59 protein-coding genes, 1 tRNA gene and 1 riboswitch (1 of these 61 only partly in view) are annotated in these 53,745 nt (G+C 69.1%); of the genes, 24 read left to right on the top strand and 36 right to left on the bottom strand.

Annotated features, from left to right (window positions below; all coding sequences use genetic code 11):
- Nucleotides 1–1,093 carry the 5' portion of an ROK family transcriptional regulator gene (locus GTY56_RS17060; RefSeq protein WP_161366264.1) on the bottom strand. The gene continues 116 nt to the left of window position 1, outside the view, so the window shows 1,093 of its 1,209 coding nt (coding positions 1–1,093); the start codon lies at nt 1,091–1,093; its stop codon lies off the left edge, out of view.
- Nucleotides 1,094–1,187: 94 nt separating this feature from the next.
- On the opposite strand from GTY56_RS17060, the gene GTY56_RS17055 reads away from it, so the two are divergent.
- The 3 genes from GTY56_RS17055 to GTY56_RS17045 all read left to right on the top strand — a co-directional run bounded on the left by GTY56_RS17055 (nt 1,188) and on the right by GTY56_RS17045 (nt 3,729).
- Entirely contained in the window at nt 1,188–2,255 is a 1,068-nt protein-coding gene (locus tag GTY56_RS17055; RefSeq protein ID WP_161366235.1) for a Gfo/Idh/MocA family oxidoreductase, read from the top strand.
- Nucleotides 2,252–2,773, top strand: a complete 522-nt coding sequence (locus GTY56_RS17050; RefSeq protein WP_033308114.1) for a heme-degrading domain-containing protein — start codon at nt 2,252–2,254, stop codon at nt 2,771–2,773. Before GTY56_RS17055 ends, GTY56_RS17050 begins: the two co-directional genes overlap by 4 nt.
- 89 nt (nt 2,774–2,862) lie before the next feature.
- A complete protein-coding gene (locus GTY56_RS17045) occupies nt 2,863–3,729 on the top strand; it encodes an LLM class F420-dependent oxidoreductase (protein ID WP_161366234.1) in 867 nt (288 codons plus the stop codon).
- Between the two features lie 111 nt (nt 3,730–3,840).
- Here GTY56_RS17045 and GTY56_RS17040 read toward each other — a convergent pair whose 3' ends face one another.
- From GTY56_RS17040 to GTY56_RS17030, 3 genes are all read right to left on the bottom strand, one after another.
- Nucleotides 3,841–4,698 (bottom strand): fumarylacetoacetate hydrolase family protein, encoded by an 858-nt coding sequence (locus GTY56_RS17040; RefSeq protein WP_161366233.1) that lies wholly within the window; start codon nt 4,696–4,698, stop codon nt 3,841–3,843.
- Nucleotides 4,699–4,841: 143 nt separating this feature from the next.
- Nucleotides 4,842–5,552 carry a YidC/Oxa1 family membrane protein insertase gene (locus GTY56_RS17035; protein WP_161366232.1) on the bottom strand — a complete coding sequence of 237 codons (711 nt, stop codon included), beginning with the start codon at nt 5,550–5,552 and terminating at the stop codon, nt 4,842–4,844.
- A 111-nt stretch (nt 5,553–5,663) separates the two neighbouring features.
- Nucleotides 5,664–5,975: a DUF6412 domain-containing protein gene (locus GTY56_RS17030; protein WP_161366231.1), complete on the bottom strand. Its 312-nt coding sequence runs from the start codon at nt 5,973–5,975 to the stop codon at nt 5,664–5,666.
- 223 nt (nt 5,976–6,198) lie between these two features.
- Here GTY56_RS17030 and GTY56_RS17025 point away from each other — a divergent pair, with 223 nt between their 5' ends.
- The 6 genes from GTY56_RS17025 (at nt 6,199) to GTY56_RS17000 (ending at nt 12,826) form a co-directional block, all read left to right on the top strand.
- The gene (locus tag GTY56_RS17025) at nt 6,199–7,674 is read left to right on the top strand and encodes a glycoside hydrolase (RefSeq protein ID WP_161366230.1); all 1,476 of its coding nucleotides are present in this window, start codon (nt 6,199–6,201) and stop codon (nt 7,672–7,674) included.
- Nucleotides 7,675–7,798: 124 nt separating this feature from the next.
- Nucleotides 7,799–8,815 carry an SEC-C domain-containing protein gene (locus GTY56_RS17020; RefSeq protein WP_161366229.1) on the top strand — a complete coding sequence of 339 codons (1,017 nt, stop codon included), beginning with the start codon at nt 7,799–7,801 and terminating at the stop codon, nt 8,813–8,815.
- 514 nt (nt 8,816–9,329) lie between these two features.
- On the top strand, nt 9,330–10,301 hold the full coding sequence (locus tag GTY56_RS17015) for a NaeI family type II restriction endonuclease (RefSeq protein WP_161366228.1): 972 nt from the start codon (nt 9,330–9,332) through the stop codon (nt 10,299–10,301).
- A 32-nt stretch (nt 10,302–10,333) separates the two neighbouring features.
- Nucleotides 10,334–11,734 (top strand): PIN-like domain-containing protein, encoded by a 1,401-nt coding sequence (locus tag GTY56_RS17010; protein WP_161366227.1) that lies wholly within the window; start codon nt 10,334–10,336, stop codon nt 11,732–11,734.
- A 43-nt stretch (nt 11,735–11,777) separates the two neighbouring features.
- Nucleotides 11,778–12,374, top strand: a complete 597-nt coding sequence (locus GTY56_RS17005) for a KpnI family restriction enzyme N-terminal domain-containing protein (protein WP_161366226.1) — start codon at nt 11,778–11,780, stop codon at nt 12,372–12,374.
- Complete coding sequence (locus tag GTY56_RS17000) at nt 12,371–12,826, top strand: very short patch repair endonuclease (protein WP_161366225.1); 456 nt, start codon at nt 12,371–12,373, stop codon at nt 12,824–12,826. The genes GTY56_RS17005 and GTY56_RS17000 overlap by 4 nt, the downstream gene beginning before the upstream one ends.
- A 10-nt stretch (nt 12,827–12,836) precedes the next feature.
- Here the strand turns inward: GTY56_RS17000 and GTY56_RS16995 are convergent, their stop codons facing one another.
- A complete protein-coding gene (locus GTY56_RS16995) occupies nt 12,837–13,895 on the bottom strand; it encodes a DNA cytosine methyltransferase (RefSeq protein WP_161366224.1) in 1,059 nt (352 codons plus the stop codon).
- A 161-nt stretch (nt 13,896–14,056) separates the two neighbouring features.
- Here GTY56_RS16995 and GTY56_RS16990 point away from each other — a divergent pair, with 161 nt between their 5' ends.
- Nucleotides 14,057–14,824, top strand: a complete 768-nt coding sequence (locus GTY56_RS16990) for an HNH endonuclease (RefSeq protein ID WP_346345502.1) — start codon at nt 14,057–14,059, stop codon at nt 14,822–14,824.
- Here GTY56_RS16990 and GTY56_RS16985 read toward each other — a convergent pair.
- The gene (locus tag GTY56_RS16985) at nt 14,797–15,432 is read right to left on the bottom strand and encodes an ATP-binding protein (protein WP_161366222.1); all 636 of its coding nucleotides are present in this window, start codon (nt 15,430–15,432) and stop codon (nt 14,797–14,799) included. The genes GTY56_RS16990 and GTY56_RS16985 overlap by 28 nt on opposite strands.
- Nucleotides 15,433–15,650: 218 nt before the next feature.
- Between GTY56_RS16985 and GTY56_RS16980 the strand changes: the two genes are divergently transcribed.
- Nucleotides 15,651–16,496, top strand: a complete 846-nt coding sequence (locus tag GTY56_RS16980) for a helix-turn-helix domain-containing protein (RefSeq protein WP_161366221.1) — start codon at nt 15,651–15,653, stop codon at nt 16,494–16,496.
- Between the two features lies 1 nt (nt 16,497).
- Nucleotides 16,498–16,722, top strand: coding sequence for a DUF397 domain-containing protein (locus GTY56_RS16975; RefSeq protein WP_161366220.1), 225 nt, complete (start codon nt 16,498–16,500; stop codon nt 16,720–16,722).
- 52 nt (nt 16,723–16,774) lie between these two features.
- Here the strand turns inward: GTY56_RS16975 and GTY56_RS39990 are convergent, their stop codons facing one another.
- From GTY56_RS39990 to GTY56_RS16950, 5 genes are all read right to left on the bottom strand, one after another.
- The gene (locus GTY56_RS39990) at nt 16,775–17,128 is read right to left on the bottom strand and encodes a hypothetical protein (RefSeq protein ID WP_202510312.1); all 354 of its coding nucleotides are present in this window, start codon (nt 17,126–17,128) and stop codon (nt 16,775–16,777) included.
- A 150-nt stretch (nt 17,129–17,278) separates the two neighbouring features.
- The gene (locus tag GTY56_RS16965) at nt 17,279–17,665 is read right to left on the bottom strand and encodes a VOC family protein (protein ID WP_161366219.1); all 387 of its coding nucleotides are present in this window, start codon (nt 17,663–17,665) and stop codon (nt 17,279–17,281) included.
- A 72-nt stretch (nt 17,666–17,737) separates the two neighbouring features.
- Nucleotides 17,738–18,223, bottom strand: coding sequence for a winged helix DNA-binding protein (locus GTY56_RS16960; RefSeq protein WP_161366218.1), 486 nt, complete (start codon nt 18,221–18,223; stop codon nt 17,738–17,740).
- 90 nt (nt 18,224–18,313) lie between these two features.
- Nucleotides 18,314–18,772 carry a DUF2267 domain-containing protein gene (locus tag GTY56_RS16955; RefSeq protein WP_161366217.1) on the bottom strand — a complete coding sequence of 153 codons (459 nt, stop codon included), beginning with the start codon at nt 18,770–18,772 and terminating at the stop codon, nt 18,314–18,316.
- Nucleotides 18,773–18,907: 135 nt separating this feature from the next.
- Nucleotides 18,908–19,333 carry an Hsp20/alpha crystallin family protein gene (locus tag GTY56_RS16950; RefSeq protein ID WP_202510311.1) on the bottom strand — a complete coding sequence of 142 codons (426 nt, stop codon included), beginning with the start codon at nt 19,331–19,333 and terminating at the stop codon, nt 18,908–18,910.
- A 189-nt stretch (nt 19,334–19,522) separates the two neighbouring features.
- On the opposite strand from GTY56_RS16950, the gene GTY56_RS16945 reads away from it, so the two are divergent.
- Both GTY56_RS16945 and GTY56_RS16940 read left to right on the top strand, forming a co-directional pair.
- On the top strand, nt 19,523–19,834 hold the full coding sequence (locus GTY56_RS16945) for a hypothetical protein (RefSeq protein WP_161366215.1): 312 nt from the start codon (nt 19,523–19,525) through the stop codon (nt 19,832–19,834).
- Nucleotides 19,835–20,088: 254 nt separating this feature from the next.
- A complete protein-coding gene (locus GTY56_RS16940; RefSeq protein ID WP_346345501.1) occupies nt 20,089–21,585 on the top strand; it encodes an alginate lyase family protein in 1,497 nt (498 codons plus the stop codon).
- Between the two features lie 380 nt (nt 21,586–21,965).
- Here the strand turns inward: GTY56_RS16940 and GTY56_RS16935 are convergent, their stop codons facing one another.
- Both GTY56_RS16935 and GTY56_RS16930 read right to left on the bottom strand, forming a co-directional pair.
- Nucleotides 21,966–23,447: an MFS transporter gene (locus GTY56_RS16935; protein WP_161366214.1), complete on the bottom strand. Its 1,482-nt coding sequence runs from the start codon at nt 23,445–23,447 to the stop codon at nt 21,966–21,968.
- Nucleotides 23,448–23,512: 65 nt separating this feature from the next.
- On the bottom strand, nt 23,513–24,856 hold the full coding sequence (locus tag GTY56_RS16930) for a DUF445 domain-containing protein (protein WP_202510310.1): 1,344 nt from the start codon (nt 24,854–24,856) through the stop codon (nt 23,513–23,515).
- Between the two features lie 194 nt (nt 24,857–25,050).
- Between GTY56_RS16930 and GTY56_RS16925 the strand changes: the two genes are divergently transcribed.
- Nucleotides 25,051–26,385, top strand: coding sequence for an SGNH/GDSL hydrolase family protein (locus tag GTY56_RS16925; protein WP_161366212.1), 1,335 nt, complete (start codon nt 25,051–25,053; stop codon nt 26,383–26,385).
- 211 nt (nt 26,386–26,596) lie between these two features.
- Here GTY56_RS16925 and GTY56_RS16920 read toward each other — a convergent pair whose 3' ends face one another.
- The 4 genes from GTY56_RS16920 to GTY56_RS16905 are packed head-to-tail and all read right to left on the bottom strand — an operon-like array spanning nt 26,597 to nt 29,983.
- Nucleotides 26,597–27,322 carry a DUF1707 SHOCT-like domain-containing protein gene (locus GTY56_RS16920; RefSeq protein ID WP_161366211.1) on the bottom strand — a complete coding sequence of 242 codons (726 nt, stop codon included), beginning with the start codon at nt 27,320–27,322 and terminating at the stop codon, nt 26,597–26,599.
- Between the two features lie 33 nt (nt 27,323–27,355).
- On the bottom strand, nt 27,356–28,411 hold the full coding sequence (locus GTY56_RS16915) for an ABC transporter ATP-binding protein (RefSeq protein WP_524540112.1): 1,056 nt from the start codon (nt 28,409–28,411) through the stop codon (nt 27,356–27,358).
- Nucleotides 28,369–29,190, bottom strand: a complete 822-nt coding sequence (locus GTY56_RS16910) for an ABC-2 family transporter protein (protein ID WP_161366209.1) — start codon at nt 29,188–29,190, stop codon at nt 28,369–28,371. Before GTY56_RS16910 ends, GTY56_RS16915 begins: the two co-directional genes overlap by 43 nt.
- Nucleotides 29,183–29,983, bottom strand: coding sequence for an ABC-2 family transporter protein (locus GTY56_RS16905; protein ID WP_161366262.1), 801 nt, complete (start codon nt 29,981–29,983; stop codon nt 29,183–29,185). The genes GTY56_RS16910 and GTY56_RS16905 overlap by 8 nt, the downstream gene beginning before the upstream one ends.
- Nucleotides 29,984–30,459: 476 nt before the next feature.
- On the opposite strand from GTY56_RS16905, the gene GTY56_RS16900 reads away from it, so the two are divergent.
- The gene (locus GTY56_RS16900) at nt 30,460–32,868 is read left to right on the top strand and encodes a transglycosylase domain-containing protein (protein WP_161366208.1); all 2,409 of its coding nucleotides are present in this window, start codon (nt 30,460–30,462) and stop codon (nt 32,866–32,868) included.
- A 7-nt stretch (nt 32,869–32,875) separates the two neighbouring features.
- Here the strand turns inward: GTY56_RS16900 and GTY56_RS16895 are convergent, their stop codons facing one another.
- From GTY56_RS16895 to GTY56_RS16885, 3 genes are all read right to left on the bottom strand, one after another.
- Nucleotides 32,876–33,196: a DMT family transporter gene (locus tag GTY56_RS16895; protein WP_033308144.1), complete on the bottom strand. Its 321-nt coding sequence runs from the start codon at nt 33,194–33,196 to the stop codon at nt 32,876–32,878.
- Nucleotides 33,197–33,230: 34 nt separating this feature from the next.
- Nucleotides 33,231–33,297: riboswitch (guanidine-III (ykkC-III) riboswitch) on the bottom strand.
- 57 nt (nt 33,298–33,354) lie between these two features.
- The gene (locus GTY56_RS16890) at nt 33,355–33,711 is read right to left on the bottom strand and encodes a GroES family chaperonin (RefSeq protein ID WP_031140106.1); all 357 of its coding nucleotides are present in this window, start codon (nt 33,709–33,711) and stop codon (nt 33,355–33,357) included.
- 44 nt (nt 33,712–33,755) lie between these two features.
- A complete protein-coding gene (locus GTY56_RS16885; protein ID WP_033308145.1) occupies nt 33,756–34,085 on the bottom strand; it encodes a DUF3618 domain-containing protein in 330 nt (109 codons plus the stop codon).
- 95 nt (nt 34,086–34,180) lie between these two features.
- On the opposite strand from GTY56_RS16885, the gene bcp reads away from it, so the two are divergent.
- Nucleotides 34,181–34,648: a thioredoxin-dependent thiol peroxidase gene (bcp, locus tag GTY56_RS16880; protein ID WP_033308146.1), complete on the top strand. Its 468-nt coding sequence runs from the start codon at nt 34,181–34,183 to the stop codon at nt 34,646–34,648.
- Nucleotides 34,649–34,687: 39 nt separating this feature from the next.
- Nucleotides 34,688–34,774 (top strand) — tRNA-Leu (locus GTY56_RS16875).
- 4 nt (nt 34,775–34,778) lie between these two features.
- Here GTY56_RS16875 and rdgB read toward each other — a convergent pair.
- The 4 genes from rdgB to GTY56_RS16855 all read right to left on the bottom strand — a co-directional run bounded on the left by rdgB (nt 34,779) and on the right by GTY56_RS16855 (nt 37,151).
- Complete coding sequence (rdgB, locus tag GTY56_RS16870) at nt 34,779–35,381, bottom strand: RdgB/HAM1 family non-canonical purine NTP pyrophosphatase (RefSeq protein ID WP_161366207.1); 603 nt, start codon at nt 35,379–35,381, stop codon at nt 34,779–34,781.
- A gap of 102 nt (nt 35,382–35,483) precedes the next feature.
- The gene (locus GTY56_RS16865; RefSeq protein WP_161366206.1) at nt 35,484–35,882 is read right to left on the bottom strand and encodes a hypothetical protein; all 399 of its coding nucleotides are present in this window, start codon (nt 35,880–35,882) and stop codon (nt 35,484–35,486) included.
- A 194-nt stretch (nt 35,883–36,076) separates the two neighbouring features.
- A complete protein-coding gene (gene rph / locus GTY56_RS16860; protein ID WP_161366205.1) occupies nt 36,077–36,814 on the bottom strand; it encodes a ribonuclease PH in 738 nt (245 codons plus the stop codon).
- Between the two features lie 103 nt (nt 36,815–36,917).
- Nucleotides 36,918–37,151: a PTS sugar transporter subunit IIB gene (locus GTY56_RS16855; RefSeq protein ID WP_033308152.1), complete on the bottom strand. Its 234-nt coding sequence runs from the start codon at nt 37,149–37,151 to the stop codon at nt 36,918–36,920.
- Between the two features lie 160 nt (nt 37,152–37,311).
- Here GTY56_RS16855 and GTY56_RS16850 point away from each other — a divergent pair, with 160 nt between their 5' ends.
- A complete protein-coding gene (locus tag GTY56_RS16850) occupies nt 37,312–38,625 on the top strand; it encodes a PTS transporter subunit EIIC (protein WP_161366261.1) in 1,314 nt (437 codons plus the stop codon).
- Between the two features lie 177 nt (nt 38,626–38,802).
- Nucleotides 38,803–40,065: a PTS transporter subunit EIIC gene (locus tag GTY56_RS16845; protein WP_161366204.1), complete on the top strand. Its 1,263-nt coding sequence runs from the start codon at nt 38,803–38,805 to the stop codon at nt 40,063–40,065.
- A 70-nt stretch (nt 40,066–40,135) separates the two neighbouring features.
- On the opposite strand, the gene GTY56_RS16840 is transcribed toward GTY56_RS16845, so the two are convergent.
- On the bottom strand, nt 40,136–40,888 hold the full coding sequence (locus GTY56_RS16840; protein ID WP_161366203.1) for an MBL fold metallo-hydrolase: 753 nt from the start codon (nt 40,886–40,888) through the stop codon (nt 40,136–40,138).
- Between the two features lie 213 nt (nt 40,889–41,101).
- On the opposite strand from GTY56_RS16840, the gene GTY56_RS16835 reads away from it, so the two are divergent.
- On the top strand, nt 41,102–41,551 hold the full coding sequence (locus tag GTY56_RS16835; protein ID WP_161366202.1) for a type II toxin-antitoxin system PemK/MazF family toxin: 450 nt from the start codon (nt 41,102–41,104) through the stop codon (nt 41,549–41,551).
- A 61-nt stretch (nt 41,552–41,612) separates the two neighbouring features.
- On the opposite strand, the gene GTY56_RS16830 is transcribed toward GTY56_RS16835, so the two are convergent.
- From GTY56_RS16830 to clpS, 7 genes are all read right to left on the bottom strand, one after another.
- Nucleotides 41,613–42,563, bottom strand: a complete 951-nt coding sequence (locus GTY56_RS16830) for a PLP-dependent cysteine synthase family protein (protein WP_161366201.1) — start codon at nt 42,561–42,563, stop codon at nt 41,613–41,615.
- A 6-nt stretch (nt 42,564–42,569) separates the two neighbouring features.
- A complete protein-coding gene (locus GTY56_RS16825; protein ID WP_161366200.1) occupies nt 42,570–42,848 on the bottom strand; it encodes a MoaD/ThiS family protein in 279 nt (92 codons plus the stop codon).
- A 116-nt stretch (nt 42,849–42,964) separates the two neighbouring features.
- A complete protein-coding gene (locus GTY56_RS41340; RefSeq protein WP_311125941.1) occupies nt 42,965–43,060 on the bottom strand; it encodes a putative leader peptide in 96 nt (31 codons plus the stop codon).
- A gap of 98 nt (nt 43,061–43,158) precedes the next feature.
- Complete coding sequence (locus GTY56_RS16820; protein ID WP_031140077.1) at nt 43,159–43,581, bottom strand: M67 family metallopeptidase; 423 nt, start codon at nt 43,579–43,581, stop codon at nt 43,159–43,161.
- Nucleotides 43,582–43,714: 133 nt separating this feature from the next.
- A complete protein-coding gene (locus GTY56_RS16815) occupies nt 43,715–45,142 on the bottom strand; it encodes an amino acid permease (RefSeq protein WP_161366199.1) in 1,428 nt (475 codons plus the stop codon).
- A 365-nt stretch (nt 45,143–45,507) separates the two neighbouring features.
- Nucleotides 45,508–46,113 carry a DUF2017 domain-containing protein gene (locus GTY56_RS16805; protein ID WP_033308161.1) on the bottom strand — a complete coding sequence of 202 codons (606 nt, stop codon included), beginning with the start codon at nt 46,111–46,113 and terminating at the stop codon, nt 45,508–45,510.
- 32 nt (nt 46,114–46,145) lie between these two features.
- Nucleotides 46,146–46,463: an ATP-dependent Clp protease adapter ClpS gene (clpS, locus tag GTY56_RS16800; protein ID WP_031102986.1), complete on the bottom strand. Its 318-nt coding sequence runs from the start codon at nt 46,461–46,463 to the stop codon at nt 46,146–46,148.
- 107 nt (nt 46,464–46,570) lie between these two features.
- On the opposite strand from clpS, the gene GTY56_RS16795 reads away from it, so the two are divergent.
- Nucleotides 46,571–47,917 (top strand): nicotinate phosphoribosyltransferase, encoded by a 1,347-nt coding sequence (locus GTY56_RS16795; RefSeq protein WP_161366198.1) that lies wholly within the window; start codon nt 46,571–46,573, stop codon nt 47,915–47,917.
- Between the two features lie 114 nt (nt 47,918–48,031).
- Nucleotides 48,032–48,622: a nicotinamidase gene (locus GTY56_RS16790; protein WP_161366197.1), complete on the top strand. Its 591-nt coding sequence runs from the start codon at nt 48,032–48,034 to the stop codon at nt 48,620–48,622.
- Between the two features lie 28 nt (nt 48,623–48,650).
- Here GTY56_RS16790 and GTY56_RS16785 read toward each other — a convergent pair whose 3' ends face one another.
- Both GTY56_RS16785 and GTY56_RS16780 read right to left on the bottom strand, forming a co-directional pair.
- Entirely contained in the window at nt 48,651–48,995 is a 345-nt protein-coding gene (locus tag GTY56_RS16785) for a hypothetical protein (RefSeq protein WP_161366196.1), read from the bottom strand.
- 122 nt (nt 48,996–49,117) lie between these two features.
- The gene (locus GTY56_RS16780; RefSeq protein ID WP_161366195.1) at nt 49,118–51,466 is read right to left on the bottom strand and encodes an immune inhibitor A domain-containing protein; all 2,349 of its coding nucleotides are present in this window, start codon (nt 51,464–51,466) and stop codon (nt 49,118–49,120) included.
- 416 nt (nt 51,467–51,882) lie between these two features.
- Here GTY56_RS16780 and GTY56_RS16775 point away from each other — a divergent pair, with 416 nt between their 5' ends.
- The gene (locus GTY56_RS16775) at nt 51,883–52,161 is read left to right on the top strand and encodes a hypothetical protein (protein ID WP_161366260.1); all 279 of its coding nucleotides are present in this window, start codon (nt 51,883–51,885) and stop codon (nt 52,159–52,161) included.
- Between the two features lie 34 nt (nt 52,162–52,195).
- Here GTY56_RS16775 and GTY56_RS16770 read toward each other — a convergent pair whose 3' ends face one another.
- Both GTY56_RS16770 and GTY56_RS16765 read right to left on the bottom strand, forming a co-directional pair.
- Entirely contained in the window at nt 52,196–52,879 is a 684-nt protein-coding gene (locus tag GTY56_RS16770) for an RDD family protein (protein WP_161366194.1), read from the bottom strand.
- A gap of 60 nt (nt 52,880–52,939) precedes the next feature.
- Nucleotides 52,940–53,745, bottom strand: an 806-nt coding sequence (locus GTY56_RS16765; protein WP_161366193.1) for an RDD family protein, incomplete at its 5' end; no start/stop codon positions are given.

Genomic DNA, 53,745 nt, shown 5'->3' with positions numbered 1-53,745 from the left:
CCCAGGCCTCCAGCACCGCGCCGACCCCGTCCGTGAAGGTCTCCGGGGCCGCCGCCACCGTCCGGCCGCCGAGCAGCACGACGTCGATGTCGAGCAGTCCGACGAGGTTCGCCGCCCCGGCCCCCAGAATCCGTGCCGCCTCCCGGAGATCACCGCGCTCCACCGCACCGAGGCACAGGGCTTCGACACAGCCCCGGTTCCCGCAGGTGCAGGGCGGGCCGTCGAGCTGGATCACCTGGTGGCCGAACTCCCCGGCCCCGGTCCTGGCGCCCCGGTGCACACTGCCGCCGATGACCAGCCCTGCCCCCAGTCCCGTGCCGAGGTGCAGGTACGCGAAGGAGCCGCCCTGGCCCCCGGCGGCGAGACCCACCGCCGCCGCGTTGGTGTCCTTGTCGACCACGACCGGCACGCCGAGCCGCTCCGCCAGCGCCTCCCGCAACGGGAAGCCGTCCCACTCGGGGAACCCGGTCACCCGGTGCAGCACTCCCCGGGCGTGGTCAAGCGGGCCGGGCAATGCGACGCCCACACCGAGCAGGGCGGGGTCCGGCCGTGCGGGGCCCGGCCGGGATGCGCCGCCCTCCCCACCTGTCCCGGCCGCCGGCAATCCGGCCACCGTCTCCCGTACCGCCCCCAGCACGGCCTCCGCCCCCGCCCCCAGGTCCAGTGCGGCCCGTCGCTCCCCCACCACGGCGCCCCGCAGGTCCACGAGCACGGCCCGCACCTCGTCCCGGTCCAGGTGGACCCCGACCGCGTGTCCGGCCTCCGGCACCAGCCGGAGTACCGTGCGCGGCTTGCCCCCGGTCGACGCCCGGCGCCCGGCCTCCGCCGCCAGGCCGTCCTCCCGCAGCCGGGCCGTGATCTTGCTGACCGCCTGGGGGGTGAGCCCGGTGCGCTCGGCGAGTTCGAGCCGGCTGATGCCCTCGTCCCCGGCCGCCCGCAACAGGTCGAGCACCAGCGCGGCGTTGTGGCTGCGCAGGGCGAGCAGGTTCACCCCGCCGCCGCCCGGGCCACCCTGGCCACCCCGGCCGACCGGGCCGACCGGGGTGGCCAGCCCGGCCGGGCCCGTCGGCCCCGACCCTCGCGCTCCGCGCATGCCGCCCACCCCGCCCGTACGGTCGTCCGCCCTGTTCACACCCCCATTGTCCCCGGCGCTTGCACTTTGGCAACAGCGTTGTGAAAGTGGGGGCATGACTGGCACACCCCTCCGCGTCGGCCTCGTCGGCTACGGCCTCGCCGGCTCCGTCTTCCACGCCCCGCTGATCGCCGCCACGGAGGGCCTCGCCCTCGACACGGTGGTCACCTCGAACCCGGAGCGGCAGCAGCAGGCCCGCGCCGAGTTCCCGGACGTACGCCTCGCCGCCACACCCGACGAGCTGTTCGCCCGGGCCGCCGAGCTGGACCTGATCGTCGTGGCGTCCCCGAACAAGACGCACGTGCCGCTTGCGACGACCGCGCTGAAGGCCGGCCTGCCGGTCGTCGTCGACAAGCCCGTCGCGGGCACCGCGGCCGAGGCCCGCGAACTGGCCGCCCTGGCCGAGGAGCGCGAGCTGCTCCTCTCCGTCTTCCAGAACCGCCGCTGGGACAACGACTTCCTGACCCTGCGCAAGCTGCTGGACGAAGGCGGACTGGGCGACGTGTGGCGCTTCGAGTCCCGCTTCGAGCGCTGGCGCCCGAAGCCGAAGGGCGGCTGGCGGGAGTCCGGCGACCCCGCAGAGATCGGAGGTCTGCTCTACGACCTCGGCAGCCATGTCGTCGACCAGGCCCTGGTCCTGTTCGGCCCGGCGGCCTCCGTCTACGCGGAGACGGACATCCGCCGCCCGGGCGCCGAGACGGACGACGACACGTTCATCGCGATCACCCACACCAGTGGAGTCCGCTCCCACCTCTACGTCTCGGCGACGACCGCCCAACTCGGCCCCCGCTTCCGCGTCCTCGGCTCCTCCGCCGGTTACGTCAAGTACGGCCTCGACCCCCAGGAGGCGGCGCTCCGGGACGGCCAGCGTCCCGGCCCCGGCTGGGGTGCGGAGGACGAGTCGCTGTGGGGCCGCGTCGGCTCCGGCGAGTCCCCGGTGACCGGCGGCGGCCGCCCCGAGCCCACCCTCCCGGGCGACTACCCGGCTTACTATGCGGCCGTGGCGAAGGCCCTGCTGGAGGGCGCCCCGAACCCGGTGACCGCACGGGAGGCGGCCGCCGCCCTGGACGTACTGGAGGCCGCCCGTCGTTCGGCCCGCGAGAAGGTGACGGTGACGCTGTGACCCACAAGAGCAACCCCTCCCACAGCCAGGGGCTCACCCCGAAGTTCCACCCGGAGCTCACCCCGAGCCTGGAGGAGCTGGAGAAGCAGGAACGCCACCTGGTGTTCCGCCAGTTCACGTACGACGACGCCTGGGCGCTCGGCTCGCTCCTGGTCGAGCTGGCCCGGGAGCGGCAGGCCCCGGTCGCCATCGACATCCACCGCGCAGGCCAGCAGCTCTTCCACGCGGCCCTGCCGGGTTCCACCCCGGACAACGACGCCTGGATCGCCCGCAAGCGCCGCGTCGTCGAACGCTACGGCTCCGCCTCCTACCTGGTGGGCGCCCGCTTCCGCGCCAAGGGCAGCACCTTCGAGGAGTCCTCGCGCCTCGACCCCGACACCTACGCGGCCCACGGCGGCTCGTTCCCGATCACCGTCGAGGGCGTGGGCGTGATCGGCGCGGTGACGGTGTCCGGCCTGCCGCAACTCCAGGACCACCGGCTGGTGGTGGAGGCGCTGGAGCGGTTCCTGGACCGCTGACTCCGGCCCCGGAATGAGCGGGGACCCCCTCCGGTTGGCACCTGCGTACGCGTGATCGACGACGGCGCCCACCGGAGGGACCCCACCCCATGACCACCCCCCTGAAGGACACAGTCGGCCGGTACGGCATCTGGAGCGTGGGCCTGCGCTCGGAGGACCCGGACCGGCGCGGCGAACTCGCCGAGGCCGCCGCCGAACTGGAGGAACTCGGCTACGGCGCCGTCTGGCTGGGCGGCAACAGCTCCGCCGCCAACGCCGCCCCGCTGATCGAGGCGACCTCGACGCTCACGGTCGGCACCAGCATCCAGAGCATCTGGCAGCACGAACCGGACGCCGCCGCCGCGGCCTTCGCGGACCTGGAGTCGGCCCACCCCGGGCGTTTCCTGCTGGGCCTCGGGGTCAGCCACGCCAAGCGCGTGGAGCAGTACGCCCGCCCCTATTCGGCGTTGGTCGGCCACCTCGACGGCCTGGACGCCGCGGGAGTTCCGGCGGAGCGCCGGCTCCTGGCCGCCCTGGGCCCGAAGTCGCTGCGGCTGGCCCGCGACCGGGCGGCGGGCTCGATCCCGTACCTGGTCACCCCGGAGCACACGGCGCACGCCCGCGAGATCCTGGGCGAGGCCCCGCTGCTGGCGCCGGAGCTGGGCGTCGTCCCGGAGACGGACCCGGTCCGCGCCCGCGCCCTGGCCCGCGAGTTCCTGGAGATCTACCTCCCCCTGCCGAACTACACCAACAACTTCCTCCGGCACGGCTTCACCGAGGACGACCTGCTGGACGGCGGCAGCGACAGCCTGGTCGACGCCCTGTTCGCCTGGGGTGACGACCAGGCGATCCGCACGAAGATCGACGCCTTCTTCGAGGCGGGCGCGGACCACGTCGCCCTCCAGGTCCTGACCGGCGAGCCCCGCGACGCCCTCCCGAGGAAGGCCTGGCGCGAAGTGGCGGATCTGCTGGACTGACGTTCCTTCAGGGGCTCGGGGAACTGCGCGACCAGCCACGGACGGCCCGCAGCCGGCAACGGACCGCAGCCGGCAACGGACCGCAGTCCCCCTCCCCTCCCGGCGGAGCGCCTACGCGTCCTTGAACTCCTGCCGCTGCCGCCCGAGCCCCTCGATCTCCAGCTCCACGACGTCTCCGGCCCGCAGGAACGGCTTCGGCTCGGGCGCGCCCAGGGCTACCCCCGCCGGTGTCCCGGTGTTGATCACATCGCCGGGGTGGAGCGTCATGAACTGGCTGAGGTAGCGCACGACCTCCCCGACCGGGAAGATCTGCTCGGCCGTCGTCCCGTCCTGCTTGAGCTCGCCGTTGACCCAGAGCTTCAGGGACAGGTCCTGCGGGTCCCGTACCTCGTCCGCCGTGACGAGCCAGGGACCCAGTGGGTTGAACGTCTCGCAGTTCTTCCCCTTGTCCCAGGTCCCGCCGCGCTCGATCTGGAACTCCCGCTCGGACACGTCGTGCGCCACGGCGTACCCGGAGACGTGGGCCAGCGCCTCCTCGGTGGAGCCGAGGTACCTGGCCGTACGCCCGATGACGACGGCCAGCTCGACCTCCCAGTCGGTCTTGAGGGACCGCCGCGGCACGAGGACCGTGTCGTTCGGCCCGACGACGGTGTCCGGCGCCTTCATGAAGAGGACCGGCTCGGCGGGCGGCTCGGCGCCGGTCTCGCGTGCGTGGTCGTGGTAGTTCAGCCCGATGCAGACGATCTTGCCGATCCGTGCCAGCGGCGGCCCGATCCGCAGCCCGGTGGCGTCCAGGACGGGCAGGTCACCGGCGTCGGCGGCGGCCCGGACCCGGCCGAGTGCCTCGTCGTCGGCGAGCAGCGCGCCGTCGATGTCCGCGACGACGCCCGACAGGTCCCGCAGGGTCCCCTCGGCGTCGAGCAGCGCGGGCCGCTCCGCCCCCGCCGTACCGACTCGCAGCAGCTTCATGATCAGTCTCCCTCGATCGCGGGCGCCCGGCCGATGCACGCGACCCGGATGCGGCGGGACAGCCATCGGAGGACTGGTCGATCCTCCAAGCTGGGCGGGCACTCCGCAATACCCCGTTCACGTACTGGACCCCGACCGCCCGGTCACCTGTACAGCACGGCCCGCTCGACGGCGCTCCACGTCGTACTGGTCACGACGTACAGCGCGGCGGCCAGTGGCACGACGGCCACGGTGACGAGCGTGAAGAACGACATGAACGGCATCACCTTCGTCACCGCCCCCAGCCCGGGCAGCTGCTCCCCGCCTGCGGCCCGGGCTGCCGGGTTCGCGGCCATCATGCGCTTGCTGATCCGGTAGCTGAACGCGGCGACGCAGGCCACGACCACGAACAGCCCGGCGTAGACGAGCCCCGCACCGCTGAGGACTCCGCCCTGGAGCGCGTCCGCCCACCGCTCCCCCAGCGGCGCCGCCAGCAACCGGTGGCCGAGCAGGCCGTTGGGCTCACCGCCGACCGTGTCGCTGGAGAACAGGTGGTAGAGCAGGAAGAACGCGGGGATCTGGAGCATCCCGGGCAGGCAGCCGGCCAGCGGCGAGACCTTCTCCTCGGCGTGCAGCTCCAGCACGGCCTTCTGGAGCTTCTCGGGGTTCTTGCCGTGTTCCTTCCGCAGCTCGGCGATCTTCGGCTGGAGTGCGGTGCGGGCCTTCTGGCCGCGCGCGGCGGCCCGGGACAGGGGGTGTACGAGGAGGCGTACGAGCGCGGTGAACAGGACGATCGCGGCGGCCGCGGCCGAGGCGCCGAACAGCGGCTGGAGCAGGTCGGCGAGGTGCTCGACCAGGGTGGCGAAGACGGACATGGGTGAGCCCTCCGGGGGTCTCGTCGTGCCGGAACAGGTCATGGCGGCATGACGACCCGCGCGGGGTCACTTCAGGTGGGGAGACGCCCGCACCCTGCTGTGGTTACGCCCCTACGCGACGGTCGCCCGGAGGGCGTGACCGGGGGCCCGGGGCCGGGTACGCCCCCGGGCGTCGGGATCGCGCTGGGGCAGGAAGGCCGTACGCCGTTCCCGGTCGCGGATCGCCGTGCGCACCCGCGTGCGCGGCACGGTGGGCGCGCAGCGGGAGGCGACGACGGCGCAGAGCGCGAGGGCGGCGAAGGCCGCGGTGGTCGCGGCGAGGGCGACGGCGGCGGAGAGGCCGCCGGTGTCGAGCAGCGCCACCTCGACGAGCAGGAAGAGCAGCGCGAGGGCGGGACGCAGCGTCGCCCAGCTCCGGTTCATCGGCCTGCCCCTCCCCTCGTACGTGTGTATGCCCTGTCGTTCGTTATACAGGATGGCCCTCCCGCCCGGACCCCCGACTTCATACACGGGTTTGAGAAAGGCCCGTCAGAACTCTCGACAACCCACCTGCCACACCCGATGCTTCTCGTCACCCGACAACGGGCCCCCTTGCGACGCCGGGCCGGGGACCGGCGTGCGCCCTCATCTCCCTTACGGAGGAGCCGTGATACGACGCAGAAGTCTGCTGGCCGCAGCAGGCGGAACGTTCCTCGGCAGCGCCCTGGCGACGGGCACCGCGCACGCGGACGCCACGATCGCCGTCAACCCGTCGACGACGTACGGCACCTGGGAGGGCTGGGGCACCTCCCTCGCCTGGTGGGCCAACGTCTTCGGCGCCCGGGACGACTTCGCCGACCTGTTCTTCACCACCAAGTCCGTCACCTACAACGGCCGTTCCCTCCCCGGCCTGGGCCTCAACATCGCCCGCTACAACCTCGGCGCGTGCAGCTGGAACAGCGTCAGCGGCGAGACGATGGTGAAGTCGCCCAACATCCCCGCCTTCAAGCAGATCGAGGGGTTCTGGCAGGACTGGAACAACGAGGATCCCTCCTCCTCGGCGTGGAAGTGGACGGCGGACGCCAACCAGCGCGCGATGCTGGTGAAGGCGACCCAGCGCGGTGCGATCACCGAACTCTTCGCCAACTCCCCCATGTGGTGGATGTGCAGCAACCACAACCCCTCGGGTGCGGCGGGCGGCGGCAACAACCTCCAGACCTGGAACTACCGCCAGCACGCGAGCCACTTGGCGGCGACGGCCCTGTACGCGAAGAACAACTGGGGCGTGAACTTCGCGACGGTCGACCCCTTCAACGAGCCGGCCTCCACCTGGTGGACCGCGACCGGCACCCAGGAGGGCTGCCACATGGACCCGGCGGTCCAGGCCACCGTCCTCCCCTACATGCGCAGCGAGCTGGACAAGCGCGGCCTGACGAACCTCCGCATAGCGGCCTCGGACGAGACGAACTACGACACGGCCCGCTCCACCTGGTCGTCCTTCAACTCCACCACCAAGGGCCTGGTCTCCCAGGTCAACGTGCACGGCTACCAGGGCTCGGGCGGCCGCCGCGACCTCCTCTACACGGACGTGGTGACCACCTCCCGCAAGAAGCTGTGGAACTCCGAGACGGGCGACAGCGACGGCACCGGCCTGACCATGGCCTCGAACCTCTGCCTCGACTTCCGCTGGCTGCACCCCACGGCCTGGTGCTACTGGCAGGTCATGGACCCGTCATCGGGCTGGGCGATGATCGCCTACGACGCGAACACCCTTCAGCCGACCACCGTCCAGACCAAGCACTACGTGATGGCCCAGTTCAGCCGCCACATCCGCCCCGGCATGACGATCGTGAGCACGGGCGTGGACTACGCGGTGGCGGCGTATGACGCGACGTCCCGCCGCCTGGTGATCGTGGCGGTGAACACCTCCGCCTCCGCCCAGACCCTCACCTTCGACCTCTCCCGCTTCTCGACGGTCACGGGCGGCTCCGGAGGCCTGGTCCCCCGCTGGAACACGGTCACGACGGGCGGCGGTGACCTCTACACGGCACGCTCCGACATCCGCATGTCCGGCAAATCCGTAAGCGTCCCCTTCACTGCCAAATCAGTCCAAACCCTCCAGATAGACGGCGTGACGCTGTAAGTCCGCGGCGGCGGTTCGGGGCGAACCGCGAAGCCTGGGGGGCGAGCATGGGAAGTCGGGAGGCCGGGTGGTCTGGCCTGCGCATCTCTCACGCTCGTCACCTCCCGGCAGTACGGTGTCCCCCATGCGCCCCGACACGCCTGCCGAAAACGTCGACCACACCGCCGAGGCGGCACGCCTGGAGCGGACTGCCGGCCTGTATCCCGAGGACGCCGAGGCCCTGCTGCTGCGGGCAGCGGCCCATCTGGAACTCTCCGGCGACCGCCCCACCGCGACCACGCTCTACGACCGTCTGCTGTCCTCCCCGGACGGCCTGGAGAACCCCCACCTGGTGCGGGCGCTCAAGGCCTCCAACCTCTGGGAGTACGGCCACGAGGCCGAGGCCCGCGCGATCATCGAGGGCGTCCGGGTGGCGTCCCCCAGCGACCCGGCGCCCTGGGTGATCGTGGCGGAGTCCCTGGAGTCCCACGACGAGCTGGAAGCGGCCCACGACACGTTCACGGAGGCCGTACGCCACCTCCTGACGGACGTCGCCGAGCCCCCCTACGCCACCCACCCCCTCCTCTTCGGCCGCCACCGCGTACGGCGCATGCTGGGCAGGTCCCACGACGAGTGGGATGCCCTGGCGGACACCGTCCACTCCCTCCCGATCACCCTGGACGAACTCCACGACCCCAAGCGGGTCTGGTCCCTGGGCTCGGAGAACCCCGCGGAACTGGAGGCGGAGATCCTCCGCCTCCGAGCAGAGCTGGGCGCCTACCGGGAGGCCCTCTCCCGCCCCTTCCCGGTAGCGGTCCTGCACTGGCCGGCGGGCGAACTCACGGAACTCCTGGAGGCGTACCCGGCGCTCACGACGGAGTACCCGACCCACGAGGAACACCTCGCGACCATAGAGACGGCCCTACGCGAACTGTCCGCCTCCGGCACCCCGAACCTGGGCATCGTGACGGGCACGGTCCCGTCCTACGAGGCCTTCGCCGCCTCGGAACTCTCCTCCCCGGACGACACGACCCTCCTCCCCCAGTACGCGACGACACTGGCGGCGCGGGGGCGGGCGGTGGCCTGGCCGCCACAGCAGGGGGCGGCTTGCTGGTGCGGGTCGGGCCGGGCGTACGGCGAGTGCCATGGCAGCGCTGCCTGATCTCCGACTCCACGTACCCCTTGCGGGTGGCCGCTGATCCAACCCGGCGTGCGCGGAACCGCTGACGCGCCCGTCACGCCGAGCACCTGCACACCGCACTGCTGCGCTGCCCACCCTGGACCCCGCTCCCCGGGCCGCCCGCTCGCTTCTCTCCCGTGCTGGAGCGGCCCGGGTCAAGGGTGGCCCGCAGGCCATCGGCGCAGGCGACGCGGAAACGCAGCGCAGCGGAGTGGGAGCGCCCTTGGGGCGGCGCGCGGAGGCACGAGACTGGCCAGGAAGCGGGCGGCCACCCCGTTTATCACTTGCGTGCTTCGAGGCGCCTATCGCAGGGGGTTGATGCTCAGATCCCCCAGATCCAGTGCTCGACTACGGTCTTGAGCATGCTTCCGGCCATGAGCACTTCCGCTTCTGCAATCGTCGAGATCAAACACATACGACCGGCCGTAGGGTCATGGTGGAGTGCTCTATGTAAGGTCACTTCGCCTGTCGCCAACTCGCAGAACAGGAACGGGTCGTGTTCCCCCTAGACGACATCTCCGCAGCGATCAACATCAGCGCTCAGGCAGCGGCCCTGGAGGATCCAGAGCTTGACGCGGTGCGCGATCGGATCCATCGCTTGGACCCAAGCGGTCGACGCTTCGCGACCGTACTGCGCGACACGATCGACCAGTTGCTCAACGGCGAGGTGACTGGCCGATACGACTGGAAGACGCTGTTCAAGACTGAGAAGACACACGCAGGTACTCTCGTTGAGATCAACTTGCAGCGGGAATTTCAGTTCGACGACGGCATCAGCATGGATTATCGAATAGCTGGTGTCGACGTGGACTGCAAGTATTCACAGCAGTTTGGCGGTTGGATGATTCCGCCCGAAGCTATCGGACATTTGTGCTTGCTCGTCTGGGCGGATGACTCAAAGAGCCGCTGGAGTGCGGGACTCCTCCGCATACGGCGCGAGTGGCTTAACGGCGGCAACAATCGAGACCTAAAGCTCACAGTGAAAGCCGAGCATCGCAACAAGATCATCTGGCTATGGCACAACTCGGAACTTCCCGAGAATGTCCTGCTCCATATGAACCCAAGAGATCGAGAGCGGATTTTCTCTCACAAGTCAGGGCAAGCCCGGCTCAACGATCTTTTTCGACTGGTCCAGTCCCGCCGCATCGGCCGAAACGTTGTGCGCACTGTTGCCCAGCAAAAGGACTACATGAAACGCGTGAGGGGCAACGGTGGCGCTCGGTCCGCGTTGCGCAAGGAGGGAATTCTGATCATGGGGGACTACGCCACCCATCAGTCGATCGCAACGAAGCTGGAAATCCCTGCGCCACGGGAAGGGGAATTCGTCAGCGTACGGGTAGTCAAGACTCGACCTGGCGAGAAACCCAAACCACAGGTCGAACTCGAAGGAAGTTGGTGGAGGGTCGCCACGCAGAGCGACTCAGAGGAACCGGGGCCACTCCTTCCGAAGCATACCTCCGCAGATTGAAGGAAAGAAAAGTCCGACGAAGGAGTGATGCAGTGCAAGGACCCGGGGATGCCCTCCCACTGATAAGACAGTACAGAGACTGGCTGCAAGGGAGCCCGCCTGAGGACAGTCCGGAGCGGCCAAAGTTCTTCACGCACGGAACGGTCGTACTCGACACAAACGTCCTGCTAAGCCTATACGAGTACACACCTGCTGCCCGCGAGCAGGTCATCAACGCCCTCACGAGTGTGCAGAAACGCCTTTGGCTCCCGCACCAGGTGGGACTAGAGTTCGTGCGAGGTCGGCATCGCGTGATCGCCGAGAGAGCAAAAGCCCTCAAGGACGCCCCCGGCCTGCTCAACCGCAAGCTTGGGGACGCCAACAGGGCCGTCGTAGGAGCTAGGCAATTCGTCCAGGAACTCCTTGTCAAATACGCATGGGACACAGAAGCAAGTGAATCTTTGGCAGCGAAAATTTCCAGTCAAGCCGTAGACGCATTACTGAGTGAATGGAAGAAGGAACTCATTAGCCTTGTGCAAGGTCTCAAAGATCATGACCTTGTACCCGCCTCAGTCGAGGCTAACGACCCCGTCCTTCCGCAGGTGGCGGAACTTTTTGGACCCAACATTGCCGAACCGCCCCACCCTGCGGAGATTCGGCGCCGGGTGGATGAGGCTTCCTCGTACAGATTCCCTAACGAGATACCTCCCGGCTTCTCCGACTCGGGGAAGGGAACTCCACTTGCCGCTGCAGGAGATTTCCTGCTGTGGGAAGAGGTTGTAGAATTCCTTGCTGCCTCGCCCGAGCGTAAGCGGCTCCTCTTCGTCTCTCGTGACACCAAGGAGGACTGGTACGAGCCGGAAGAACTCGGCCGAGGCCGTAGACCATGGCCGTCTCTAGCGAGTGAATTGCGCATGCGTGCAGGCGCAGAACTGCGAATAGAAACGCCAGGCCAATTCTATCGCGGCGTTAATCGCTTCTTGGACGCAGAGATTGCCGATGAGACGTACGAAGAGATCGACCGGGCCGCCGAAGCCGCCGATGAGGTCACCATCACCGAGCTGGAGGCACCGCACATGGAGCCGCCCTCAGAGTTGGTGCTCTCAGCGTACAGCGCTGCCGGCCTGCACAACACTTCGCTTCCTCGCGAGCTTCTTCCACATCTGCGCAACGTCCTAAACTGGTGGTTGATCGGCGTAACTGCGGAACTAGAGCGGCGCCCGCTCTACGAAGCCGAGCCTCGAATAACGGTGGCCGCGGCCGCACGGTCAGCGTCACCGCCGGATCCGGATTGGCTGCCAGGGAACTGCCTGCGACTCGGCGAATGGCCATACCAGAGTTCCTCGTGGATTGCTCCCTGGTTTGCCCATATCGTTAACATCGCATCCCCGGGCGATAGGAAAATCCTTCAGCGCCTAGCAGCACAGCAACTGGATTCAAAGGCATCTGACTGAACCCGGCCCGGCGGGTTGCCCGACTATACGATAGGAGACATGAATGCCCGCTCCTGATTCACCCGAGCAGGAATGGCATAACCTCAGGTCTGACGCCGAGCACGCCTTGCAAACACTGGTTTCTCAAATTACCCGGCAAGCGCAGGCACAAGAACTATTTGAGGCGTACACCTACGCTAAGCGGGTTACAGCTGACGCTCTGCAAGCGCGCATGATGATGCACCTCCCGGACGAGAATGCAAAGTTCCGAGAACTCCACGCGCAAGTGCAGGCCGAAACAGAAGCCCGATACGGCAAGTTCTTCGCGGAAGGGTTCCTTAAGGTTCCATACGGAGATCAGCTGCACGAGCGCCTCTTCTCACTTCTGCAAGAGAATCTGGCAAACCCCATAGAGGCAGCGAAGCTTCGTATCGTCACCGCTGACGGAGTTCACACGGAACGACGCACACGTGAGCTCCGTGAGCTTGGGATGGATGTCGACTGGTACAAGGAGGACGGGATTGACTTTTACATCCTGCGGTCCTTTGAATTGAACTTCAAAGTTCTCCCCTCACTAGTTCGGAATATCGTACGGAAGAAGACAAAGTCCAAGGATGAGCAGAAACGACTCCTCCGCAATGCGGGAATCCCAGAAAAATGAATGACGGAATCAACTGGGAGCCGCCGCAGGGTTCATGGGCATCCTCGGCGGCCCGTCGCCGTAATATGCAAGCGATCCGTAGCCGGGACACCAAGCCCGAGCGGCTAGTGAGGAGTTTGCTGCACGCTCAAGGGCTGCGATATCGAGTCGCAGCAAAGCCGCTTCCTGGCCTTCGCCGGACTGCTGACATCGTCTTCCGCTCTGCCAAATTGGCCGTGTTTATCGATGGCTGCTACTGGCATGGATGCCCTGAGCACTACGTGCCACCGAAAACGAACTCGAGCTATTGGTCAGACAAGGTAGCACGCAACGTGGCTCGTGATCGGGACACTGATGCGCAGCTTGAGGCAGCTGGCTGGACCGTGCTGCGGTTTTGGGAACACGATCCAGCCGACGACTGCGCCCTCAAGATCGCGGCTGCTGTCAGCCGCCTCCGGAACCGCAGTCAGTGAAGTGGGTCCCCTATTTGAGGCTGGCTGCTTTCTCAGCTGCCTCAAGGGCCGTGTAGATTTGCTCCCCGACAGCCTGCGCTACCGGCGGCGGGAAAGCATTCCCGACCTGCCGGTACGCTGCGGTCTTACGACCCGAGAAGTGCCAGTCTTCATCGAATCCCTGGATCAGAGCTGCCTGGCTCACCGTTAGCTTAGGGCCCGCTGGCGCAAAGAGATCGCGGTCTTTGTCTTTCATCTCATCGGGCTCGTTAGCCACTCCCAAGCCACAAACGCCTAGGGCAGCCCATGCGCGCTTCGCTCGTGTCGGCCCGAGATCGGCACCGCCATGTTTCTTGGAACCACCCACGACAGTGGGAGCGACGCCCTCTAGCGCCTTTTCGTACCAATCTTTGAAGGCCTTCTCGGCTCGAGGGTCGTCCGCCACCGCGTCGTACCGTGCCCGCATTGAGTCATGCAATGCCTCGCCTACACTGACTTGCTTTGTCTCCGCCGGCTTCTTGTGCTCAAAGTACTGAGCGTATTCTGGCTTCATGGCCACCAGGATGGCGCGAGGGCGCAGTTGTGGAACGCCATAGTTCTTGGCCTCCAAGGTGTCCCAATAGCACACCTCGTAACCCAAGGTCTCCAAACCCTTGACGATCTCTTCCCGGTACTCGGAGAACTTCGGATCCAGCAGCCCGCGCACGTTCTCGATCATTACGGCCTTCGGGTCGAGGTCGTCCACGAGCGCCAGCATGGTTGGGAAGAGATCACGCTCGTCGTCGCGCCCAAGTTGCTTTCCTGCTGCGGAGAATGGGGGGCAGGGGACGCCTCCAGCCAGGAGATCGAGCTCGCCGGGTTCCAAGCCCAACCCAGCTGGGTCGAACTCCCTTAGATCAGCCTCGATGACTTTGCAGCCACTCCACTCTGGTTTCTCCCTGATGTTGTCCCTGAGGGTTTGGCATGCATCTCTGTCGATCTCGATGAGAGCTGCGTGCTTGAAACCAGCGTTGTGGAGGCCAAGCGCTTGCCCTCCAGCTCCAGCGCAGACCTCCACTGAGGTGTACTTGAGTGCGTTTACGCGGGTCATGTCCCCTCCTTACAATCGTGCAGCGGCAGACGCATCTTGCGATCCACCATCACTGAGGGTGACAGACCCCACTGACAACGAGACCCGACCAAGTTTGCAACACGTACCGCGGTTCGCTGCACGCACCCTCCGTCGCGACGAACACTCATACGATATTGCCCATGCCTGCGTGGACTGAGGACGCGCTCGTGCTGGCTGGGGCGCTCGTCGCTGAGAACGGCTGGCGTGAACTCCGAACCGGGCATGTGGACGTACAGGAACTCTCGGACCTGCTGCGCTCGCTTCCGGTTCACGCGCCAGAGGCGAGAGCGCTGCCCGGCTTCCGCTCTCCGGACAGCGTCAGCCGGAAGGTCACTGACTTCGTGACGAACCACCCGCTCTACTCGGGCAAGGTCACCCGCTGCGGCAAGCCGACACTGTGCATGATCGAGGCTTTCATCAAGCGTGAGACTGAGATGCTCCAAGCCGCGAAGGCCATCGAGGAAGGCATCGCCTCTGGTGAGCTGCGTCACCTCAAGGAGCAACCCGACGAAGTCGACGACGCCGGCTCGACTGCCATCGAAGGGCGACTTCTCGTACGGCGCGCTCTGGCTCGCGAGCGGGACCTGCGGCTCCGGGCGTTGAAGATCAAGCAAGCGCGGCTCATGGGAGGTCCGCTGCGATGCGAGGTCTGCGACTTCGACTTTGCTCACACGTACGGAGACCTGGGCGACGGTTACATCGAAGTGCATCACGTCACTCCCCTCCACGCCACGGGCACCAGGGAGACGAAGCTCGCCCACCTCGCCTGCCTGTGCGCCAACTGTCACCGCATGTGCCACAGGAGCCGTCCTGGAGAATCCTGGCGCACGCCGGCCGCTCTCCGAGAGCACATGGGGAAGTTCCTTCCCGCAACTGCCCATCAGGCCGCGTCCGCCTCTGCCTCGTAGTGCATCAGCGCCTGGTCTAGGATGTCGTCAGGGTCGTGACCACGAGCAGTTGTCCAGTGGAGCAGATCAGCGATCAGCTCGATCGCAGACTGTGCGAGACCCGCTTCCCTCCTCCACCCATGCAGAGCGATGCTGTCACGGCCAAGCTGATAGCTCTCCAGGGTCTTGACAGCTCGCTCGAAGCGTTGGCAGGTCCGCCGCCCGTAAGGAAGCGGGATTTCGCACCACACCGCCTTACCTGCCGCAGTGAGAACTGCTCCCCAATCGACGGCCAGCCCTGCGAGTAGGTGTAGTCCGCGCCCGCACTCCTCATCGCAGTGCGCTGTCCGCAGGGTCGGCAGCACAGGGCTCTTGTCGTGCAGTTCCATGCGGATCCTCTCCCCCTTCCGCTCGAGGACCAGTGCCGCCGACGCACCTTCGCCGACGTGCTTGGACACATTGGTGGCCAGCTCCGTAACGATCAGCTCGGCGTCATCAGAAGCGGCAGGTACTCCCCATCGGTCGAGCTGCTGAATGGTTGCTCTTCGCAGCAGGCTCACCTCCCTCGGCACCGCTTCGAAGGGCAGAACACAGCGGGGTTCAGACTCCGTGACGTTTTGGCCAGGCATGGCCGCTCCTCCCTCCCTGGCTACTCAACGCGTCATCCGGAACGTATCTGTCCGGCTGCGCTGTGTAGCGGACGATAGAGAGGATGACACAGAGAAATCTCACCATGTAACTTCTCACCGCAATCTATCGAGTGAATTCGGTAGTGAGCCTGGTTGCCGGCTACCTAGCCTGATGGGCGTCCTACGGGCTGAGGCCCGGCACACAGTGAAGGAGCCGCATGTCCGAACGGAGCACGACACGGCGCCGTCAACTGGGAGCCACCATGCGCAAGTTGCGCTCCCGCAGAGGCCTGACACTTGAGGAGGCCGGGCGTCTCGTCGGCGTATCAAAGGCGACCGTCAGTCGGTACGAGACCACGACCGGGCCGGTCAAGTGGCTCGTCGTCGACGCACTCTGCCGTGAGTACGAGGCAACGGACGCTGAGCGGCGAGCAGTCGTCAACCTCGCCAAGAACGCCAGAGAACAGGGCTGGTGGAATTCGTTCGCCGACTCCATCCCGGAGAGCATGAACCTGCTGCTCACACTGGAGGACGAAGCCGTTCGTGAGAATCACTTCTGTTGCGTGTATGTGCCTGGGCTCCTGCAGACACGTGCCTACAGCACAGCGCTCCAGAGGGCCAACGAAGTGCCGCTGGAACCGGCGGAGATCGAGCGTCTCGTCGACATCCGTATGCGACGGCAAGAACTCCTCGCCCGTCCGAAGCCGTTGCATCTGTGGGCGATCCTCGACGAATCGGTGATCCGCCGGGTCGTCGGGTCGGCGGCAGTGATGCAGGAGCAGCTCGATCGGCTCCTCGAAGCCAACGAGTCCCCTCACATCACGCTCCAGGTGCTCCCCTTCTCCAAGGGCGCGCACGCTGCGGCTCTCGGCAGCTTCGTCATCATCGGCGGTCCTGAGCCAGCCCTCGACGTGGTGTACGTCGACATTCACACAGGCTCGCTCTTCCTGGAGAAGGAAGCGGAACTCGAGCGCTACAGACTTGCGTTCGAGTACCTCCGCGCACAAGCGTTGGACATGGAGGCTTCCTCCGCCCTGATCCATCGCGCCCGCAAGGAGCTATGAAATGGCCGCCGGTCCCCAGATCGCCTCCGAGCCCAGTTGGTTCAAGTCGTCCTACAGCGGTGGCAACACCACGGAGTGCGTGGAGTGCTCGCACAGCGCCAACGGTGCGCTCATACGCGACTCGAAGACATCTGGGGGACCCACCATCCTCGTTGGCAGTGAGGCATGGCGGTGCTTCATAGGAGCGGTGAGCCACGCATCGAACTGTGTACGCTCCACGATGTAATGAGCATTGCGCAAGTTGCTGGCGTGCAGTGGTCAAAGAAACTAGGCAAGACCTACCGCAGCCCCCGCTCGAACCCATACTGCTCCACCAGTTCCCCCCACTCCCCGGCATCGCCCTCACTCACAGCCACGGCCCTCCCCCCGCCCACGAGGGTGCGCACCTGGGCCGCCAGCCGCCTGGCCTGCCCTCTGGACGCATACACGCCCAGGACCAGAGCCGTGAAGTCGTCGTCGGGCCCGTCGTCGGCGACGGTGAAGCTCCAGGGGACTTCGCAGGGAGGCGCATGGTCCGGGTCCGGGCACAGGAGGCGTTGGATCGGGTCCTGGAGGGCGAGCGCCTCCTCCGTGCTCGGGTGTCCGGCGATGCGGATCTCGTACACGCGTGGTGGGTCTTCGGCCGGTGGCAAGCGCCCCTCCTGGTTCGGCTCGGCGGCTTCCGACCGTAGGCGCTGCCGCGTGCTTGCGCATCGGGTTATCGCCTCGGCCGTCGTCACCAGGAGTGCTGCCCACCGGTTGGCCAGGACGTGCTCACGGCCGTCGGCGTGGGCGATGCAGGGTCAGCTCTCCACTCGATCCAGTTCTCCCCGTTCGACGCAGAACTCGTTGCCCTCCGGGTCCGCCATCACGACCCAGCCCCGGCCGTTCGGGAGGGTGCGGTCCGTCAGGATGCGGGCGCCGAGGGAGGCCGCGCGTTCGACCTCCTCGGCACGGGTGCGGCCGGTGGGGCCCAGGTCGAAGTGGATGCGGTTCTTCGCCGACTTGGCCTCCTCGACTCTGACGAAGAGGAGGCCGGGCACTCCGTCCGGGAGTTCGACCAGGACCTCGTCGTCGCCGGGCTTGTCGATGCCGGAGATCGGATGGCCCAGGAACTGGGACCAGAACCGGGCCAGTTCGTAGGGCTCGCCCGTGCAGTCGAAGGTGATGTGGCGGATGGTCGGGCTCAACGGCCTTCTCCCTCAGAGGTGTTCTGCGAGGTGCGTCTCGCAGGATGCGCGGGGAGGCCGGTGTCTGTCGAACTATTTGGGGCTCTCGGGGAGGTTCCCGTTGCCGCCCAGGTTGGCGACCATGCGGCGCAGGACGTTGATCGTCGTGATGAAGTCGGCCTCGGTGATGCCCTCGTGGGTCCGGTGGTGGACGCGGAGATTGCGTTCCCGGGCGCGGAGGCGGCCGGCCTCGCCCTCCTCGGTGAGGGTCATGGCGCCCGTCGCGTCCTGGGTGAGCCAGCCCCGGGCGATGAGGTCGTCGTAGACCGCGTCGAAGTCGGTGTTCTGGTCGTCGTAGGGGGTCAGGCGGTCGGTGAGGGTCGCGCGGGTCCAGTGGCCGGGGGCGCCGGAGGCGTGGTTGAGAGTCCACCAGTGGGGCTGGGTGAGGTTCTCCACGGCCAGTTGGGCGCGGATGACCCCCACCACCCTGCGGTAGGCCTCGCCGGTCCAGGAGCCGATCGGCTGGGCGGCCAGTTCCTCCGGGGCGTACTCCTTGAGGTTTCCCGTCTGTGTGCTCATGCGGACAACGTAGAACCTCAAGAAAACTTGAGGTCAAGGAACGGCCACCCCTGCACCTCAAGGGGTGGCCGCCTTGCGCGCTGCGCGGGGCTACGACGCCGGGGTCAGGTCGGCTCGGCCGAACAGGAGGGCGTAGCCCGCGGGGAGCTGGGCCAGGATGCGGGTGACCAGGTCGTCGCCGATGAGGGGCGGCAGCGTGCCGAGGACCGAGCTGACGTCCCAGCGGGCCGTGGCTGACGTGGCTCCTGGAGTGCGTGAGGCGACCTCGTCGACGAAGCATGCGGCCGTGAGCCGGTGCGCGGCCGGGATCTGGGCGGCGATCAGCCGGGCGGCCTCGCCGGGCAGGGCGCGGGCGAGGTCGACCCGTTCGTCGCCGGTGACGTGGGTGCCGAGGGCGGCCAGGACAGTGCGGGTGACCTGCTCCGCCTTCGTCCGGGTGGGGTACAGGCCCGTCTCGCGGACCGCTTCGATCAGCTGGGACCAGCCGTTGCCGTCGGTGGTGTGGGGGGCGCGGGCGGGAGTCACACGGGGCACCGTCGTCGTGCTCATGTGCGGGGTTTTCCTCCGGGTGTGTGCTGGTTGTCGACGTGTGCGCGCGGGTGCGGCGCGGGCGGGTGTGCCGCGCCGCCGGGGCGATCGTGCCCGGCGGCGCGGCGTACCGGTCGGCGATGCGGTGCGGTGCGGTCAGCCGCTGAGCTGCCTGCGGGTGTCCCCGCCCGAGATCTGGATGCGGCGGGGCTTGGCCTGCTCGGCCACCGGGATGCGCAGGGTCAGGACGCCGGCCTCGTAGGAGGCGTCGATGCGCTCCGTGTCGAGTGTGTCGCCGAGGAAGAGCTGGCGCGTGAAGGTGCCGGTGGGGCGCTCGGCGACGAGCGGTTCCGCGCCCTCGGGGGCGGGGGACCTGCGCTCGGCTCGCACGTTGAGGACGTTGCGCTCGACGTCCAGTTCGATCGTCTCGGGGTCGATGCCGGGGAGGTCGAAGTGGACGAAGAAGTCGTCCCCGGAGCGGTAGGCGTCCATCGCCATCGCCGACGGGCGGGCGGCGGAGGGGCCGAAGACCTGCTGGGTGAGTCGGTCGAGTTCACGGAAGGGGTCCGTGCGCATGAGCATCACTGGTCACTCCTCTCTTCAGGTGCAGTGGGTGCGATGCCCTACGGTCTGCGTCTTCTTATATAGCTCGGAGGAGGAAACTTGACAAGCCTGGGCTCAGGTTCGGGTTTCGGGAGCCTGCGGGCTAGCCTCAAGATCCCCAGCCGAGATCCCTGGCAGGGTGCGAGACGCAGGACGCAGGAGGCAGGTATGGCGAAGGTTCCGAGTGCGGTGGTCGCCGCGAGCGGGCTCGTGGGCGGGTACGGCGTGGCCCGCTGGACCAGGCAGCGGCCGCTCGGCGGGGTCGTACTGGCCGCGGCCGGGGTGGTGGCCGCGCGGCAGTGGCGGCAGCAGGCCGGTGGGGTGGCCGCGGGGGCGTTGTCGGCCGCGTATGTCGCCGCTTTCGCCGGGTCGCATCCGCTGGCCAGGAAGGTGGGCGCCTGGCCTGCCGTGTTCGGGGTGGCGGGGGCCGTGGGGCTGGCGTCGTGGGCGGTCGCGGACCGGCGGAGCCCCGGCGCGTAGGCGACAGCAAAGAACCCGGCCCTGAATCCCAGGGCCGGGTTCTTGTCTGGAGCGCCGGGCAGGCCTTGCACCTGCATTTCCCCACAGGAAGTGGGGCGTCTTTCCTTGGACCACCAACGCACTGTCCGCTCACCGGAGTTCCGGCGACTGGACGCAGATCAACTATAGCGCAGTTTCTGTTATCGCCCGCACCACCGGGCCGTCTCCTCACCGTCCCCCGCAGGTACGCGACTTAGACGCTGAGGTACGACGACGTGACACGACAGATCAGCCGCCGGAGCATCGTGAAGGCAGCGGGCATCGGTATCGGCATCGGTGCGACCACGACGGTGACCGCGACGGCGCTCGCCACACCGGCCGGTGCCGCCGGAGCCCCTCTCGCCCACCCCGGGCTGCTGCACACCCGCGCCGATCTGGACCGTATGGCGGCCAAGGTGCAGGCGGGTGCGAGACCGTACGCCGCCGGGTTCGCCAAGCTCACCGCGAACCGGCATGCGCAGAGCGGGTGGCGGCCGAATCCGCAGGCGGTCGTGTACCGGGGGTCGGGTACGCCCGAGAACTACGGAATCCTCTACAACGACATCCACGCCGCGTACCAGAACGCCCTGCGCTATCACGTCAGCGGTGAGGAGGTGCACGCCGACACCGCCGTGGCGATCCTCAACGCCTGGTCGGGCAAGCTGACCAGGCTGGAGGGCAGTGCCGATCGGTTCCTGGCGGCGGGGTTGTACGGCTACCAGTTCGCGAACGCCGCCGAACTGGTGCGGGAGCACGGGGAGTTCGACCTGGGGCGGGCGCAGGAACTGATGCGCAGCGTCTTCCATCCGCTGAGCGACGACTTCCTGACCCGGCACAACGGTGCCGTCGTCACGAACTACTGGCCCAACTGGGACCTGACGGCCATCGCGTGTGTGCTCGCGACGGGGATCTTCTGCGACGAACGGGCCGTGGTCGAGCGGGCCGTTGAGTACTTCAAGCACGGGGACGGCATGGGATCGGTGAAGCACGCCATTCCCGTCGTCCACGAGGACGGGCTCGGCGAGTGGGTCGAGGCCGGGCGGGACCAGGGGCACGCGCTGCTCGGGGTCGGGCTGATGGGCACGGTGTGCGAGATGGCGTGGAACCAGGGGGTCGACCTGTACGGCTACGACGACAGCCGGTTCCTCAAGGGGGCGCAGTACGTGGCCAAATGGAGCCTGGGCGGGGATGTGCCGTACACGGCCAACACGCGGCGGAAGGGGGCGATCGGGGGATGGTCGGGGAGCGAGACCGCGTCGGATGTCGCGGTTGTGGATCCGTCGATGACCCGGCCCATCTGGGCGATGATCGCCAACCACTACACCAAGCGGCGGGGGCTGGCGGCGTCGTACCTCACGCGGGCGGCAGCCAAGGCCGCGCCGGAGGGTGGGGGCGGGGACTACGGGCCCAACAGCGGAGGGTTCGACCAGCTGGGGTTCGGGACGCTGGCGTTCACCCGCGACCGGGTGGAGGAGGCGGCCGGCGGCGCCACCCCGACTCCGACTCGGAGCCCGAGTCCGGGTCCGGGTTCGGGTCCGTCCGGTGGATCCCGGGGGGCCGGGGGTGGCCGGCCGCAGGCTTCGGCGTCTCCGGCCGGCGGGGGTGATCTCGCCGCGACCGGGTCCGGGGATGGGGCGGGCTGGGCCGCTGCGGCGGGGATCGGCGCTGTGGCCGGCGGGTTGCTGCTGCTGCGCAGGCGTGACCGGGCGCTGCGACGGGGTGCGGACGAGTAACCGCTGTGATGCGGCGGGGAGCGGACGAGTAACCGCTGTGATGCGGCGGGGAGCGGACGAGTAACCGCTGTGATGCGGCGGGGAGCGGACGAGTAGCGGCTCTGATGCGGCGGGGAGCGGACGAGTAGCGGCTGTGATGCGGCGGGGGGACGGACGAGCAGCGCCCGCGCTACGGCCAGGCACCGGACGAACAGCACCCGCCCCGCACTACGGCCAGGCACCAGGCGAACAGCACCCACGCTGCGGCCGGGCAACACACGAGCAGCGGCTGCCGCGCAGCCTCTCACCCGTCCACGGACGGCAGCAGCGGCGTGCGAGCGCGGAAACCGGTCCGCGCTCGCACGCCTCTCAGCGGATGGGATCGGCCGTACCCCAGGCCGTCACACCCTGGCCCCTCCACCGGCCCCGCTGCCCGCCGCCGTCAGCGGCTTCGCGATGTCCTCCAGGGAGCGGCGTTCCGCCTTCACCGCCAGGAGCGCCGCGACCAGGCCCGCCAGGCACATCAGCGTCGCGCCGATCGAGAAGGCGAGGACCGTGTCGCCGACGACGCCGGATTCCGTGAGCTTGGCGAAGAGGAGCGGGCCGCTGATGCCGCCCGCTGCCGTGCCGATGGCGTAGAAGAACGCGATCGACATGGCGCGGGTCTCCATGGGGAAGACCTCGGAGACGGTCAGGTAGGCGCTGGACGCGCCGGCCGAGGCGAAGAACAGGACCGTGCACCAGCATGCCGTCATCGTGGCCGCGCTCAGGGAGCCCTGGTCGAAGAGCCAGGCCGTGCCGAAGAGGAGCAGGCCGGACAGGATGTACGTGCCGGAGATCATGATGCGGCGGCCGACCGTGTCGAAGAGCTTGCCGAGGAGCAGCGGGCCGAAGAAGTTGCCGAGCGCGATGACGGCGAAGTAGTAGCCGGTGTTGCCGCTCGGGACGTCGAAGAACGTGGTCAGGATCGCGCCGAAGCCGAAGGTGATCGCGTTGTAGAGGAAGGCCTGGCCGATGAAGAGGGAGAAGCCGAGGATGGCGCGCCTGCGGTAGTCGGAGAAGACCGTGCGGCCGATCTCGATGAAGGAGACGCTGCGGCGCTGGTGGATGGTGATCTCGCCCTCGGGGCGCGGCAGCGGCTCACCCCTCTCCTCTTCGATCTTGCGTTCGATGGAGGAGACGATGCGTTCCGCTTCGTCGTCGCGGCCGTGGATCAGCAGCCACCGCGGGCTTTCGGGGACGTGCCGGCGGACGAGGAGGATCACCAGGGCGAGGACCGCGCCGAGGGCGAAGGTGAGGCGCCAGCCGACGTTCGCCGCGAAGATGTCCGTGTCCAGCGCGACGACCGACAGCAGCGAGCCGAAGACGGCTCCCAGCCAGAAGCTGCCGTTGATCATCAGGTCGGTGCGGCCGCGGTACTCCTTGGGGATCAGCTCGTCGATCGCGGAGTTGATGGCCGCGTACTCGCCGCCGATGCCGAAACCGGTCAGGAAGCGGAAGAGGAAGAACCACCAGGTGTCGAAGGAGATGGCGGTGAGGGCCGTGGCTCCCAGGTAGACCGCCAGGGTGATCATGAAGAGTTTTTTACGCCCCCATTTGTCGGTCAGACGGCCCCAGAAGAGGGCGCCCAGGCAGGCGCCCGCCACGTACAGGGCGGCCGCCATGCCGGTGACCTCGCCGGAGGTGATGGGCAGACCGCTGCCGGGTTCGGACAGGCGGCCGGCGATGTTGCCGACGACGGTGACTTCGAGTCCGTCGAGGATCCACACGGTGCCGAGACCGATGACGATCGTCCAGTGCCAGCGCGACCACGGGAGGCGGTCGAGGCGGGCGGGGATGTCGGTCGTCACGGTTCGGCCGGTCTCGGCCTGCGCGGTGGTCATGGGCTCCCTCCCCATCGAGCGAACCCGGTTCGAGTGCCCTGGGCGCCTTTTCTCACGCCCCGGATTTACGCCCCCAGCGCGCGGGAGACCGTGTAGATCAGCAGCCCGGCCAGGGAGCCGACGACCGTGCCGTTGATGCGGATGAACTGCAGGTCGCGGCCGATGTTGGCCTCGATCTTCTTCGTGGTGTGCTCCGCGTCCCAGCTCGCCACCGTGTCCGTGATCAAGGAGGTGATCTCCTTGCGGTAGGTGGTGACGACGTAGACGGCCGCGTCCTCCACCCACCGGTCGACCTTGTCCTGGACCTTGCGCTCGGCCGCCATCCGGGAGCCCAGCGACAGCAGGGACGCCCGCACACGCAGCCGCAGCTCGCTGCGTTCGTCCTCCGCGGCGGCGACGATCATGGATCGTACGGCCGTCCAGGCGCTGGCGATGAGGTCCTGGACCTCGCCGCGGCCCAGCACCTCGCCCTTGAGCCGCTCGACGCGGGCCCGGGTGTCGGTGTCGGACTGGAGGTCGGAGGCGAAGTCGGTGAGGAAGCGGTCGAGGGCGCCGCGGGCGGGGTGAGCGGGCATGTCGCGCATCTCGGTGGCGAAGCGCAGCAGCTCCCGGTAGACCCGCTCGCCGACCTTGCGGTCGACGAACTTCGGCGTCCAGCCGGGGGCGCCGCCCTCGACGGCGTCCATCACCTCCTCGCGGTGCAGCACCAGCCAGTCGTGCGCGCGGTTGACGACGAGGTCGACGACCCGTTTGTGGCCGCCGTCGGCGACGACCTTCTCCAGCATCTTGCCGATGCCGGGCCCGATCTCCTGGGCGTTGGCCCGGCGGGTGATGGCCTCCCCGACCACCGCCTGGACGTCGGAGTCCCGCAGGACCGTCAGGGCGCCGCGCAGGGCGGTGGACAGCTCGGCGGTGACCCGGTCAGCGTGTTCGGGGACGGCGAGCCAGGCGCCGAGCCGGCTGCCGATGCCGACGGCGCGCAGCCGCTGCCGTACGACGTCCTCGGAGAGGAAGTTCTCGCCGACGAACTCGCCCAGGGAGACGCCGAGCTGGTCCTTCTTGGTGGGGATGATCGCGGTGTGCGGGATGGGGATGCCGAGGGGGTGCCGGAAGAGGGCGGTGACGGCGAACCAGTCGGCGAGCGCGCCGACCATGCCCGCCTCGGCGGCCGCGGCGACATAGCCCGCCCAGGGGCCGGCGCCGGAGTTCTGCGCCCACTTGGCGAGGACGTAGACCACGGCCACGAACAGCAGGAGTCCGGTGGCGGTGAGCTTCATCTGCCGCACACCGCGCTGCTTTTCCTCGTCCGCCGGGCTGAAGGTCGTCATCGCACGGTTCACGGCGCCGCCGGGCCGGGCATGCTGCCCTCCGGTACCGGCGCCCTTTTCTGCTGCTTTCGTCCGTTCCATCCGCTCCACCCGCTTGGTGATCCCGCACACATTGTCCCTTCCTGACCGACTCCTGGAACGGAACAGAGGTTCCCGGCGTCTGTCGGGAGGGGGGAATGCCATGGGGTCCTGTGAGCTCCCCCCGGCCCATGCCGCATCATGGGCACATCAGATCGGAGCCTTGGGCTCCCATCGCCCGAGGAGAACTGAACAGCATGACCCGAGGACGTGGCTACGCCCTCCTGGCCCTGGTCGTCGCAGCGATCGTGGCCCTTTCCACCGCCATATACGTCGGCGTGGCGTCCGACGACGGCCTGCGCACCCGGAACGCCCTCGGCGACGGCCGCGCCCCCCACAACTCCGCCGCCCCCGCCTCCACCGGCACCTGGGTCGGCACCTGGTCCACGTCCCCCTCCGCCGCCGAACCCGGTACCGAGACGACCGGCATGGCGAACCGTTCGGTACGCAACGTCGTCCACACCAGCGTCGGGGGTACGGGTGCCCGCGTGACGCTGTCCAATCTCTACGGCCAGTCGCCGCTGAACATCACGCGGGCGACGATCGCCGTGTCCGCGGGCAGCGGCACGGCGGCGGCGCTCGCGGACACCATGCGGCAGCTGACCTTCGGCGGCGGGCCCACGGTCGTCATCCCGCCCGGCCGGCAGGTCATGAGCGACGCCGTACGGGTCGTCGTCCCGCACGACTCCGACGTCCTGATCACCACCTACACGCCCACCAGCTCGGGCCCGGTGACCTACCACCGGCACGCCCGGCAGGTCTCCTACGTCGCGCAGGGCGACCACACGCAGGACGCGACCGGCACGCCGTACACCGAGCGGACCGGCTCCTGGCGCTACCTGACCGCGCTGGACGTGCTGAGCAACGAGTCCGACGGCACGATCGTCGCCCTCGGCGACTCGCTGACCGACGGCATCACCTCGACGCCGGACACCAACAGCCGGTGGACGGACGTGCTCTCCGACCGGCTGCGCGCGGAGATCGCGGCCGGGCGTGACCTGCCCCGCTACAGCGTCGTCAACCAGGGCATCAGCGGCAACCAGGTCCTCGCCGACGGGCTGGGCCGCCCCGCCGACAACCCCAGCGGGCTGAACCGCTTCGGGCGGGACGTCATGGAGCGGACGAACGTCAAGGTCGTCGTCATCGACCTCGGCGTCAACGACATCCTGCGCAACCCCCGGCTCGCCGAGCCGAACGCGATCCTGAACGGCCTGCGCACGATGGTCGGGCAGGCCCACGCGCGCGGCGTGAAGGTCGTCGGCGCGACCCTGATGCCGTTCTACGGGCACCGCGGGTACACGGAGGCCCGGGAGGCGGTCCGCCAGACGATCAACGCGGAGATCCGCGCCGGGCGGGTGTTCGACGCCGTGGCCGACTTCGACCAGGCGCTGCGGGACCCGTACGACCCGCGGCGGCTGCGGGCCGACTACGACTCCGGCGACCACCTGCACCCCAGCGACAAGGGGTACGCGCGGATGGCGGAGTCCTTCGACCTGGAGACGCTGAAGGGATCGGCCCCGGCGGAGCTGTAGTCCCCGGCTCGGCCCGCCCCGTGCCCGTTGCCTCCCCGGAGGCGGCGGGCACACGGCTGCCGGGGTCGGGACTCGGGCTTCGGGGATCGAACTCAGGGCCCGGAGCCCGGAGGTGGGAGATCGGGGGTCGGAGACCGGGGGTCGGAGATCGGGGGTCGGCCCATAAGCCGAGGCTCGGGCCCGGAGCCGGGTTCGAGCCCAGGGCCCGGCGTCAGTGCTCCCAGTGGGAGTTCCGTCGGCGCGGCTCGCCCAGCTCCCGCCGCTCCGCCCTGCGCTCCAGCTTCTCCTGGCGGCGTTCCTCGCGGATGCGCAGCTTCTCCGCCCGGGTCAGCTTCCGCTGCACCCCGACGCCGCCCCAGAACGCGAAGCCCGTGACGACGACCCGCGGGGCGCCCGGCTCCCCCGGCACGCCCTCCTCGCGGTGGTCGAAGCCGCCCATGATGCCGATGCCGCGGACGACGACCTCGACGCCGGGCGGCACGATCACATCCACCCCGCCCATGATCGCGATCGCGTTGACCTCGACCTCGCGGTCCGCGAAGTTCGCCTCGCGCAGGTCGATCTCCCCGCCGCCCCAGAAGGCGAAGCAGGTGAACCGCCGGGGCATTGTCCAGCGCCCCTTGCGCTGGAAGCCCGACATCACGGCGACGGCCCACGTGGAGGACCCCTCACCGCCGGTGATCCGCCCGGACCAGTCCGGCCCGGCCGCCGGGTCCTTCGTCAGGGACACCGCCGGGACGGTCACGCCCGCGGCCGGCAGGTCCCGGGTGATGGGCGCCAGTTCCCCGTACGTCCGGGCCCGGTACGTCGCGTCGAGCCGCTCCTCGAACTCCGCCATGTCGAGACGGCCCTCGGCGAGGGCGTCCCGCAGGATCTCGGCGACCCGTTCACGGTCGGCGTCGGAGGCTCGGAGGTCCGGGACGGCGTCGTCGGTCATACACAGCAGCCTACGAGTTCACCCCGCCGGGGGCTACGAGATCGCCCGCTCGGCCTGTTCCGGCGGGGGCCCGGGGGTGTCCCCCGACACATGCAGCATCTTCGCGATCACCGCCTCGATGTCCGGCTCCCGCACCGACAGGTCGACCAGCGGGTACTCGGCCGCGATCCGCGCCACCAGCGGCGCCGCCGACTCCCCCGCCGGGAACGCGAGCCACTGCCGCGGACCGTCCACCCGGACGACCCGTGCCGGCGCCGGCGCCTCGATCGGCGGCAGTTCCCGCTCCAGGTCCACGACCAGGGTCCGCTCGCTCTCCCCCGCCTCGTGCAGCCCGGCGAGCGGACCGTCGTACATCAGGCGCCCGTGGTCGATGACCATCACCCGCTTGCACAACTGCTCGATGTCCTGGAGGTCGTGCGTGGTCAGCAGCACCGTCGTGCCGCGCTCGGTGTTCAACTCCCGCAGGAACTCGCGCACCTTGGACTTCGACACGACGTCCAGACCGATGGTCGGCTCGTCGAGGTACAGCACCTCCGGGTCGTGCAGCAGGGCCGCCACGATGTCGCCGCGCATCCGCTGCCCGAGGGAGAGCTGCCGAACCGGCACGTCGAGCAGGTCGCCCAGGTCGAGGAGTTCGACCAGACGGTCGAGGTTCTCCCGGTAACGGGCGTCCGGGATGCGGTACATGCGGTGCATCAGCCGGTAGGAGGCGAGCAGCGGCAGGTCCCACCACAGCGTCGTGCGCTGTCCGAACACCACGCCGATGCGGTGCGCCAGGCGCGTCCGCTCCCGGGAGGGATCGATGCCGGCCACCCTGAGCCGGCCCGCACTGGGCGTGAGGATGCCCGTCAGCATCTTGATCGTGGTGGACTTGCCGGCGCCGTTGGGCCCGATGTAGCCCACCATCTCGCCCCGTTCCACCCGGAAGGAGATGGAGTCGACGGCCCTCACCTGCCGCCGCTCCCGCTTCATGAAGCCGGTCTTCCTGCGCACCTCGAAGACCTTCTCGACCCCGTCGAGTTCGATGAATGTGCTGTCCACCCGGGTCAACTCCCTGTACTCCGGTACGAACGAAGCCCCGTCCGCCACGCCAGCCCGGCCGGCAGACAGCAGGCCACCGCCACCAGCGGCGAGGCGAACGCCGCCCACCCGGGCAGCCCGACCGGGTACGGCCGCCCCAGCACGTGGGCGGCGGGCACCCAGTTGACGAAGGCCAGCGGCAGCATGAAGGTCACGCCCCGCACCAGGTCCTTGCCGAACACGGTCGGCGGATACTGCAACAGCGTCGTCCCGCCGTAGGTGAACGCGTTCTGCACCTCGGCGGCGTCCTGGGCGTAGATCTGGAAGGCCGCGCCCGCCACGAACACCGCAGAGAAGATCGCCGCGCCGCTCACCACCATCACCGGCACCAGCAGCACCTTGGACGCGCTCCAGTCGACGTCCACCGACGCCAGCGCCCAGCCCAGCACCACCGCGCCCTGGGTGATCCGGCCCAGCCGGCGCAGCGCGAAGCGGTCGGCCCCCACCTGGGCGAGCACCGGCGCCGGACGCACCAGCAGCGTGTCGAAGGAGCCGTCGCGCATCCGGGCGCCCAGGACGTCCATCGAGCCGAGCGCCAGATCGGCGATCCCGAACGACGTCACGGACAGTCCGTAGAGGAAGGCGACCTCGGGCAGCGACCAGCCGCCCAGTGAGTCCACCTGCGAGAACATCAGCAGGATCCCCACGAAGTCCAGGCCGGTCACCGTCAGGTTCCCGAGCACCGTGACGACGAAGGAGGTGCGGTAGGTCATGCTCGACCGGACCCACATCCCGGCGATCAGCCGGTAGGCCCGCAGCCCTTCGGCCAGAGCAGCGCGCTCAGCCACCCTGCACCACCACCCGGCGCGTCGCGGCCGACTGCAACAGCCGCCCCGCCGCCAGCAGTGCCACCGCCCATGCCGCCTGGAAGGCGAACGCCCCGAGCGGGTCGGTCTCCCCCATCAGCACGTCCGCCGGCATCTGGATCTGCGCCGCCCACGGCAGCACCCGCACGACCTCGCCGAGCACGCCCGGGAAGGCGTTCAGCGGCAGCACCATGCCCGAGAAGAAGATCCCCGTGACCATCAGGACCTGGTTGACGCCCATGCCGTCCATCAGCCAGAACACGCTCAGCGCCGCCAGATAGCGCAGGGCGAAGCTCACGACCGCCGCCAGCAGCAGCGTCACCGCGAATGCCGCCCACGGGGTGAGGTCCGTCGGCAGAGCCATCGGGAAGAAGACCGCGCCGAACACGAACGGCACCACACCCCGCCCCAGCAGCTGGAACAGAGCCCGCCCCACGTCCCCGGCCAGCCACCACAGCTGAAGATCGGCCGGCCGGTACAGGTCGACGGCGATCTCACCGGTGCGGATGCGCTCCATCAGGTCCTTCTCCGCGCCGCCGCCCTGGATCGCGAGGGTCGCGTAGAGGCACTGCCCCAGCCAGACGTAGGTCACCGCCTGTGCCTGGTCGTACCCCCCGAGGTGCGGTTTCTCGTGCCACAGCGCCAGATACGTGTAGACGAGGATGACGCCGAAGACGGTGTTGGTGAACACTCCGGCCACCGTGGCCGCCCGATAGGTCGCGTACCGCCGGAAGCCCCCCGCCGCGACGGCCGCGTACAACCGTCCCGAGCCCACATCCACAGCCCTCCTCGCCGCCGGCACCGAAGCGCAGGAGCCTAGTGGGCCGGATATCGGGCGTGCTACGCAATTTCGGGGAGCGGCGGGGGTGCCGCAGGGCGAGTGAGCACCGGCCCAGACGGTACGATCCGTTGCGTCCGCGTGGGCCGAGGCGCCCGTGGCCGGGGCGAGCGGCGTGGCGGTGGTGCCGGCCGGGCGGAGCGTACGAGCCGTCGCGATCACGGCCGTGTCCCCCTTCGGGCGAATGTGGCGTAGGCGAGATCACGATTCGGGCAGGCGTGCGGAGCAGCACGTTTCACCCCGTGCCGCCCGCGCACCCGCCCGCACGCGGCCCGTCCCACCGCACGGCACACGACACGGCCCTCGATCAGGGAACTGATCAACGGATGGGACAGTCTTCATCACAGGGGCGCAAGAGCGAGCAGAGACGTACGGGAACGACGTACGACGCGAAACAGGAGTCCGTGCACGACATGAGTGACGAGCCTCAGCCGCAGCAGCCGAATCCGGGCTGGGCAGCGAGCCAGCCGCAGGCGCACGCCGACGGCGACCCGGGCACGCCCGCGGCCACGGCGGCCGGGAAACCGAAGCGGACCGGCTGGCGCCGGGCGATCCCGACCTGGCGCATGACGCTCGGCGGCTTCGTCATCGTCGTCCTGCTGCTGGTCGGCGGGTTCTTCCTGGGCTACTCGCTCGTGAAGATCCCCCCGGCCAACGCGCTCGCCACCAAGCAGGCCAACGTCTACCTGTACGCGGACGGCTCGGTGATCGCCCGCGACGGCGAGGTCAACCGGGAGAACGTCACCCTCCCTCAGATCTCCAAGCCCGCCCGGCACGCGATCCTGGCCGCCGAGGACCGCGACTTCTACACCGAGTCCGCCGTCGACCCCAAGGCCATGGTCCGCGCCGCCTGGAACACCGCCCTCGGCAAGGGCAAGCAGTCCGGCTCCACGATCACCCAGCAGTACGTGAAGAACTACTACCTGCGCCAGGAACAGACCGTCACGCGCAAGGCCAAGGAGTTCTTCATCTCGATCAAGCTGGACCGTGAGGTGAGCAAGGACCACATCCTGGAGGGCTACCTCAACACCAGCTACTTCGGCCGCAACGCCTACGGCATCCAGGCCGCCGCGCAGGCCTATTACGGCATGGACGCCAAGGACCTCGACCCGGCCCGCTCCGCCTACCTCGCCGCGCTCGTCAACGCCCCCAGCCAGTACGACGTCGTCGCGCACCCGGAGAACCGCAAGGCCGCCGAGTCCCGCTGGAACTACGTCCTGGACGGCATGGTCAAGAAGGGCTGGCTCAGCGAGTCGAAGCGGGCGGGCATGAAGTTCCCCATGCCGAAGGAGTCCACCCTCTCCACCGGCATGTCCGGGCAGCGCGGCTACATCGTCCGGATCGTCAAGGACTACCTCACCCAGAACAAGATCATCGACGAGAGCAAGCTCGACGCCGGCGGCTACCGCATCACGACCACCCTTCAGAAGGGCAAGCAGGACGCGTTCGTCAAGGCCGTCAACGACAAGCTGATGTCCAAGCTCGACAAGAAGAACAAGGTCGACACGTACGTCCGCGCGGGCGGCGCCTCCGTGGACCCGAAGACCGGCAAGGTCGTGGCGATGTACAACGGCATCGACTACGTCAAGCAGTACACGCCGAACGCCACCCGCAGGGACTTCCAGGTCGGCTCGACGTTCAAGCCGTTCGTGTTCACCTCGGCCGTCGAGAACCACTCGGAGACCCAGGACGGCCGCGTCATCACCCCGAACACGATCTACGACGGCACCAACAAGCGCTCCGTCCAGGGCTGGACCGGCGACCCCTACGCCCCCGAGAACGAGGACCAGCGCTCCTACGGCGACATCACCGTCACCGAGGCCACCGACAGGTCCGTGAACTCGGTGTACGCGCAGATGGCCGCCGACGTCGGCCCCGCGAAGGTCAAGCAGACCGCGATCGACCTCGGCGTCCCCGAGACCACCCCCGACCTCGCCGACGGTCCCGCCATCGCGCTCGGCACGGCCACCGCCAGCGTCCTCGACATGGCGGAGGCCTACGCCACGCTCGCCAACCACGGGCGGCACGGCACCTACACGATCGTCGAGAAGGTCACCAAGGGGGGCACGCCCGTCGAACTGCCCGAGCGGCGCACCCGGCAGGCCGTGAGCCGCGAGGCCGCCGACACCACCACCTCCATGCTGCGGAGCGTCGTCCAGAACGGCACGGCCTCCGCCGCGCAGGCCGCGGGACGCCCCGTCGCCGGCAAGACCGGCACCGCCGAGGAGGACACGGCGGCCTGGTTCGCGGGCTACACCCCCGACCTGGCCACCGTCGTCTCCGTCATGGGCCAGGACCCGGTCACCGCCGCCCACAAGTCGCTGTACGGCGCGATGGGCCTGCCGCGCATCAACGGCGGCGGGGCGCCGGCGGAGATCTGGACGCAGTTCACCCAGGACGCCCTCAAGGGCAAGCCCGTCAAGGAGTTCGACCTCAGGCTCCAGCCCGGCTCCGACGTCTCGCAGGCCCCCAGCAGCGAGGCCCCGGCCGACCCGACCACCGGCGGCACCACCGACGGCGGCACGACCACCGGAGGCGAGGAGACCGGCACCCAGGCGCCCGAGCAGAGCCCCAGCGCCCCCGAGGGGCAGACCGAGGGCCAGTCCGACGGCGGCACCACCGACGGCGGCACCGGCGGCGAGTCCCCTACGGGTGGCGGCACCGGGGACGGCGGCACCACCGACGGCGGGACGGCGGACGGCGGCACGGCCGACGGCGGCACCACGGAGGGCGGAGGCGGCGACACGAGCGACGGCGGCGCGACGGGCGGCCCGACCGGCCCCGGCTGGGGCGTGGTCCCGCAGACCGCCCGCCGCGAGTAGCGACGGATCAGTGACCGCTGGTCGCCTTCAGCCCCACCACGGCGACCAGCAGCAGGCACACGAAGAAGATCCGGGCGGCGGTCGCCGGCTCACCCAGCACCGCCATGCCGAACACCGCCGCCCCGGCCGCACCGATCCCCACCCACACGCCGTAGGCGGTTCCGATGGGAAGGGTCTTGGCGGCCTGCGACAGCAGCAGCATGCTGGCGACGATGCCCGCGCCGGTGAGCAGGCTGGGCAACGGACGGGTGAAGCCGTCGGTGTACTTCATGCCGACGGACCAGCCCACCTCCAGCAGACCGGCGACGACGAGCAGAACCCAGGCCATGACGGGCACCTCCGGGATACGGGCTGACGGTGTCGGTGCGTCGTCTTTGCCTTGATCCCGGTACGGCGCGTCTCGTCGGGGTCCCTCCAACGTAGCAAAGCCCCACGGCACGGCGCAGGGGCCGGTGACGGTGGTCACCGGCCCCTGCGCCACGGGTCCTAGAGGTACAGGCCCGTCGAGTCCTCGGCGCCCTCGAACCGGTCCGCGGCCACGGCGTGCAGATCACGCTCGCGCATCAGCACGTACGCGATCCCCCGCACCTCGACCTCGGCGCGGTCCTCCGGGTCGAAGAGCACCCGGTCGCCCGCCTCCACCGTCCGCACGTTCTGCCCGACCGCGACGACCTCGGCCCACGCCAGCCGCCGGCCGACCGCCGCCGTGGCGGGGATCAGGATGCCGCCGCCGGAACGCCGCTCGCCCTCGCTGGTGTCCTGCCGCACGAGTACGCGGTCGTGCAGCATCCGGATCGGCAGCTTGTCCGGATGGGTACTGTGCTCGTTTCTCTTGGCGCTCACGCCCTGAAACCTACCTGTCTTCCCCGCAAACGTACGCAGTCGGGTCAGCCCTTGCGCCGCCGCGTGCTGACCGCGAGCAGCCCGACCACGCCCACGACGACGAGCGCGACGGGCACGACCCGCTCCAGCCGGGGCGCGCCGTCCTCGTCCACGAAGCGAGCGCGCACATCGGTGACGGCCCGGTTGACCCCCACATACGCCCGTCCGAGGGTGTGATCAATGTTGGAAGCGACCTTGGCCTTGGCATCCCCGACGATCGTCTTGGGGTGCACGCGCACCCCGATCTCGTCGAGGGTCTCGGCCAGGGTCGCGCGGCGGCGCCTGATGTCCGCCTCGATCTGCGCCGGGGTCCTGGAGTCCGCCGTGTCCGCCACCGTGTCGCCTCCGAAGTCGGTGTGAAGCCTGTGCAGGACAGTCTGTCAGCTCCACGGGTCATCACACTGTCAGCACCCCCGGTTACGCTGGCCAGATGAGCGAGCGACTCCAGCCGGGGGACGTGGCCCCCGCCTTCACCCTGCCCGACGCCGACGGCACCGAGGTGTCCCTGTCGGACCACAAGGGCCGCAAGGTCATCGTGTACTTCTACCCGGCCGCCCTCACGCCCGGCTGCACGAAGCAGGCCTGCGACTTCACCGACAACCTGGAGCTGCTGGCGGGCGCGGGCTACGACGTCATCGGCATCTCCCCCGACAAGCCGGAGAAGCTGGCCAAGTTCCGCGACAAGGAGTCCTTGAAGGTCACGCTGCTGGCCGACCCGGACAAGCAGGTCCTGGAGTCCTACGGCGCCTTCGGCGAGAAGAAGCTGTACGGCAAGACGGTCGTCGGCGTCATCCGCTCCACCATCGTGGTGGACGAGGAGGGCAAGGTCGAACGCGCCCTGTACAACGTCAAGGCCACGGGCCACGTCGCCAAGATCATCAAGGATCTGGGAGTCTGAGGACGTTGCCCGACCAGTAGCATGGCCGGGCAACGCCAGGCGGCCGTGGTGGAACTGGCAGTCACGCTGGGTTTAGGTCCCAGTGGGGTAACTCCCGTGAGGGTTCGAGTCCCTCCGGCCGCACCAGAGTTCAGCCGAGCAGCTCGCGCACGACGGGCACCAGCGCCCGGAAGGCCTTCCCCCGGTGGCTGATCGCGTTCTTCTCCTGGGGGGTCAGTTCGGCGCACGTACGCCGCTCCCCCTCCGGCTGGAGGATCGGGTCGTAGCCGAAGCCGCCCGTGCCCGTCGGTTCGTGGCGGAGGGTGCCGCGGAGCTGTCCCTCGACCACCCTCTCCGTGCCGTCGGGCAGGGCCAGTGCCGCCGCGCAGGCGAAGTGGGCGCCGCGGTGCTCGTCGGCGATGTCCGAGAGCTGGGCGAGGAGCAGGTCCAGGTTGGCCTTGTCGTCGCCGTGCCGGCCGGCCCAGCGGGCGGAGAAGATGCCGGGGGCGCCGTTGAGGACGTCCACGCAGAGGCCCGAGTCGTCGGCGACGGCAGGGAGGCCCGTCGCCTGTGACAGGGCGTGGGCCTTGAGGAGGGCGTTCTCCGCGAAGGTGACCCCGGTTTCCTTGACGTCGGGGATGTCCGGGTAGGCGTCGGCGCCGACGAGTTCGTGGGGCAGCCCGGCTTCGGCGAGGATCGCGCGAAGTTCGGTGATCTTCCCTGCGTTACGGGTGGCGAGGATCAGGCGACTCATGAGCCCCAGTATTGCGGGGGCTGTGGGCCGCGCCCCCTCAGGGGCGCGGGGAACTGCGCGAGCGACCACGGCGCACCCGCGCGCGGTCACCGTCCCGCGGTGCTACGGCGTGCACACCTTCGTCAACTCGCCCGCCGCGTCCGTGACCGGGCTGATGTCGGGCGTCTGGTCGCCGTTCTCGACGGCCCCCTGAACCTCGATCAGAGCCTTGCGCATGTCCTGGGTCGCCTTGTCCAGGTCGGCGTTGTCCGTCTTGTCGCCGATCTTGTCGAGGTTGTCGCCGATGGACTGGATGGACTCGTCGATCTGCGTCGGGTCGTTCGACGCGTTGTCCACGGCCTGCTGGAGCTCGGTCACGCTGTCGGCGACGGCTTCCGCGGTCTGGACGCAGTCGAGTGCCTTGTTGACGGCGTCGCAGCCGGTGGTGAGTCCGGCGGTCAGCGCGACGGCCGCCAGGGTGGCGGCGACGGCTGCGGTGCGGCGTCGGCGGCTCGCGGCCATGGAGCGGTCCCTCTCGTTCGGCGGGCCGGTCGGGCCCGCGTGGCTGGCCGGGCGCGCGGGGATGAGCCGTGCGCCCGTACCCCTTCAGACGCGAGTGTGCTCGGCTCGGTTGCCCGGGCCGAGCACCTGTCTTGGTATGCCCTTTACTTATCGGGGGCGGCTTACTTCTCGGAGCGGCTTACTTCTGGGAGCGCTCACTTCGCGAGGACGGCGTCGAGTGCGGTGCGCTGGTGGGCGGCGAGATCGGCGCAGCCGGCGACGGCGAGGTCGAGGAGGGCGTTCAGTTCGTCACGGTCGAAGGGCTCGGCCTCGGCGGTGCCCTGGACCTCGACGAAGCGGCCGTCGCCGGTGCAGACGACGTTCATGTCGGTGTCGGCCTTGACGTCTTCCTCGTAGCAGAGGTCGAGGAGGGGGACACCGCCGACGATGCCGACGGAGACGGCGGAGACGGTGCCGGTGAGGGGCTTGCGGCCGGCCTTGATGAGCTTCTTGCCCTGGGCCCAGGCGACGGCGTCGGCCAGTGCCACGTAGGCGCCGGTGATCGCGGCCGTGCGGGTGCCGCCGTCGGCCTGGAGGACGTCGCAGTCGAGGACGATGGTGTTCTCGCCGAGGGCCTTGTAGTCGATGACGGCGCGCAGGGACCGGCCGATGAGGCGGCTGATCTCGTGGGTGCGGCCGCCGATGCGGCCCTTGACGGACTCGCGGTCGCCGCGGGTGTTGGTGGCGCGGGGCAGCATGGAGTACTCGGCGGTGACCCAGCCTTCGCCGCTGCCCTTGCGCCAGCGCGGGACGCCTTCGGTGACGGAGGCGGTGCAGAAGACCTTGGTGTCGCCGAAGGAGACCAGGACGGAGCCTTCGGCGTGCTTGCTCCAGCCGCGCTCGATGGTGATGGGGCGGAGCTGCTGGGGGGTGCGGCCGTCGATTCGAGACATGCGGCTGAGCCTATCCGTACGTGCGGAAGGCCCCTCCCGCGGTGGGAGGGGCCCTTGGTGCGGTGGGGTGTCAGGGGGTGAAGCCCGGGACGATCCCCGCCCTTCACATCATGTCTTCGATGTCCGCGGCGATGGGGTCGGCGTCGGTGCCGATGACGACCTGGATCGCGGTGCCCATCTTGACGACGCCGTGGGCGCCGGCGGCCTTCAGGGCGGCCTCGTCGACCTTGGCGGGGTCGACGACCTCGGTCCGCAGGCGGGTGATGCAGCCTTCGACCTCTTCGATGTTGTCGATGCCGCCGAGCCCGGCAACGATCTTCTCAGCCTTGCTGGCCATGTTCGTTCTCCCTGATCCGAACCGCTTTGTCGCAGTAACCCACAGTTGGCCCAACTTCGCGAGCGGCCATGTCGTGTGTGCCGAAGGATGGCGTCCATCGGCGCGACCGTCGAACGACTGGTCTACACCACGAGTATGCCTCCCGACAAAGGGGACCGGAATGAGTGCCGACAGCCCTGCCGGCGCCGAGGCCGCCGTCAGCCCCGCCCGCGTGCGCTGGAACCGGCTGTTCCAGGGGTTGCAGAAGATGGGCCGCAGCCTTCAGCTGCCGATCGCGGTGCTGCCGGCGGCGGGGATCCTCAACCGGCTGGGGCAGCCGGACGTGTTCGGGGACGACGGTCTCGGCTGGACGAACGTCTCGAAGGTGATGGCGGGGGCGGGCGGAGCGCTGCTGGACGGGTCGCTGGGGCTGCCGCTGCTGTTCTGCGTGGGCGTTGCGATCGGGATGGCGAAGAAGTCGGACGGTTCGACGGCGCTGGCGGCGGTGGTGGGGTTCCTCGTGTACTTCACGGTGCTGCGGCAGTTCCCCGAGGACTGCCCCGAGGGGTCGGTGGCGGTGCCGAACGTCGGGTGTCGGATGACCGACGGGGACCGGGAGGTCACGGCGTTCGCGTTCCAGAATCCGGGAGTCTTCGGCGGGATCGTGATGGGACTGCTGGCGGCGTTCTTCTGGGTCCGGTTCCACCGGACGCGGCTGGTGGACTGGCTGGGCTTCTTCAACGGGCGGCGGCTGGTGCCGATCATCATGGCGTTCGTGGCGATCGCGTTCGCCGCGCTGTGCCTGTGGGTGTGGCCGCCGGTCGGTGACGCGCTGGAGAGCTTCAGTGACTGGATGGACGGGCTGGACGCGTGGGGCGCCGGCGTGTTCGGGGTGGCGAACCGGGCGTTGCTGGTGGTGGGGCTGCACCAGTTCCTGAACGTGCCCATCTGGTTCCAGTTCGGCTCGTTCACGAAGCCGGACGGGACGGTGGTGCACGGCGACATCAACATGTTCCTGGCGGGGGATCCGGATGCCGGCCAGTTCACTTCGGGGTTCTTCCCGATCATGATGTTCGCGCTGCCGGCGGCGGCGCTGGCGATCACGCACTGCGCGCGGCCCGACCGGCGCAAGGAGGTCGGTGGCCTGATGCTGTCGGTGGCACTGACGTCGTTCGTCACGGGCATCACGGAGCCGATCGAGTACTCGTTCCTGTTCGTCGCGCCGGCGCTGTACGTGGTGCACGCGCTGTTGACGGGGGCCTCGATGGCGGTGACGTGGGGGCTGGGTGTGCATGACGGGTTCAGCTTCTCGGCGGGGCTGATCGACTACGTCATCAACTGGAATCTGGCGACCAGACCGTGGCTGATCGTCCCCATCGGGCTGGGGTTCGCGCTCCTCTACTACGTGATCTTCCGGTTCGCGATCACGAAGTTTGACCTGAGGACTCCGGGGCGTGAGCCCGCCGAAGAGGTCGAGGACAGCGCCAAGGCGTGATCGTCGCAGTGGGTGGAATTGGCGGGTTCCACTCGTTCGGCCTACCGTGCTACAACTGGTCTACACCACTCACCGGTGGAGGTCGCGCGGCGATGACCGCGTTCCCCTTTCTTTGAGACGCCGCCGTCCCCCTTACACATGCTTCCTGGGCGGCGCCGTGCCCCCTGGAGGAAGTTCATGTCCACAGACACTGCCGCGCCCGCGAGCCCGAAGAAGGGCTCGGCCGTGATGGCCGTCATGCAGCGGATCGGCCGCAGCCTGATGCTGCCCGTCGCGGTGCTCCCCGCTGCCGCCCTGCTGGTCCGCCTGGGCAACGACGACATGCTGGGCCGTCCCGAGTTCCCCGCGTTCCTGACGAAGATCGCGAGCTTCATGGCCGCGGGCGGCAACGCCATCCTCGACAACATGGCGCTGCTGTTCGCCGTGGGCATCGCGATCGGCTTCGCCAAGAAGTCGGACGGCTCCACGGCGCTCGCCGCCGTCACCGGCTACCTGGTCTTCCAGCGGGTGCTCGCCACCTTCACCGACCCGAACCAGCCGAAGGTGCCGACCGCCGTCGACGGCAAGGTCGTCATGGTGGAGAAGGCGGTCAACGCCGGTGTCCTCGGCGGCGTGGTCATGGGCATCGTCGTCGCCCTGCTCTACCAGCGCTTCTACCGCACCAAGCTGCCCGACTGGGCCGGCTTCTTCGGCGGCCGCCGCCTGGTTCCGATCCTGTCGGCCTTCGCGGGCCTGATCATCGGCATCGTCTTCGGATACATCTGGCCGGTCCTCGGCGCGGGCCTGCACAACTTCGGTGAGTGGCTGGTCGGTTCCGGCGCGGTGGGCGCGGGCATCTTCGGTGTCGCCAACCGTGCGCTGATCCCGGTCGGCATGCACCACCTGCTGAACTCCTTCCCGTGGCTCCAGGCCGGCGAGTACGAGGGCAAGAACGGTGACATCGCCCGCTTCCTCGCCGGCGACCCGACCGCCGGGCAGTTCATGACCGGCTTCTTCCCGATCATGATGTTCGCCCTGCCGGCCGCCTGCCTCGCGATCGTGCACTGTGCCCGGCCCGAGCGCCGCAAGGTCGTCGGCGGCATGATGTTCTCCCTCGCGCTGACCTCGTTCGTCACCGGTGTCACCGAGCCGATCGAGTTCACCTTCATGTTCATCGCCCCGGTGCTCTACGCGATCCACGCCGTGCTCACCGGTGTCTCGATGGCCCTGACCTGGGCCCTGGGGATGAAGGACGGCTTCGGCTTCTCGGCCGGCGCGATCGACTTCGCTCTGAACCTCGGCATCGCGACCAACCCGTGGGGCCTGGCGCTGGTCGGTCTGTGCTTCGCGGCGGTGTACTACGTGGTGTTCCGCTTCGCGATCACCAAGTTCAACCTGCCGACGCCGGGCCGCGAGTCCGACGAGGAGCTCGCCGAGTTGCAGAAGGCCGAGGCCAAGTAGGCCCGCGCCACGCAGGAGGCCCCGGAACCCCAGCGGGTTCCGGGGCCTTCGCGTGTGCGGGCGCCGGGGCCTAGATCTCGTACGTCTGCCGGGGCGCTGCGAGGTCCACCGGACCGTCGTACACCTCGCGGGCGTCGGCGAGGTTGACCTGGGGGTCCGTCCACGGCGGGACGTGGGTGAGGACCAGGCGGCGGGCTCCGGCCCGGGCCGCCGTCTCACCCGCCTCGCGGCCGTTGAGGTGCAGGTCGGGGATGTTCTCCTTGCCGTGCGTGAAGGCCGCCTCGCACAGGAACAGGTCGGCGTCCCGGGCGAGTTCGTCCAGCGCGGCGCTCACGCCGGTGTCACCGGAGTACGTCAGGACCGTGCCGCCGTGCTCGATCCGGATGCCGTAGGCCTCCACCGGGTGGGCGACCCGCTCGGTGTGCACCGTGAACGGGCCGATCTCGAAGGTGGACGGCTTGACCGTGTGGAAGTCGAAGACCTCGCTCATGGAGGAGGCGGAGGGGGTGTCCGCGTAGGCGGTGGTCAGCCGGTGTTCCGTGCCTTCGGGACCGAAGACGGGGAGTGGATCGCAGCGGCCGCCGTCGTGGCGGTAGTAGCGCGCGACGAAGTACGCGCACATGTCGATGCAGTGGTCGGCGTGCAGATGGCTGAGGAAGATCGCGTCGAGGTCGTAGAGACCGCAGTGGCGCTGCAACTCGCCCAGGGCACCGTTGCCCATGTCGAGAAGCAGCCGGAAGCCGTCGGCCTCGACGAGGTAGCTCGAGCAGGCCGATTCCGCGGACGGGAACGACCCCGAGCAGCCGACGACGGTGAGCTTCATGAAGCAGAAACCTCCGCTGGCGGGATAAGTCTGAGAGGGGCGTCGGGGGTCGTGCGGTTCGTCGAGCGTAAGGCGCAAAACCTCCGTTAGCTCCTCCACAAAGGCCTGTTGTGGGCGAACTCACCTGTGGTGTCACCGGTTCGGCTGGCACGGCCGTCAGGTGATCCTCGTGAGGGGGGCGCGCGGCAGGGGCGGCGCCGGTAACGTCTCAGTATGGACACGTCCTGGTGGCTGGCGCTCGCCGCGGTGGTACTGCTCGCGCTCGTCGCCACGCTCGTCGACGGCTGGGGCCGGGGCCGGCGGCCGTCCGCCCGGCGGGTCCGGACGGCGGTACCGGCCGCCGTGCCGGAGGGCCGGCCGCAGCCGGCGGAGATCTGGTGGGCCGATGTGCCTTACGAGGACGAGGCTCGCACGAAGGACCGCCCCTGCCTGGTGCTGGCGGTGCGCGGGGAGCGGGCGACGGTCGCGAAGATCACCACCCGGTTCCGGGGCGAGCACACCGGGGTGATCCCGCTGCCCCCGGGGTCGGTGGGTGACGTCCGGGCCCGCGCGAGTTTCCTGGAGACGGACGAGCTGCGGGAGGTCCCGGTGTGGGGTTTCCGGCGGCGGGTCGGCGTGGTGGATCCGGCGCTGTGGGACCGGGTGCGGTACCTGGCGGGCTGAGCAACCGCGAAGGGCTGGAGTCGTGGACTCCAGCCCTTCGGGTGTCGGGTCTCGCCGTCGGTCACGCCCAGAGCTGGCCCTGGACCGTGTCGATGGCCTCCTCCGTGGTGGCCGCCGTGTAGACGCCCGTCGAGAGGTACTTCCAGCCGCCGTCGGCGACGACGAAGACGATGTCGGCGCTCTCCCCCGCCTTGACGGCCTTCTTGCCGACGCCGATCGCGGCGTGCAGCGCGGCGCCCGTGGACACGCCGGCGAAGATGCCCTCCTGCTGGAGCAGCTCGCGGGTGCGGGTGACCGCGTCCGCCGAGCCGACCGAGAAGCGGCTGGTGAGGACGGACGCGTCGTACAGCTCGGGGACGAAGCCCTCGTCGAGGTTGCGCAGGCCGTAGACCAGGTCGTCGTAGCGCGGTTCGGCCGCGACGATCTGGACGTCCGGCTTGTGTTCGCGCAGGAAGCGGCCGACGCCCATGAGGGTGCCGGTGGTGCCGAGGCCGGCCACGAAGTGCGTGACGGACGGCAGGTCCGCGAGGATCTCGGGGCCCGTCGTGGCGTAATGGGCGCCCGCGTTGTCCGGGTTGCCGTACTGGTAGAGCATCACCCAGTCGGGGTGCTCGGCCGAGAGCTCCTTGGCGACGCGCACGGCGGTGTTGGAACCGCCCGCCGCCGGGGAGGAGATGATCTCCGCGCCCCACATGCCCAGCAGGTCCCGGCGTTCCTGCGAGGTGTTCTCCGGCATCACGCAGACGATGCGGTAGCCCTTGAGTTTCGCCGCCATGGCCAGGGAGATGCCGGTGTTGCCCGACGTCGGCTCCAGGATGGTGCAGCCCGGGGTCAGGCGGCCGTCCTTCTCCGCCTGCTCGATCATGTGCAGGGCCGGACGGTCCTTGACCGATCCCGTCGGGTTGCGGTCCTCCAGCTTCGCCCAGATGCGGACGTCGGCGGACGGCGACAGCCGCGGCAGGCGCACCAGGGGGGTGTTGCCGACCGCGGCCAGGGGGGAGTCGTAGCGCATCGGTGATCAGACCATGCCGCCGGCCACGGCCGGCAGGATCGTGACGTTGTCCCCGTCCGACAGCTTGGTGTTGATGCCGTCGAGGAAGCGGACGTCCTCGTCGTTCAGGTAGACGTTGACGAAGCGGCGCAGCTGCTCGCCGTCCACGATGCGGGCGCGGATCCCGGCGTGCCGGGTCTCGAGGTCGGTGAACAGGTCGGCGAGGGTGTCACCGCTGCCCTCCACCGCCTTCTGACCGTCGGTGTAGGTGCGGAGGATGGTCGGGATGCGGACCTCGATGGCCATGGCTTCAGGGCTCCTGTCGGGAGTAGTCGGTCGGGGCGCGCGGCAGCGCAGGAACAGCGGGGTGGTGCGTGTGTGCGGCGCCGCGGCTCACGGCCGTACGGCGGCAGGGACCTGCGTCAACAGATGGCGCTGGCGAGCCTGCACAGGTCGACGTGCAGCCGCGCCACGAGCAGCTCGCCCGGCGTCTTGTCGCTCACGTCGTGGAAAACCATGGGCTCATCGTATCGATTCCCGGTCCGGGTTCTGGAATGTGATCCCACATGGCGGACGTTTCCGGGTCGGGGAGTGAGACCGTGCTGTTCAGGCGTCCTCAGTATGCCTCGACGACCTGGACTTCCTCCTCCGTGACCTCGCCCTCGACGATCCGGAAGGAGCGGAACTGGAACTCGCCGGCGCCGTCGGTGTCGGCGGTGGAGACGAGGACGTAGTGGGCTCCCGGCTCGTTCGCGTAGGAGATGTCGGTGCGCGAGGGGTAGGCCTCGGTGGCGGTGTGGGAGTGGTAGATGACCACCGGCTCCTCGTCGCGGTCGTCCATCTCGCGGTAGAGCTTGAGCAGGTCGCCGGAGTCGAACTCGTAGAACGTGGGCGACATGGCCGCGTTGAGCATGGGGATGAACCGCTCGGGGCGGTCCGAGCCCGCCGGGCCGGCGACGACGCCGCACGCCTCGTCGGGGTGGTCCTTGCGCGCGTGGGCGACGATCTGGTCGACGAGGGCCTGGGTGATGGTCAGCATGCTCGTCAGGATAAGCAGAAGGGCCGTTCCGTACCGAGGGTTGGTACGGAACGGCCCATATGCCGGACGCCCTGAGCGGCAGCCGCAGGGAGTGCCACGAGTAGTCCCTGCGGCTGGGCGTCCCGCGGGTTGGTCAGCCGACCTTCTCGAACTCCGCGTCGCCGCGGCGCTCGGTGAGCTGCGGGTTGCGGCGCTTGAGCACCGCCCAGCCGACGCCGAGGGCGACGGCCCAGCCGGCCGCGACGTACAGGCAGACCCGTGCGTCCTTGTCGTACGCGATCATGCAGGTCACGCCGATGAGGAAGAGCAGCGCGACCCAGCTGAAGAGCGCACCGCCGGGAGCGGGGAAGGACGAGGCGCGCAGCCGGCCCGCGTCGACCGCGGAGCGGTAGCGGATGTGGCTCACCAGGATCATCATCCAGGTCCAGATGCCGGCCGCGGTGGCGACGGAGGTGACGTAGAGGAACGCCTTCTCCGGGACGACGTAGTTCAGGACGACGCCGATGCCCATGAGCGCGACGGAGACGGTGATGCCGACGGCGGGCGTCTTGCGGGCGTTGAGCTTGCCGAATGCCTGCGGCGCCTCACTGTTGGAAGCCAGGTCGCGCAGCATCCGGCCGGTCGAGTACATGCCCGAGTTGCAGGAGGACAGGGCCGCGGTGAGCACCACGAAGTTCACGATGCCCGCGGCGAGCGGGATGCCGATCTCGCCGAAGGCGTGCACGAAGGGGCTCTCGCCGGCGGAGAACTCGGTCCACTTGACGACGGACAGGATCACCAGCAGGGCGCCGACGTAGAAGACGATGATCCGCCAGGGCAGGGTGTTGATGGCCTTGGGCAGGGTCTTCTCGGGGTTCTCGGACTCACCGGCGGTGACGCCGACGAGCTCGACGGCGAGGTAGGCGAACATGACGCCCTGGAGCGTCATCAGGCTGGAGCCGATGCCGTTCGGGAAGAAGCCGTCGTGCGCCCAGAGGTTGGACACGGTGGCGGTGTCACCGGCGTCGGAGAAGCCGAGGGTGAGCACGCCGAGACCGATGACGATCATGCCGATGATGGCCGTGACCTTGATCATCGAGAACCAGAACTCGACCTCGCCGAAGATCTTGACGGAGATCAGGTTGACGCCGAAGAGCACCACCAGGAACACCAGGGCGCTGACCCACTGGGGGATCTCCGGGAACCAGAAGTGGATGTAGATCGCGGCGGCCGTGAGTTCGGCCATGCCGGTGACCACCCACATGAGCCAGTACGTCCAGCCCGTGACGAACCCGAAGAACGGGCCGAGGAACTCACGGGCGTACTCGGCGAAGGAGCCGGAGACGGGCCGGTAGAGGAGCAGCTCGCCCAGGGCCCGCATGATGAAGAAGATCACGACGCCGGCGAGGGCGTACATGAGGATGATGCTGGGTCCCGCCTTGGCGATGTTCGCTCCGGCACCCATGAACAGGCCGACGCCGATGGCGCCGCCGATCGCGATCATCTGGACCTGGCGACTGCCCAGTCCCCGCTCGTACCCCTCTTCGGGCACGTTTTCCGTGTCGACCTGCGCAGAGGTCATGTGTGGTGCGCCTTTCTCCATGCCGACCCGGGCCTCTCGTCGGCCTCGGATCGGGTTTCGATCCCCCCGGAATGATGGAGTTGAGCGGGCCCGAAAGCGCGCTCGTGCCTGGCCGGCGGTTGCCGGCTCGGTGGCGCACCCGGCCGAACATTCGGGTGGTGTTCTGCCGGGCGGTCGTGAAGATTTATCACGGCCGCAACACTGATCACAGGGGTGGGATGTGGCACACCGCACAGGGAAAAGCGGACAAAAAGCTTTCGAGGGGGCCATAGAAGGCGGGTGCGGTGACGGGATCGTTATCCGGATTTGAGTGTCCTCTGAGCGAACACCAATCGGTCACCCGCCGGTCACAGAACCTGCACTGATCAGGCCATAAGGGTTCCGACCAGCGTCTCCTGGAGTCCACCGAGCCACAGGTAGGCCATCACCATCGGCTTGCGCGGGTCCGTGTCCGGGAGGCGGTAGAGGAGGTCGGTGTCCTCGTCGTCGGTGATCTCCAGCCGCGAGCCGATCGCGAGCCGCAGGTCGTTCAGGGCGCCCAGCCACTGCTGCGACTCCGCCGGCGACAGCTTCAGCACCGCGCCGCCCTCACCGGCCGAGGCCGAGGAAAGCGCGTCGAGGGAGCGGATCACCGCGAGGGCACTGTCCCGCTTGCCGGCCCGCAGGTCGTTCTCGGTGTAGCGCCGGAACTCCGCGGAGTACGCCTTCTGCTCCTCGGCGTCCCGCGGCGAGGCGGGCTGCTCCGGGTCGCTGTAGGCGTCCGGGAAGAGCCGCCTCAGGACCGGGTCGCTGGGCGGTTCGCTGGGGCCCTCGGCGAACAGGTCGGCGAGCGGGTCGCCGCTGTCCTCGGCGGGGCCGGGGCCGATGAGCTCCAGGAGCTGGACGGCCAGCGACCGGATGATGGAGATCTCGACGTCGTCGAGGGCGACGGCCGCGCCGCCGCCGGGGAGCGGTTCGAAGGTTCCGGGCATGAACGCCTTTTCGCTGCTGGGCGGGGTGCTGGCTACTTGCGGTCCTGCTGGAGGGTGGCCCACAGGCCGTAGCCGTGCATGGCCTGCACGTCGCGTTCCATCTCCTCGCGGCTGCCGCTGGAGACGACCGCCCGGCCCTTGTGGTGGACGTCGAGCATGAGCTTGGTGGCCTTGTCCTTGGAGTAGCCGAAGTACGACTGGAAGACGTACGTCACGTAGCTCATGAGGTTGACCGGGTCGTTGTGGACGATGGTGACCCACGGGACGTCCGGCTCGGGTACGGCGAAGACCTCCTCCGCCGACTCGGTGCGTTCGATCTCCAGGGGCGCGGGTGACGTCACACTGCCCATGCTGCCACCCGAGGGGGGTAGTCGCACAAACGGGCCTGGCCGCAAGGCGATCGCGTGTCCGCGGACCGCAATCGTCAGATTGACGAAATGGGGGTACGCTCCAGAGCATGAACACAGCGGACCTTGGGCTGCCGGTGGATGTCCCCTCGACGGCTCTCTTCACGGACCAGTACGAGCTGACGATGCTGCGCGCCGCCCTGACGGCCGGCACGGCCGAGCGGCGGAGCGTGTTCGAGGTCTTCACCCGGCGCCTGCCCGACGGGCGCCGCTACGGCGTCGTGGGCGGCACCGGCCGGGTGCTGGACGCGGTGGAGAACTTCCGCTTCGACACGGCCGTGCTGAACTTCCTGCGCGAGCGGGAGATCGTCGACGAGGAGACCCTCCAGTGGCTCGCCGGCTACCGGTTCCGCGGCGACATCTGGGGCTATCCCGAGGGCGAGGTGTACTTCCCGGGCTCGCCGATCATGCGGGTCGAGGGCACCTTCGCCGAGTGCGTGCTGCTGGAGACGGTGATCCTGTCGATCCTCAACCACGACTCGGCGATCGCCGCGGCCGCCTCGCGCATGTCGGCGGCGGCCGGCGAGCGGCCGCTGATCGAGATGGGCGCCCGGCGCACCCACGAGCTGGCGGCGGTGGCGGCCTCCCGGGCCGCCTACGTCGGCGGTTTCGCGACCACCTCCGACCTGGCGGCCGGCTTCCGCTACGGCATCCCGACCGTCGGCACCTCCGCGCACGCCTTCATCCTGCTGCACGACAGCGAGCGGGACGCCTTCCAGGCCCAGGTGAACACGCTGGGCCGGGGCACCACGCTGCTGGTGGACACCTACGACGTCGCCGAGGCGGTCCGCACGGCCGTCGAGGTCGCCGGGACCGAGCTGGGCGCGGTGCGGATCGACTCGGGTGACCTGCTGCTGGTGGCGCACCGGGTGCGCCAGCAGCTCGACGAGCTGGGCGCGAGGGACACGAAGATCGTCGTGACCTCGGACCTGGACGAGTACGCGATCGCCTCGCTGGCCGCGGCGCCGGTGGACGCCTACGGCGTCGGGACGCAGCTGGTGACCGGCTCCGGCCACCCCACCTCCTCGATGGTCTACAAGCTGGTCGCGCGGGCCGAGTCCGTGGATCCGAAGGCGCCGCTGGTGCCGGTGGCGAAGAAGTCCAGCGGCGGCAAGACGTCGATCGGCGGACGCAAGTGGGCCGCGCGGCGGGTGGACTCCCACGGGGTCGCCGAGGCCGAGGTGATCGGGACCGGGCCGGTGCCGGCCGGGCTCGCGGAGCGGCAGCTGCTGGTGGAGCTGGTCAAGGGCGGCGAGGTGGTGGCGCGCGAGCCCCTGGACACGGCGCGCGAGCGGCACACGAGGGCGCGCGCGAGTCTCCCGATGTCCGCCACGCAGCTCTCGCGCGGGGAGCCCGTCCTTCCCACGGAGTACCTGCACGAGAGCTCGGGTAGCTAATGGCGTGTGCCGTGACGCGCCGACCCTTGCCCCCTCCCGTCCGCTCCCCTCTGTCAATAGGCTCGGTGGTCCAACGGCCGGGCTTGCCGACCTCATAGCCGAAGGACACCGACCATGCGCCGCGCCTTGATCGTCGTCGATGTGCAGAACGACTTCTGCGAGGGGGGCAGCCTCGCGGTGAGCGGTGGTGCCGATGTGGCCGCCGCCGTCACGGAGCTGATCGGGCAGGCGGCCGGGTCCGGCTACCAGCACGTCGTGGCCACCCGCGACCACCACATCGCCCCCGGCGGCCACTTCTCCGCCAACCCGGACTACGCCCGCTCCTGGCCCGCGCACTGCGTCGCCGGCACGGAGGGCGTCGGCTTCCACCCGAACTTCGCCCCCGCCGTCGCCTCCGGCTCGATCGACGCGGTGTTCGACAAGGGGGCGTACTCGGCGGCCTACAGCGGTTTCGAGGGCACGGACGAGAACGGCACGCCCCTGGCCGACTGGCTGCGCTCGCGCGACGTCACCGAGGTCGACGTGGTCGGCATCGCCACGGACCACTGCGTGCGCGCCACGGCCCTCGACGCCGCCCGCGAGGGCTTCCGTACGCAGGTCCTGCTGGACCTGACGGCCGGGGTGGCCCAGGAGAGCACCGAGCGGGCCCTGGAGGAGCTGCGCCAGGCGGGCGTGGAGCTGTCGGGCAAGCCGGTCGTGCAGTAGCCCCGGCGCCCAGCGGGGCGTCCGCCGGTCAGGTCTGGGCCGTCGGGCGCCTGAGGAGCGCTCTGATCGGCCGCCACAGTTCCTGCGCGAGGTCCGGGCTCGCCACGACACCGTTGTCGGGGGCCGTGCGCCATATGAGGCCGTCCGGGTGGTGCAGGACCGCCGTGATCTCGTCGGGGGTCGGCGGGGCGGCGTTGCCGCGCAGGTAGACCGACCGCAGACCGAGGTTGCGGAGCCTGGTCAGGGCCCGGGCCCGGTTCACCGAGTGGACGAGGACGCGGACGGCGCCGGGACCGTCGGCGGCGGGGCTGGGCAGGTTCAGTGCCACCACCACCGTGCCGTTCGGCAGCTTGCAGAAGCCTCCTGCGGCCATGCGCTCATCCCCCCGTGTCGGTCGGTGTCAATAAGAGAGCCACAGGACGCACCTAAACACGGATCGGCGGTGACCCGCCAGTGGGTCACCGCCGATCATGCTCTGACCTGCAAGGATGCGGATTACCTACCCGCGGCGCCGACCTCCAGCTCGATCGTCGAGCCGTCCTTGGCCTCCTTGAGGATCTTGATCTTCGTGTTGGTGTCAGTGATCTTGACACCCGCGGTGGGGTTCGACTCGTCGTAGTAGGTGTTCTTCCGGTCGTTGAAGACCGAGACGCCCTTCGACCCCGGGATGTACTTCGCCACGTCCGCCTTGTGCAGCGTCATGCCGTCGGTGCGGTAGAGGCTGAACGGCGAGTCGTAGGCCTGGATGCGGTTGCGCATCAGCGTGCCGTCGGTCCACTTCAGCGCGGTGGGGTGCGAGTCGATCGGCAGGACAAGACCGGTGCCCTTGTGCTGGCTGGTGTTGTTGTCGACCTGGGAGGTGTCCCACTTCCAGATCAGCAGGCCGTTCTGGTACGCGTAGTGCTCCACCCAGTCCGGGCGCGCCGTGAAGCCGAAGTTGTACGGGCCGGTCTTCAGCGTCTTGTCGTACGACACGTACTGCCGGTTCTCGGCGATGTAGTACTGCGCGTAGTCCTTGGTGAAGGACGCGCCGATGCGGGAGAAGCCGGTGGCCTTCCACGCGGCGTCCGCGCTCTCGGCGTTGTCGGAGAAGACGGGCGCGCCGTCGGCCGTCACCGTGATCGCGTCGGCCGCGAAGCCCTTCTGGGCCACGCCGCCGTCGGTCTGGTAGCGGAAGCGCAGGTCGATCTTCTTGCCCGCGTAGGCGTCGAGCGGGAAGGCGAGCTTCTTGTAGCCGTCGACCGTGCCGGTCAGGACCGGCTTGTCGCTGGCGTCACGCGGAATCGGCTGACCGTCCACCGTGCCGTCGACAGCGGTCCAGTTGGCGCCGCCGTCGGTCGAGACCTCGGTGTAGAGGAAGTCGTAGTTGGCCTCGATGTCGTACCAGCCGTCGAGGGTCAGCTGCGCCTTCGACGTGCCGGTCAGGTCGACCGTACGCGTCAGGGAGTTCTTGAGGTTGTCGCCGCTGCCGCTCCACCACTGCGTCTTGCCCTCGGCGGGGGTGACGACCTCGGTGGTGACCGCCTTCTTGGGGAGGTCGACGACCAGGGCCTGCTTGTGCTTGGTGTTGTACTCCGCCACGCCCAGCTTGTGCCAGGAGTTGACGCCGGCCTTGGCCTTGTCGAAGTTCAGCCAGCCGAGCTGGAGCTTGTCCCAGGCGGTCATGTCGCCGGGCAGGTCGCCGATCTCGTTCTTGCCGGTGCCGAGCCAGGAGCCGGACGACATCAGCGTCCAGAAGCCGGTGGAGTTCTCGCCGCCCGCGGTGTCGTAGTGGTCCGGCAGACCGAGGTCGTGGCCGTACTCGTGGGCGTAGACGCCGAGTCCGCCGTTCTCCGGCTGGACGGTGTAGTCGCCGACCCAGATGCCGGTGTCGCCGATCTTCGCGCCGCCGAGCTTGTTGTTCTCGGGGCCGGTGGCACCGGCGTCGGTGCCGAAGGCGTACCAGCGGTGGGCCCAGATCGCGTCGGTGCCCTGGGCGCCGCCGCCCGCGGACTCGTCCTCGCCGGCGTGCACGATCTGGAAGTGGTCGATGTAGCCGTCGGGCTCGTTGAAGTCGCCGTCGCCGTCGAAGTCGTAGCGGTCCCACTCGTCGAAGCGCGCGACGTCCGCCTTGATCTGCGCGTCGGTCCTCCCCGCTGCCTTCTGCTGGGAGACCCAGGCGTTCAGACCGTCGCTGACGACGTTCCACACGCTGGAGCAGTTGGTGTCGCCACAGGCGTTGTTGCCGTAGCGCGCCTCGTTGTAGGGCACCTTGACCCAGTCGGAGACCTCACCGTCGACCGAGTAGCGGCCCGAGGACTGCTTCTCGTAGTAGGTCTTGACGGAGTCGACGCCCTTGCCGGAACCGAAGTACAGGTCCTGGAAGTAGTCCCGGTCGTAGTCGGCCCGCCAGGCCGTGGAGTTGTCCTTCTTGCGGTCGGGCTTGGGTATCGCGTTGTGCAGCGGGCCCGGGGTGCCGCCGTAGCGGCTGTCGACCTGGTCGCCGAACTCGACGAGGATCGTGAAGATCTTGTCGGTCTTCTCGCGGCCGAGCTCGACGTACTTGGCGTCGCCCTTCTTGCTCTTGAGCTGGACGACCTTCGAGCCCTCGCGGTTCTTGACCTTGCTCTTGCCCGACAGGACCTGGTTGAGGGCCTCCTGGCGCTGGGCGTCCTGCGTCTTGCTCAGCGGTCCTTCGAGGTCGTGCTCGTCGTGGTGACGTTCCGCCGGGTCGTGCCGGTCCACTGTGGTGGGCCGGGGAGCCGGGGCGTCGTCGGCCACCGCGTAGGTCGAGGCGGTGGCAGTGGCCGCCGCGAGCGCCACGCTTATGGCGGCCGCTCTGAACGTCCAGGGTCTACTGGTCACTTGAGATCCTCCCCCGCGTTCGGGCGCGCGGCAGGCAGGGTCCCGGTCGTGGAAATCCGCGCGCGCGTGATCAACGCGTGTAGTCAAGTGACGACATTTGACTAGAGGTTTAGAAGAAAAGACAGACCTTGACTTGCACAAGTCAAGTGCACTATGCGGAGGCAACGTTCGTTTTACGGACAACCAAACGGTTGTCCACGAGGCCCTCACCACCGGCCGTCCGGGCGCGTGCACTTGTCCACTACGTGGACGTCATGACTCCGTGCGCCCCCTGTGCACCGCCCTTGTTGATTAGGTCACGCTTACCGCCGGTTCCGGTCGGGCACCCTGCCGGTGAGAATGTCGGATGGCCGGACGCCCGGAGACCGGCGCAATGCCAGGCCGACACCGCCGTGGACCCCCACTTCGAGGACATGATGGCCATGCCCCGTCCGACTGCCGCACAGCTCGCCTACGGTTCGTGCACCGTGATCTTCTCGACCTTCGCCATGCTGCTGCTGTCCGGGACGAGTTCGGGTGCGGGGATCGCGGTCATCGCCGTCGCGGCGCTCGCCCTCGGGCTGCTGGTGGCCATGACGGTGCCGCTGTCCGGGAAGCGCCCCGCCGCAGTGGAAAAGCCCGCACCCCTGGCGCCCGTACGGGCCTCGGTCCCGGCGCCGGCCCCGGAGCCGGTACGCGAACGGGCGGCCTCCTGACCGTCCACTGCACCACGGTTGATCCCTCCGCGCCTCAATCGGTGCTGACCACCACCGTTTTGGCCGCCTTGTCGTGCAGGCCCTGCTTGTAGGGCCGGTCGAAGAAGCTCCAGCCGCCGCAGATCACCAGCCAGACACAAGGACAGCAGAAGGCGAACGGGAGCCACAGCACGGCGGCGCGCGCCAGCGCGTTCGGCACGGAGGGCGTCGCGCCGTTGTCCAGGTTGGCCACGCGCATGTGCAGCAGCTTCTTGCCGAGGGTCTGGCCGTTCCTCGCCGTCAGAACGGTGTCGTAGGCGATGTAGAGGACGGCGAAAATCGACGCCTGCCAGAACGACTTGCTGATCTGGCGGTCGCCGTCCACGTCGTACTGGTTGACGGCGAAGCCCCACGTGAGCAGCCAGACGACGGCACCCACCAGGATCATGTCGATGATGCGCGCGAGCGTGCGCTTGACGCTGTCGGCGAGCGGGGGCATGCCGGCGAGGGGGTCGGTGGGGTAGGAACCACCGCCGTACGGATCACCGCCGTAGGGCCCGCCCCCGAAGCCGTCACCCGGACCGCCGGGGCCACCCGGGCCGCCGCCCTCGTACGGCGGGGGTTGGCTGCCGTAGGGCGACCCCGCACCCTGGCCGGGCGGCTCGTTCGGGGGGCGCTTGCGGAACGGGTCGTCTTCCGGGGGCTGCTGACCGGAGCCGGAGGGCGGTTCGCTGCTCATGGCCCGAGTCGACCGCGAACCCCTGGCCTCCGCATCCGGCGGACGGCCGTCCGAGGGAGGTCAGCCCGCCACGAACGTGTGCGCGGCCTTGTCGTGCCAGCACTGCCGCCAGGGCCGGTCGAACAGGCACCAGGCGACGCCGACGATCCCCACCACGAGGAGCCCGGGCACGCTGTAGACCAGCCAGCGGCGCAGAGCCGCGCCGAAGTCGGGCGAGTCGTGGCCCTCGATGTCGCGGACGTCGAGACCCATCAGCTTCTTGCCGAGGGTGCGGCCCCACTTGGCGGTGGGCAGCACCTCGCAGAGCACGCCGGCGAGCAGCAGCACGGCCAGGATGATGCCGAGGTAGATCGAGGTGGTGCCGTCGAGCAGCCAGACCGTGACCGTCTCGCCGGAGAGCTTGGCCGCGTCGATCTTCTCGTTGACGTGGTCGATCGCCTTGGTGCCGAGCGGGACGGCGGCCGCGGCAGTGAGCGCGGCGAGCACGACGGTGTCCAGCAGCCGGGCGGCCAGGCGCTTGCCGAGTCCGGCCGGGCGAGCCTCCGCCTGGCGCCGGGCGGCCGCCTGGAACACGTCCTCGACCGGCGGCTTCCAGGGGGTGACGGGCTGTTCGTCACCGCCGCCGGCTCCGGCGAGCCGGTGCACCTGCTGCGCCCAGGAGGACTGGCCGCCGCCGGGGCCCGGGCTGAGGGGCGTACCGGAGGAGGCCGCGGCGCCGGGCTGGGCATGGCCGGACCCCCCGGACTGCGCGGGGACGACGGGTGCCGCCTGGGGTCCGGACAGCGCCGTCGGGGCGGCCCCGGAGGCCTGAGCCGCCGCGCTCCCGGCACCGGAGTGCGCGGCGGAGGCGCGGGCGGCGGCCGCCT

The organism is Streptomyces sp. SID5643, from assembly GCF_009872555.1.
In the GTDB taxonomy this organism is placed as follows: domain Bacteria; phylum Actinomycetota; class Actinomycetes; order Streptomycetales; family Streptomycetaceae; genus Streptomyces; species Streptomyces iakyrus.
Note: the sequence above shows the minus strand (reverse complement) of the source record. Positions and strands in the feature narration are given on the sequence as shown.

What these genes read in the sequence shown, in the direction of transcription:
- GTY56_RS17000 (WP_161366225.1), top strand. Translation starts at nt 12,371, where the DNA reads ATGAATGACGGAATCAACTGGGAGCCGCCGCAGGGTTCATGGGCATCC.
- GTY56_RS16790 (WP_161366197.1), top strand. Translation starts at nt 48,032, where the DNA reads ATGCGCCGCGCCTTGATCGTCGTCGATGTGCAGAACGACTTCTGCGAG.
- GTY56_RS16950 (WP_202510311.1), bottom strand. Translation starts at nt 19,333, where the DNA reads ATGCTCATGCGCACGGACCCCTTCCGTGAACTCGACCGACTCACCCAG.
- rdgB (WP_161366207.1), bottom strand. Translation starts at nt 35,381, where the DNA reads ATGAGTCGCCTGATCCTCGCCACCCGTAACGCAGGGAAGATCACCGAA.
- GTY56_RS16990 (WP_346345502.1), top strand. Translation starts at nt 14,057, where the DNA reads ATGCCTGCGTGGACTGAGGACGCGCTCGTGCTGGCTGGGGCGCTCGTC.
- GTY56_RS16855 (WP_033308152.1), bottom strand. Translation starts at nt 37,151, where the DNA reads ATGGCCAGCAAGGCTGAGAAGATCGTTGCCGGGCTCGGCGGCATCGAC.
- rph (WP_161366205.1), bottom strand. Translation starts at nt 36,814, where the DNA reads ATGTCTCGAATCGACGGCCGCACCCCCCAGCAGCTCCGCCCCATCACC.
- GTY56_RS16995 (WP_161366224.1), bottom strand. Translation starts at nt 13,895, where the DNA reads ATGACCCGCGTAAACGCACTCAAGTACACCTCAGTGGAGGTCTGCGCT.
- GTY56_RS16815 (WP_161366199.1), bottom strand. Translation starts at nt 45,142, where the DNA reads ATGACCTCTGCGCAGGTCGACACGGAAAACGTGCCCGAAGAGGGGTAC.
- GTY56_RS17005 (WP_161366226.1), top strand. Translation starts at nt 11,778, where the DNA reads ATGCCCGCTCCTGATTCACCCGAGCAGGAATGGCATAACCTCAGGTCT.
- GTY56_RS16845 (WP_161366204.1), top strand. Translation starts at nt 38,803, where the DNA reads ATGTCCACAGACACTGCCGCGCCCGCGAGCCCGAAGAAGGGCTCGGCC.
- GTY56_RS16820 (WP_031140077.1), bottom strand. Translation starts at nt 43,581, where the DNA reads ATGCTGACCATCACCCAGGCCCTCGTCGACCAGATCGTCGCCCACGCG.
- GTY56_RS41340 (WP_311125941.1), bottom strand. Translation starts at nt 43,060, where the DNA reads ATGGTTTTCCACGACGTGAGCGACAAGACGCCGGGCGAGCTGCTCGTG.
- GTY56_RS16975 (WP_161366220.1), top strand. Translation starts at nt 16,498, where the DNA reads ATGGCCGCCGGTCCCCAGATCGCCTCCGAGCCCAGTTGGTTCAAGTCG.
- GTY56_RS17040 (WP_161366233.1), bottom strand. Translation starts at nt 4,698, where the DNA reads ATGAAGCTGCTGCGAGTCGGTACGGCGGGGGCGGAGCGGCCCGCGCTG.
- GTY56_RS16835 (WP_161366202.1), top strand. Translation starts at nt 41,102, where the DNA reads ATGGACACGTCCTGGTGGCTGGCGCTCGCCGCGGTGGTACTGCTCGCG.
- GTY56_RS16805 (WP_033308161.1), bottom strand. Translation starts at nt 46,113, where the DNA reads ATGCCCGGAACCTTCGAACCGCTCCCCGGCGGCGGCGCGGCCGTCGCC.
- bcp (WP_033308146.1), top strand. Translation starts at nt 34,181, where the DNA reads ATGAGCGAGCGACTCCAGCCGGGGGACGTGGCCCCCGCCTTCACCCTG.
- GTY56_RS16770 (WP_161366194.1), bottom strand. Translation starts at nt 52,879, where the DNA reads ATGAGCAGCGAACCGCCCTCCGGCTCCGGTCAGCAGCCCCCGGAAGAC.
- GTY56_RS16945 (WP_161366215.1), top strand. Translation starts at nt 19,523, where the DNA reads ATGGCGAAGGTTCCGAGTGCGGTGGTCGCCGCGAGCGGGCTCGTGGGC.
- GTY56_RS16930 (WP_202510310.1), bottom strand. Translation starts at nt 24,856, where the DNA reads ATGGAACGGACGAAAGCAGCAGAAAAGGGCGCCGGTACCGGAGGGCAG.
- GTY56_RS16785 (WP_161366196.1), bottom strand. Translation starts at nt 48,995, where the DNA reads ATGGCCGCAGGAGGCTTCTGCAAGCTGCCGAACGGCACGGTGGTGGTG.
- GTY56_RS16865 (WP_161366206.1), bottom strand. Translation starts at nt 35,882, where the DNA reads ATGGCCGCGAGCCGCCGACGCCGCACCGCAGCCGTCGCCGCCACCCTG.
- GTY56_RS16895 (WP_033308144.1), bottom strand. Translation starts at nt 33,196, where the DNA reads ATGGCCTGGGTTCTGCTCGTCGTCGCCGGTCTGCTGGAGGTGGGCTGG.
- GTY56_RS16960 (WP_161366218.1), bottom strand. Translation starts at nt 18,223, where the DNA reads ATGAGCACACAGACGGGAAACCTCAAGGAGTACGCCCCGGAGGAACTG.
- GTY56_RS16830 (WP_161366201.1), bottom strand. Translation starts at nt 42,563, where the DNA reads ATGCGCTACGACTCCCCCCTGGCCGCGGTCGGCAACACCCCCCTGGTG.
- GTY56_RS16825 (WP_161366200.1), bottom strand. Translation starts at nt 42,848, where the DNA reads ATGGCCATCGAGGTCCGCATCCCGACCATCCTCCGCACCTACACCGAC.
- GTY56_RS17035 (WP_161366232.1), bottom strand. Translation starts at nt 5,552, where the DNA reads ATGTCCGTCTTCGCCACCCTGGTCGAGCACCTCGCCGACCTGCTCCAG.
- GTY56_RS17030 (WP_161366231.1), bottom strand. Translation starts at nt 5,975, where the DNA reads ATGAACCGGAGCTGGGCGACGCTGCGTCCCGCCCTCGCGCTGCTCTTC.
- GTY56_RS16925 (WP_161366212.1), top strand. Translation starts at nt 25,051, where the DNA reads ATGACCCGAGGACGTGGCTACGCCCTCCTGGCCCTGGTCGTCGCAGCG.
- GTY56_RS16920 (WP_161366211.1), bottom strand. Translation starts at nt 27,322, where the DNA reads ATGACCGACGACGCCGTCCCGGACCTCCGAGCCTCCGACGCCGACCGT.
- clpS (WP_031102986.1), bottom strand. Translation starts at nt 46,463, where the DNA reads ATGGGCAGTGTGACGTCACCCGCGCCCCTGGAGATCGAACGCACCGAG.
- GTY56_RS16900 (WP_161366208.1), top strand. Translation starts at nt 30,460, where the DNA reads ATGAGTGACGAGCCTCAGCCGCAGCAGCCGAATCCGGGCTGGGCAGCG.
- GTY56_RS16795 (WP_161366198.1), top strand. Translation starts at nt 46,571, where the DNA reads ATGAACACAGCGGACCTTGGGCTGCCGGTGGATGTCCCCTCGACGGCT.
- GTY56_RS17045 (WP_161366234.1), top strand. Translation starts at nt 2,863, where the DNA reads ATGACCACCCCCCTGAAGGACACAGTCGGCCGGTACGGCATCTGGAGC.
- GTY56_RS16775 (WP_161366260.1), top strand. Translation starts at nt 51,883, where the DNA reads ATGGCCATGCCCCGTCCGACTGCCGCACAGCTCGCCTACGGTTCGTGC.
- GTY56_RS17055 (WP_161366235.1), top strand. Translation starts at nt 1,188, where the DNA reads ATGACTGGCACACCCCTCCGCGTCGGCCTCGTCGGCTACGGCCTCGCC.
- GTY56_RS17020 (WP_161366229.1), top strand. Translation starts at nt 7,799, where the DNA reads ATGCGCCCCGACACGCCTGCCGAAAACGTCGACCACACCGCCGAGGCG.
- GTY56_RS16850 (WP_161366261.1), top strand. Translation starts at nt 37,312, where the DNA reads ATGAGTGCCGACAGCCCTGCCGGCGCCGAGGCCGCCGTCAGCCCCGCC.
- GTY56_RS16985 (WP_161366222.1), bottom strand. Translation starts at nt 15,432, where the DNA reads ATGCCTGGCCAAAACGTCACGGAGTCTGAACCCCGCTGTGTTCTGCCC.
- GTY56_RS16935 (WP_161366214.1), bottom strand. Translation starts at nt 23,447, where the DNA reads ATGACCACCGCGCAGGCCGAGACCGGCCGAACCGTGACGACCGACATC.
- GTY56_RS16840 (WP_161366203.1), bottom strand. Translation starts at nt 40,888, where the DNA reads ATGAAGCTCACCGTCGTCGGCTGCTCGGGGTCGTTCCCGTCCGCGGAA.
- GTY56_RS16955 (WP_161366217.1), bottom strand. Translation starts at nt 18,772, where the DNA reads ATGAGCACGACGACGGTGCCCCGTGTGACTCCCGCCCGCGCCCCCCAC.
- GTY56_RS16980 (WP_161366221.1), top strand. Translation starts at nt 15,651, where the DNA reads ATGTCCGAACGGAGCACGACACGGCGCCGTCAACTGGGAGCCACCATG.